Annotated in this window: 61 protein-coding genes, 1 other RNA gene, 1 pseudogene and 1 riboswitch (2 of these 64 running past the window's edge); of the genes and pseudogenes, 45 read left to right on the top strand and 18 right to left on the bottom strand. The window is 43.6% G+C overall.

Going from position 1 to position 57,671, the window contains the following annotated elements:
* A protein-coding gene (locus BUA78_RS03215; protein ID WP_072910895.1) for a CoA transferase subunit A crosses the window boundary here: on the bottom strand, positions 1–861 show its 5' portion. The gene continues 174 nt to the left of window position 1, outside the view; 861 of the gene's 1,035 nt are visible here — the first part of the coding sequence; the start codon lies at positions 859–861; its stop codon lies off the left edge, out of view.
* Between the two features lie 149 nt (positions 862–1,010).
* Here BUA78_RS03215 and BUA78_RS03210 point away from each other — a divergent pair, with 149 nt between their 5' ends.
* A complete protein-coding gene (locus BUA78_RS03210; protein ID WP_072910893.1) occupies positions 1,011–1,916 on the top strand; it encodes a TIGR01777 family oxidoreductase in 906 nt (301 codons plus the stop codon).
* Between the two features lie 216 nt (positions 1,917–2,132).
* Here the strand turns inward: BUA78_RS03210 and yfcE are convergent, their stop codons facing one another.
* Together yfcE and BUA78_RS03200 are read right to left on the bottom strand one after the other, a co-directional pair.
* Positions 2,133–2,678: a phosphodiesterase gene (gene yfcE / locus BUA78_RS03205; protein WP_072910892.1), complete on the bottom strand. Its 546-nt coding sequence runs from the start codon at positions 2,676–2,678 to the stop codon at positions 2,133–2,135.
* Positions 2,679–2,919: 241 nt separating this feature from the next.
* A complete protein-coding gene (locus tag BUA78_RS03200; protein ID WP_072910890.1) occupies positions 2,920–4,176 on the bottom strand; it encodes a stalk domain-containing protein in 1,257 nt (418 codons plus the stop codon).
* Between the two features lie 185 nt (positions 4,177–4,361).
* Here BUA78_RS03200 and BUA78_RS03195 point away from each other — a divergent pair, with 185 nt between their 5' ends.
* Together BUA78_RS03195 and BUA78_RS03190 are read left to right on the top strand one after the other, a co-directional pair.
* The gene (locus BUA78_RS03195) at positions 4,362–4,562 is read left to right on the top strand and encodes a helix-turn-helix transcriptional regulator (RefSeq protein ID WP_072910888.1); all 201 of its coding nucleotides are present in this window, start codon (positions 4,362–4,364) and stop codon (positions 4,560–4,562) included.
* 1 nt (position 4,563) lies between these two features.
* Positions 4,564–4,953 carry a hypothetical protein gene (locus BUA78_RS03190; RefSeq protein ID WP_072910887.1) on the top strand — a complete coding sequence of 130 codons (390 nt, stop codon included), beginning with the start codon at positions 4,564–4,566 and terminating at the stop codon, positions 4,951–4,953.
* Between the two features lie 37 nt (positions 4,954–4,990).
* Here the strand turns inward: BUA78_RS03190 and BUA78_RS03185 are convergent, their stop codons facing one another.
* The 4 genes from BUA78_RS03185 to BUA78_RS20460 all read right to left on the bottom strand — a co-directional run bounded on the left by BUA78_RS03185 (position 4,991) and on the right by BUA78_RS20460 (position 7,458).
* Positions 4,991–5,713, bottom strand: coding sequence for an HAD family hydrolase (locus BUA78_RS03185; RefSeq protein ID WP_072910885.1), 723 nt, complete (start codon positions 5,711–5,713; stop codon positions 4,991–4,993).
* A 15-nt stretch (positions 5,714–5,728) separates the two neighbouring features.
* Positions 5,729–6,109: a DUF896 domain-containing protein gene (locus BUA78_RS03180; RefSeq protein ID WP_238456699.1), complete on the bottom strand. Its 381-nt coding sequence runs from the start codon at positions 6,107–6,109 to the stop codon at positions 5,729–5,731.
* A 95-nt stretch (positions 6,110–6,204) separates the two neighbouring features.
* Positions 6,205–7,128, bottom strand: a complete 924-nt coding sequence (locus BUA78_RS03175; protein ID WP_072910883.1) for a LysR family transcriptional regulator — start codon at positions 7,126–7,128, stop codon at positions 6,205–6,207.
* Positions 7,129–7,239: 111 nt separating this feature from the next.
* Positions 7,240–7,458 (bottom strand): hypothetical protein, encoded by a 219-nt coding sequence (locus BUA78_RS20460; protein ID WP_072910882.1) that lies wholly within the window; start codon positions 7,456–7,458, stop codon positions 7,240–7,242.
* Positions 7,459–7,971: 513 nt separating this feature from the next.
* On the opposite strand from BUA78_RS20460, the gene hisS reads away from it, so the two are divergent.
* From hisS to BUA78_RS03020, 32 genes are all read left to right on the top strand, one after another.
* The gene (gene hisS, locus BUA78_RS03165) at positions 7,972–9,225 is read left to right on the top strand and encodes a histidine--tRNA ligase (protein ID WP_072910880.1); all 1,254 of its coding nucleotides are present in this window, start codon (positions 7,972–7,974) and stop codon (positions 9,223–9,225) included.
* A 109-nt stretch (positions 9,226–9,334) separates the two neighbouring features.
* On the top strand, positions 9,335–11,140 hold the full coding sequence (aspS, locus tag BUA78_RS03160; protein WP_072910878.1) for an aspartate--tRNA ligase: 1,806 nt from the start codon (positions 9,335–9,337) through the stop codon (positions 11,138–11,140).
* Positions 11,141–11,297: 157 nt separating this feature from the next.
* Positions 11,298–11,483: non-coding RNA, 6S RNA (gene ssrS / locus BUA78_RS03155), on the top strand.
* Between the two features lie 125 nt (positions 11,484–11,608).
* Complete coding sequence (locus BUA78_RS03150) at positions 11,609–12,715, top strand: trypsin-like peptidase domain-containing protein (protein ID WP_072910877.1); 1,107 nt, start codon at positions 11,609–11,611, stop codon at positions 12,713–12,715.
* Positions 12,716–12,735: 20 nt separating this feature from the next.
* Positions 12,736–13,410 (top strand): response regulator transcription factor, encoded by a 675-nt coding sequence (locus BUA78_RS03145; protein WP_072910875.1) that lies wholly within the window; start codon positions 12,736–12,738, stop codon positions 13,408–13,410.
* The gene (locus BUA78_RS03140) at positions 13,407–14,873 is read left to right on the top strand and encodes a sensor histidine kinase (protein ID WP_072910874.1); all 1,467 of its coding nucleotides are present in this window, start codon (positions 13,407–13,409) and stop codon (positions 14,871–14,873) included. The genes BUA78_RS03145 and BUA78_RS03140 overlap by 4 nt, the downstream gene beginning before the upstream one ends.
* Positions 14,860–15,573: a tRNA threonylcarbamoyladenosine dehydratase gene (locus BUA78_RS03135; protein ID WP_238456698.1), complete on the top strand. Its 714-nt coding sequence runs from the start codon at positions 14,860–14,862 to the stop codon at positions 15,571–15,573. The genes BUA78_RS03140 and BUA78_RS03135 overlap by 14 nt, the downstream gene beginning before the upstream one ends.
* A gap of 80 nt (positions 15,574–15,653) precedes the next feature.
* Entirely contained in the window at positions 15,654–15,980 is a 327-nt protein-coding gene (trxA, locus tag BUA78_RS03130) for a thioredoxin (protein WP_072911004.1), read from the top strand.
* A 246-nt stretch (positions 15,981–16,226) separates the two neighbouring features.
* Positions 16,227–16,673, top strand: a complete 447-nt coding sequence (locus tag BUA78_RS03125) for an RrF2 family transcriptional regulator (RefSeq protein ID WP_072910872.1) — start codon at positions 16,227–16,229, stop codon at positions 16,671–16,673.
* A 24-nt stretch (positions 16,674–16,697) separates the two neighbouring features.
* Positions 16,698–17,942 (top strand): cysteine desulfurase NifS, encoded by a 1,245-nt coding sequence (gene nifS, locus BUA78_RS03120; protein WP_072910871.1) that lies wholly within the window; start codon positions 16,698–16,700, stop codon positions 17,940–17,942.
* 31 nt (positions 17,943–17,973) lie between these two features.
* A complete protein-coding gene (gene nifU / locus BUA78_RS03115) occupies positions 17,974–18,345 on the top strand; it encodes a Fe-S cluster assembly scaffold protein NifU (RefSeq protein ID WP_072910863.1) in 372 nt (123 codons plus the stop codon).
* Positions 18,346–18,355: 10 nt separating this feature from the next.
* Entirely contained in the window at positions 18,356–19,453 is a 1,098-nt protein-coding gene (gene mnmA, locus BUA78_RS03110; protein WP_072910862.1) for a tRNA 2-thiouridine(34) synthase MnmA, read from the top strand.
* 175 nt (positions 19,454–19,628) lie between these two features.
* Positions 19,629–19,802 carry a hypothetical protein gene (locus BUA78_RS20080; protein ID WP_175548957.1) on the top strand — a complete coding sequence of 58 codons (174 nt, stop codon included), beginning with the start codon at positions 19,629–19,631 and terminating at the stop codon, positions 19,800–19,802.
* A 20-nt stretch (positions 19,803–19,822) separates the two neighbouring features.
* The gene (locus tag BUA78_RS19840; RefSeq protein WP_139257224.1) at positions 19,823–19,999 is read left to right on the top strand and encodes a YtxH domain-containing protein; all 177 of its coding nucleotides are present in this window, start codon (positions 19,823–19,825) and stop codon (positions 19,997–19,999) included.
* 62 nt (positions 20,000–20,061) lie between these two features.
* Positions 20,062–21,093, top strand: a complete 1,032-nt coding sequence (locus tag BUA78_RS03105) for an AI-2E family transporter (protein ID WP_072910860.1) — start codon at positions 20,062–20,064, stop codon at positions 21,091–21,093.
* A gap of 191 nt (positions 21,094–21,284) precedes the next feature.
* Entirely contained in the window at positions 21,285–23,918 is a 2,634-nt protein-coding gene (gene alaS, locus BUA78_RS03100) for an alanine--tRNA ligase (RefSeq protein WP_072910859.1), read from the top strand.
* Between the two features lie 162 nt (positions 23,919–24,080).
* The gene (locus BUA78_RS03095) at positions 24,081–24,464 is read left to right on the top strand and encodes a hypothetical protein (protein WP_072910858.1); all 384 of its coding nucleotides are present in this window, start codon (positions 24,081–24,083) and stop codon (positions 24,462–24,464) included.
* Between the two features lie 157 nt (positions 24,465–24,621).
* A complete protein-coding gene (locus BUA78_RS03090; protein WP_072910856.1) occupies positions 24,622–24,882 on the top strand; it encodes an IreB family regulatory phosphoprotein in 261 nt (86 codons plus the stop codon).
* A gap of 89 nt (positions 24,883–24,971) precedes the next feature.
* The gene (locus BUA78_RS03085) at positions 24,972–25,919 is read left to right on the top strand and encodes an aldo/keto reductase (protein WP_072910855.1); all 948 of its coding nucleotides are present in this window, start codon (positions 24,972–24,974) and stop codon (positions 25,917–25,919) included.
* An 18-nt stretch (positions 25,920–25,937) separates the two neighbouring features.
* Complete coding sequence (gene ruvX, locus BUA78_RS03080) at positions 25,938–26,351, top strand: Holliday junction resolvase RuvX (RefSeq protein WP_072910853.1); 414 nt, start codon at positions 25,938–25,940, stop codon at positions 26,349–26,351.
* Between the two features lie 77 nt (positions 26,352–26,428).
* On the top strand, positions 26,429–26,692 hold the full coding sequence (locus BUA78_RS03075; RefSeq protein ID WP_072911003.1) for a DUF1292 domain-containing protein: 264 nt from the start codon (positions 26,429–26,431) through the stop codon (positions 26,690–26,692).
* Between the two features lie 199 nt (positions 26,693–26,891).
* Positions 26,892–28,286 (top strand): VanW family protein, encoded by a 1,395-nt coding sequence (locus tag BUA78_RS03070; RefSeq protein WP_072910851.1) that lies wholly within the window; start codon positions 26,892–26,894, stop codon positions 28,284–28,286.
* A 152-nt stretch (positions 28,287–28,438) separates the two neighbouring features.
* Entirely contained in the window at positions 28,439–30,013 is a 1,575-nt protein-coding gene (locus tag BUA78_RS03065; RefSeq protein ID WP_072910840.1) for a methyl-accepting chemotaxis protein, read from the top strand.
* 11 nt (positions 30,014–30,024) lie between these two features.
* Positions 30,025–30,264 (top strand): hypothetical protein, encoded by a 240-nt coding sequence (locus tag BUA78_RS03060; RefSeq protein WP_072910839.1) that lies wholly within the window; start codon positions 30,025–30,027, stop codon positions 30,262–30,264.
* Positions 30,265–30,405: 141 nt separating this feature from the next.
* Positions 30,406–31,149, top strand: coding sequence for a P-loop NTPase family protein (locus tag BUA78_RS03055; RefSeq protein WP_072910837.1), 744 nt, complete (start codon positions 30,406–30,408; stop codon positions 31,147–31,149).
* Between the two features lie 117 nt (positions 31,150–31,266).
* Positions 31,267–32,286, top strand: coding sequence for an endolytic transglycosylase MltG (gene mltG / locus BUA78_RS03050; protein ID WP_238456697.1), 1,020 nt, complete (start codon positions 31,267–31,269; stop codon positions 32,284–32,286).
* 26 nt (positions 32,287–32,312) lie between these two features.
* A complete protein-coding gene (locus BUA78_RS03045) occupies positions 32,313–33,536 on the top strand; it encodes a peptidase U32 family protein (RefSeq protein WP_072910836.1) in 1,224 nt (407 codons plus the stop codon).
* 8 nt (positions 33,537–33,544) lie between these two features.
* Positions 33,545–35,302: a peptidoglycan D,D-transpeptidase FtsI family protein gene (locus tag BUA78_RS03040; protein WP_238456696.1), complete on the top strand. Its 1,758-nt coding sequence runs from the start codon at positions 33,545–33,547 to the stop codon at positions 35,300–35,302.
* Between the two features lie 60 nt (positions 35,303–35,362).
* Positions 35,363–36,130 carry a helix-turn-helix domain-containing protein gene (locus BUA78_RS03035; protein WP_072910834.1) on the top strand — a complete coding sequence of 256 codons (768 nt, stop codon included), beginning with the start codon at positions 35,363–35,365 and terminating at the stop codon, positions 36,128–36,130.
* Between the two features lie 142 nt (positions 36,131–36,272).
* Positions 36,273–36,590, top strand: coding sequence for a thioredoxin (trxA, locus tag BUA78_RS03030; RefSeq protein WP_072910833.1), 318 nt, complete (start codon positions 36,273–36,275; stop codon positions 36,588–36,590).
* A gap of 173 nt (positions 36,591–36,763) precedes the next feature.
* Positions 36,764–37,573 (top strand): prolipoprotein diacylglyceryl transferase, encoded by an 810-nt coding sequence (gene lgt, locus BUA78_RS03025; protein ID WP_072910831.1) that lies wholly within the window; start codon positions 36,764–36,766, stop codon positions 37,571–37,573.
* A 4-nt stretch (positions 37,574–37,577) separates the two neighbouring features.
* Entirely contained in the window at positions 37,578–37,838 is a 261-nt protein-coding gene (locus tag BUA78_RS03020) for a DUF3243 family protein (protein WP_072910830.1), read from the top strand.
* Positions 37,839–37,996: 158 nt separating this feature from the next.
* On the opposite strand, the gene BUA78_RS03015 is transcribed toward BUA78_RS03020, so the two are convergent.
* The 4 genes from BUA78_RS03015 to BUA78_RS03000 all read right to left on the bottom strand — a co-directional run bounded on the left by BUA78_RS03015 (position 37,997) and on the right by BUA78_RS03000 (position 41,967).
* Positions 37,997–38,197, bottom strand: coding sequence for a DUF3892 domain-containing protein (locus BUA78_RS03015; RefSeq protein ID WP_072910997.1), 201 nt, complete (start codon positions 38,195–38,197; stop codon positions 37,997–37,999).
* 41 nt (positions 38,198–38,238) lie between these two features.
* Entirely contained in the window at positions 38,239–39,444 is a 1,206-nt protein-coding gene (locus tag BUA78_RS03010) for a diguanylate cyclase (protein WP_072910828.1), read from the bottom strand.
* Between the two features lie 103 nt (positions 39,445–39,547).
* Entirely contained in the window at positions 39,548–40,759 is a 1,212-nt protein-coding gene (gene ilvA / locus BUA78_RS03005) for a threonine ammonia-lyase (RefSeq protein ID WP_072910827.1), read from the bottom strand.
* The gene (locus BUA78_RS03000; protein WP_072910826.1) at positions 40,759–41,967 is read right to left on the bottom strand and encodes a dicarboxylate/amino acid:cation symporter; all 1,209 of its coding nucleotides are present in this window, start codon (positions 41,965–41,967) and stop codon (positions 40,759–40,761) included. The genes ilvA and BUA78_RS03000 overlap by 1 nt, the downstream gene beginning before the upstream one ends.
* 474 nt (positions 41,968–42,441) lie before the next feature.
* On the opposite strand from BUA78_RS03000, the gene BUA78_RS02995 reads away from it, so the two are divergent.
* The gene (locus BUA78_RS02995) at positions 42,442–43,083 is read left to right on the top strand and encodes a lactate utilization protein (protein WP_072910824.1); all 642 of its coding nucleotides are present in this window, start codon (positions 42,442–42,444) and stop codon (positions 43,081–43,083) included.
* Between the two features lie 83 nt (positions 43,084–43,166).
* On the opposite strand, the gene BUA78_RS02990 is transcribed toward BUA78_RS02995, so the two are convergent.
* From BUA78_RS02990 to BUA78_RS02980, 3 genes are all read right to left on the bottom strand, one after another.
* Entirely contained in the window at positions 43,167–43,523 is a 357-nt protein-coding gene (locus BUA78_RS02990) for a sigma-70 family RNA polymerase sigma factor (protein WP_072910823.1), read from the bottom strand.
* 88 nt (positions 43,524–43,611) lie between these two features.
* The gene (locus BUA78_RS02985) at positions 43,612–44,559 is read right to left on the bottom strand and encodes a DMT family transporter (protein WP_072910821.1); all 948 of its coding nucleotides are present in this window, start codon (positions 44,557–44,559) and stop codon (positions 43,612–43,614) included.
* Positions 44,547–45,203, bottom strand: coding sequence for a B3/B4 domain-containing protein (locus tag BUA78_RS02980; RefSeq protein WP_072910820.1), 657 nt, complete (start codon positions 45,201–45,203; stop codon positions 44,547–44,549). The genes BUA78_RS02985 and BUA78_RS02980 overlap by 13 nt, the downstream gene beginning before the upstream one ends.
* Positions 45,204–45,408: 205 nt before the next feature.
* Here BUA78_RS02980 and BUA78_RS02975 point away from each other — a divergent pair, with 205 nt between their 5' ends.
* Both BUA78_RS02975 and BUA78_RS02970 read left to right on the top strand, forming a co-directional pair.
* On the top strand, positions 45,409–46,293 hold the full coding sequence (locus BUA78_RS02975) for a LysR family transcriptional regulator (RefSeq protein ID WP_072910818.1): 885 nt from the start codon (positions 45,409–45,411) through the stop codon (positions 46,291–46,293).
* 395 nt (positions 46,294–46,688) lie between these two features.
* On the top strand, positions 46,689–48,206 hold the full coding sequence (locus BUA78_RS02970; protein ID WP_072910817.1) for a recombinase family protein: 1,518 nt from the start codon (positions 46,689–46,691) through the stop codon (positions 48,204–48,206).
* A gap of 218 nt (positions 48,207–48,424) precedes the next feature.
* On the opposite strand, the gene BUA78_RS02965 is transcribed toward BUA78_RS02970, so the two are convergent.
* On the bottom strand, positions 48,425–49,006 hold the full coding sequence (locus BUA78_RS02965) for an HD-GYP domain-containing protein (protein ID WP_238456695.1): 582 nt from the start codon (positions 49,004–49,006) through the stop codon (positions 48,425–48,427).
* Between the two features lie 46 nt (positions 49,007–49,052).
* Positions 49,053–49,138: riboswitch (cyclic di-GMP riboswitch) on the bottom strand.
* A 71-nt stretch (positions 49,139–49,209) separates the two neighbouring features.
* Here BUA78_RS02965 and BUA78_RS02960 point away from each other — a divergent pair.
* Complete coding sequence (locus BUA78_RS02960; protein WP_072910815.1) at positions 49,210–49,536, top strand: helix-turn-helix domain-containing protein; 327 nt, start codon at positions 49,210–49,212, stop codon at positions 49,534–49,536.
* Positions 49,537–49,605: 69 nt separating this feature from the next.
* Here BUA78_RS02960 and BUA78_RS02955 read toward each other — a convergent pair whose 3' ends face one another.
* Both BUA78_RS02955 and BUA78_RS02950 read right to left on the bottom strand, forming a co-directional pair.
* Positions 49,606–49,989 carry a sigma-70 family RNA polymerase sigma factor gene (locus tag BUA78_RS02955; RefSeq protein WP_072910814.1) on the bottom strand — a complete coding sequence of 128 codons (384 nt, stop codon included), beginning with the start codon at positions 49,987–49,989 and terminating at the stop codon, positions 49,606–49,608.
* A 264-nt stretch (positions 49,990–50,253) separates the two neighbouring features.
* Positions 50,254–50,388: pseudogene (locus BUA78_RS02950) on the bottom strand (integrase core domain-containing protein); the annotation flags it as partial.
* Positions 50,389–51,036: 648 nt separating this feature from the next.
* Between BUA78_RS02950 and BUA78_RS02945 the strand changes: the two are divergent.
* Complete coding sequence (locus tag BUA78_RS02945; RefSeq protein WP_072910813.1) at positions 51,037–51,936, top strand: DUF6973 domain-containing protein; 900 nt, start codon at positions 51,037–51,039, stop codon at positions 51,934–51,936.
* A gap of 1,303 nt (positions 51,937–53,239) precedes the next feature.
* Here the strand turns inward: BUA78_RS02945 and BUA78_RS02935 are convergent.
* Entirely contained in the window at positions 53,240–53,422 is a 183-nt protein-coding gene (locus tag BUA78_RS02935) for a sigma factor (RefSeq protein ID WP_238456694.1), read from the bottom strand.
* Positions 53,423–53,672: 250 nt separating this feature from the next.
* Between BUA78_RS02935 and BUA78_RS02930 the strand changes: the two genes are divergently transcribed.
* The 5 genes from BUA78_RS02930 to aroB form a co-directional block, all read left to right on the top strand.
* On the top strand, positions 53,673–54,176 hold the full coding sequence (locus BUA78_RS02930; RefSeq protein WP_072910798.1) for a YqeG family HAD IIIA-type phosphatase: 504 nt from the start codon (positions 53,673–53,675) through the stop codon (positions 54,174–54,176).
* Positions 54,177–54,416: 240 nt separating this feature from the next.
* Positions 54,417–55,301, top strand: a complete 885-nt coding sequence (gene aroE / locus BUA78_RS02925; protein WP_072910797.1) for a shikimate dehydrogenase — start codon at positions 54,417–54,419, stop codon at positions 55,299–55,301.
* A 27-nt stretch (positions 55,302–55,328) separates the two neighbouring features.
* On the top strand, positions 55,329–56,492 hold the full coding sequence (gene aroC, locus BUA78_RS02920; RefSeq protein ID WP_072910796.1) for a chorismate synthase: 1,164 nt from the start codon (positions 55,329–55,331) through the stop codon (positions 56,490–56,492).
* 1 nt (position 56,493) lies between these two features.
* Positions 56,494–57,021, top strand: coding sequence for a shikimate kinase (locus tag BUA78_RS02915; RefSeq protein WP_072910795.1), 528 nt, complete (start codon positions 56,494–56,496; stop codon positions 57,019–57,021).
* Positions 57,008–57,671, top strand: partial view of a 3-dehydroquinate synthase gene (aroB, locus tag BUA78_RS02910; RefSeq protein ID WP_072910794.1) — the 5' portion only. The gene runs 425 nt beyond the window's last position; only the first 664 of its 1,089 coding nucleotides appear in the window; it begins with the start codon at positions 57,008–57,010; the stop codon falls past the right edge of the window. Before BUA78_RS02915 ends, aroB begins: the two co-directional genes overlap by 14 nt.

Here is a 57,671-nt window from a genome sequence, read left to right as displayed (position 1 = left end):
GATAGGGTTTCCTTTGCGGAAAGCTTCAACGGCATTGCGAAACTCTTTAATGTGATTTTCATCAAAATAATAGCGGCTATGGCAGTTACCGGGATAAGCTCCCAAGGGAATCTCTACCACTGCATCTACCGCAAAAAAGGGAATATTAATGCGGCTAGGCTCCTGTATCATTTCCTCATGGGGGATAATCCGTTCACAGGTGACAATGGTGTGAGCGGCAGCTAAGGCAATTTCCGGGCAGGTAAACAGGGGGCCTCCTATTCTGCAGTTACCGTAGATGTCTGCCTCTTGAACATGAATTAAAGCTACATGTGGGTGGCAGGCGGGCAGCAGGGCGATGGGTTCCCCGGTAAAGGGACAATCGATTATTTTAGAGCGGTTGGCTCTTGGGACATCGCTGCCCAGCGGACTGCGGCAGGGTAAGAAGGGGAGGCCCATAGCCGCGGCTTTAAAGCGGGCGGACATATTAAAGTTACTCCAATCTTCTAGCTCCACCATACCATTTTCTGATAGAAAGCGAAGCATGGAAGAAAGACCAAATAATTCAATGCCCCAATAGGCAAATTCCAGACGTTTTATGCTGAACTGCTGTTGATCTAAAGCCATGGCTCCGGCTAGATATTCAACAGCCAAGCCTGCGGAATGAAAGGAAAGCAGTAAATCTTTCTTACCCTGCCTGATAATTTCATGAACTGTTGCCACAGGTTGGCGGCTATTTACAAAACCACCGATACCAAGGTTGTAGCCATCTTTAACCAAAGTAGACACAGCCTCAGTTATCGACATACGTTTGTCTTTCTTTGCTTTATCTTTTTGAACCAAAAGACTTCTTGCTTCACTAGGAGATAAACCGGTCCACATATGTTACTTCCTCCAAATGCTTAAATTATAACGATTATAGCATAAATATACATAACGTGTTTTAAAAATTTTACCATTAATTGGACAAACCAGGTGATTGTATTAAAGTACTCTTATTTCTTCATGAAAGCTGAGAAAGGAGGGTTGCCATGAATATTCTCATTACCGGCGGAACTGGCTTTGTTGGCAAAAATTTAGTAAAACATTTAAGCGGGCTTAACCATCGGCTTTATCTGGTAACACGTGGGGGATATAAAGGGGCCGGGGAAGTTATTCCATTACCGGCCGAGACGGAACTTTTTTCGCCTCAGGTTATATCCGGTATCGATGCGATAGTCAACCTAGCCGGGCATAATATTTCGGCTGGTCGTTGGAGTCCACAGGTGAAAGAGGAAATTTTAAACAGCCGACTTCGTTTGACTAGGCAGTTGGTACAGAGTATCGAGAGGAATAAACAACAACAATTACCTTATCCTGGGACTTTGATCAATGCCTCTGCAGTGGGTTATTATGGAACCCATGCTCATACCAGCTTTCATGAAGCAAGTCCTAATGGCCAAGGCTTTCTGGCTTTGGTGTGCAAACAGTGGGAGCAAGAGGCTCAACGGCTGGAGGAGATGGGTGTACGACTGGTGATACTCCGGCTGGGTCTGGTTTTAGGCCCTGGGGGTGCCTTAGAAAAAATGGCTTTGCCATACCGCTTCTGCTTGGGTGGTTACCTGGGGGATGGTAAACAGTGGTGTTCCTGGATTCATCAGCAGGATGTCATACAGGTCATTGCCGAGGCATTGCAAACTACCGACTACCAGGGAGTTTATAATCTTTGTAGTCCTCAGCCGGTGACCATGTCCGAACTGGCAACTGCCATTGCCAACACGCTTCATAAGAAGTCCTGGACTAGAATGCCCGCTTTTTTTACCAGATTGCTGTTGGGGGAGATGGCAGAAGAACTTTTGCTGAATGGACAGCGGGTGCTACCCCAAAGACTGCAAGAACGAAAGTACCGTTTTCAATACCCGGATATACAGTCCGCTGTTGAGAAAGCTCTAACATAAATAGAAAGGAGAGTGGTGCAAGACTACTATTTTAGATAGTAAGCAGCAGTCCACCATAGGCTAGGCCGTAGGCGTGGTTAGTTTAAATAAGACACACGTACTGTATTTTGGTCTAGTAGGGGCGAGCTTTGCTCGTCCGAATGAACTGAAACCAAAAGCCTATGGCCAAAGTTACACACCAGCCAGCGGTTTCATTGTGCAACAGCTCTGGGATACCTAGATTAAACGAAGTTCCTTAATAACTTCTTGGTTTTCAATATTAATCAGCCTAACGACATCTGCCTCGATGATGGCCACGGAATGAATGTTGTCCTTGGGCAGTGCGGTACTACCTGGGTTTAGTACAACCAAATCCCCATCTTTATACAGCTCTTTCACGTGACTATGACCGTAGATAAAAATGTTTATCTGATAATCTTTAGCCATTTGAATGTACTGGTTTTTCTCTTTGGTATGACCGTGACAAACGAAAATCTTATGATTCCCTAACTGCAGCAGAAGATAGGGGCTTTGGATGGGATGGTGGATCACCATTTGATCTACATCGGCATCACAATTTCCCCGGGCAAATAGTATATTTTTCATGGAATTGATTTTTTCGGCCAACTCCTTGGGATTATAACCCTCTGGCAGGGGGTTTCGTGGGCCGTGATACAATACGTCCCCGCCGTGGATAATGGTATCACAGCTTTCTAAAATCTGTAGGGCCTTTTCAAAATAGAATATACTGCCATGGGTATCGCTGATTACACCAATTCTCAAAACATGCTCACTCCTATTTCCTAATCGTTCATTTAGCTTACCATTAGTACCTGTGATAAGACAACCCACTCCTTCGACAGGGAGTGGGTTGTCTTTACTTACATACCCGGAGCAACAGTGGGATACTCCTGAAGTTTACTTGGTATGTGATCCTAAATCTTCCCCATAGTATATCCTTGAAAAGAGATTTCCTTTCTGAAAAAAATAATCCCTTACCTTGAGTTGGTAAGGGATAGTTGTTTTAATTAGCTTCTGTTGTAATGGTTGTTTTTAAATTACTCCACATATCCTGTGAGACTAGGCCCAAGCGCCAGAGGGCAATACCTTTTAACTCATAACGCTGTGCAATAGCCACTTTGGTTAGTAAGCTTGTTTCATTCTCACTGGGTAGAGAAATACCCAATACCAGTTTTTCAGCCGGTACCATCGCCTTGGCTTGTTGAACCGCTTGTTCAACTAATTGCACTGGTTCGGGTTTGCTGCCGTAATCATAAGCCATAATGATAATTTCATCCACCAAAGGAGCTAACTTTTGATAATCATAGCCACGGTAGGAGCTGTTAGGGGCATGGATAGTCAAACTTAGTGTTACCTGGGCTGACTTTAGCTCTTGGGAAAGCAGTGAGACAAACGTAACAAAGCTTGCCCTTACTTGGGTTAATTGTTCTCCTTGATCGGTAAGGCCTAACCCCTCAAGGTTAAGATTCACTCCCCGGTAGTTCTTGGCCTCCTGCACGATGTCGGAGACTGCCTGCTGCATGGCAGCTTCATTAGCTAACAGGTTCGTTAAAACCCGTTGTTCATCAGTCACATGAATAACCATCTGGGTTTTTAACTGAAGATCCTTAGCAGCAGCGAGAACTTGTTCGTAGCTGTCCGGTCTTTGCCAACCGGTGGTACTCTTAGTAAGCAGATTGCCCTCTTGGTCTAGACTGTACCAACCTAAAGCCAGCGTTTTTACTAAATCAGTATTTCCTTTGGCAACTTCTGGGAATGTGGTGCCAAAAAGATTGGTCCAACTGCTGGTCTTTTGATCGCCCAGGGCATAGAAACCAATCACTTCCAACTTACTTGGGGAGAGAATCGCTATCTCATTGTCTACCTGATTCCAGGTAACGCTGCAATTGAAGCTTTCACTGAAGAAACGTAGAGGAACCAAAGTACGTCCATTAATAATCTGCGGCGGTACATCCAGGGACACGGGAGCTCCGTTTAGATTTGCTGTTTGATTACCGATTTGCAGAGTGATGGCTTTACTGCCGTTTTGGGCTTGAATGGTTTGGTTGGCAGCCTCCCAGGTTACTCCCACATGAAGAGCTTCGGCAAGAGCTCGGAACGGAACCAAGGTTCGGTCATTTTGCATCATTGGCTTAACATCAAAGGATATGGGCAGACCGTTCATAGTCACTGAAATATCCTGGCCGGCTAAGGCGGCAGCAGGCTGCATGAGACCAAGGGAACATAAAAGGAGCCAGAGTGAAAGGAACCAACGCTTCATTTTGCACACCTCGTAAAAGAATTATTTTTATTACTAAATTCAACAAAAATGTACAAATTACCTGCTTTGGCAGAATAAAACTAAAATTCATTGTAAAGTGGGCTTTACATTTGAGGAAAGAAGTAGTACTATGTAAAGAAAGCTTTACGTAAAGTTTGCTTTACATAAGGGGGGTGGCATTTTGGGTGAAAAATCAACTAAAAGAGTTGCGAAATCAGTTTAATATGACCCAAGAACAATTAGCCGATAAGGTTGCGGTATCCCGACAAACCATTATTTCTATTGAAAATGGCAAATACAATCCGTCACTGATTTTAGCTTATAAAATCGCGAAAGAGTTTCGCTGTAGTATCGAAGAAGTGTTTGATTTTTCGGAGGTGGAATAAAATGGGGAATTCCTTTATGAAAGAGATCATGAGAATAAATCGAATTATGCTTAGCACGGTGATTGTTATGGTTTTAGCAGCCAGTTGGTATTATCAGGCTAGTTGGGAAAACTGGGTGAAAAGCTTAGCCATCATTGGTATCGTTATTTTGGTTATGATCACTAAAAAATGGCGTATTAAGCGAATGGAGAAAGAGTTGGATGAAAGACTTCAAACCATTACTTATTACGCTTTGGCCATTGGTTTTTACACTACGTTGATCATCATTTTCTGGTTTTACCTTAAAGAATTAATCATTGACGGTAATTTATCTGTACGAACCCAGGTAGAACTATGTGGTGGTGTGTGTGGTTACCTGTTTTCTTACTTGTATTTAAAGAGGAAATATTAAAGGAGCTCCCAAACGGGGCTCCTTTGACTTTTGATAATTAGCTTTGTTTTACCGAGGGAAGATCTTTGGCAAACTTTACGAAGTCTTCCAGCCTTCCTTCAAAATCGGTCTCGTAACTAGAATTTCCATGGTCGATTAAGTGGTCGGTTACCAGATAGGTTTTAATACCCAGTTTACCAGCTACTAAGTCTTCTCTGGTATCATTGCCAACCATCAGTGTTTCTTCCGGTTTGGCACCAATCCTGTCCAGGATTTCTTTGTAGTAATTGGGGTTGGGTTTACAGTAGTGGCAGTGCTCATAGGTGGTTACCAGCGCCCAGGGAATGTCCTTAATTCCAGCCCAGTGCATGCGTTGGGCTGTGGCTATATCCGGAAAAATTGGGTTTGTGGCAAGCACCAACTGATAGCCCTTGTCAATTAATTCTTCACAAATTGCCTTCGACAGCGGGGTAGGGGTTGTACAACAAATCAGTTCGCTAAATCCCGTATCGTAAAAGTTATCAAATAGGGGCATTATTTCTTCAGCAGTCAGATCAAACCGGGGCAAAAAAGCTTCCATAAATACTTCTTGGTTGGTTTTATCTGCACGATTATCCCGGATCATAGCTTCGGTGGAAGCCCAGACATGTTGATGAAGAGCCTTGGGGTCCAATAAATGGGAGCAAGACTTGGTTAATCCACCAAAGTAACTAGTTAGGAAATGATTTAAATCCATTGGCAGCAGAGTGCCGTCCAAGTCAAAAAGGATAGTTTTTAACATAGCTTCCTCCGCTTATTAATGAATGTGGCCCTTGTCATCTGAATGATTGCCACCGCAGCCGCAATTGCAACCGCCTTTTGATTTTGGAGAGTGGTGCTGATGATCATGATTACTACATCCGCAAGAGGGTTCATCTTCCACATACTTAATCCGGGACAGAGTATCAACCACTTGTCCCCGAATGCCTGCTAAATATTGCTGGCGTAACGCATGCTGTTCTTCCTTTTCCTCAGGTGTTAGACCCTCGGTTCTTTGTTTACGCGCTAAAGCGTTAATTTTATCTACCAATTCCTTTGTAATAATGGTAATCACCTCAAATTCAGTATAGCATGGGTTACCATGAGGGACAAGGCAGTACTCATCAAACCCAATTTCATATAGTATAGCACTTTTCACCAATTTTTAACAGTTGATCACAGCTAGGGTGATCAGTCGTTTGTTATTATGCTGTGTTCTAATCTATATGGTAGCTTCTACAAGCGTTCTATATTCTATTCCTGCAATGGAAGGCCATATTCCTGAATAACATGCTTCAATTCATTGACGTAAGCATTTGCCTGGTGACTGAGACGTATCTGATGGTTTGCTATCCAGCCAACTTGGATATGATCATCAACCTGCAGCGGGACTGATATAATGTTATCTCCGTTTAAATCAGCACTGACAATTCCAGTGGAGATGGTATAGCCATTCAAGCCAATTAAAAGATTGAACAAGGTTGCCCGGTCGCTGACATGGATACTCTTCTTACGAAACACAGTGCTTAAAATTTCTTCTGAAAAATAGAAGGAGTTGAATTCGCCTTGTTCGAAAGACAGGTAGGGATACTCCTGCAAATCATCCAATGTTACAGATTGTCTTCCGGCAAGGGGATTTTGTGTACTGATAAAAATATGGGGTTTTGCTGTAAATAGCGGATGAAAATCAAGACGGTTTTCCCGCAGCAGCTTTTTAATAACCTTTCGGTTAAATGGGTTCATGTATAGAATGCCAATTTCACTGCGCAGATTCTTAACGTCTTCAATAATTTCATACGTCCGTGTTTCCCGCAGAGTAAATTCATACTCATCCGCACCGCTTTGCTTGATTAAATTCACAAAGGCGTTAACCGCAAAGGCATAGTGCTGTGTAGAGATGGAGCAAAGCTGTCTGGAAGGCTTTTTATTTAAATAGCGCTGTTCCAAAAGACCTGCTTGCTCCACTACCTGCCGGGCATAGCCGAGGAATTCAGCACCATCTACGGTAAGTGTAATTCCCTTTGGGGTTCGAATAAAAAGTTCAATTCCGACTTCTGTTTCAAGCTCCTTGACAGCATTGGACAGGCTAGGCTGCGTAATATACAGCCTTTTTGCGGCCTCGTTAATGGAGCCGCAATTTACAATTTCAATTATATATTTTAATTGCTGTAGCTTCATGGCTTGTCTCCTACATAAACTTATTTATGTAAATAATATCGTAACGAAAAATTGGATAAATTTTTATTTGTAACTGCCTATAGTATGTATTTAGATAAATGTAGAAATTAGTCAACTGGGTTTAAACTTTGATTTCATCCACTCAATAAGCAAAAAAGATAAAAAGCTAACAATATATGAACCAATAAAATACATAATGCTATGGACTACTATAGAAGGAAATGTCTTGTTATACAGCTCGGGAAACAAAAATATCCTGGGAATAATAATTCCACCTATTGTTATACCGGCACTGACACCAATCGCAGCTTTCAATGAACGCTTTACCATGTTTTTTATACCTCCTCGCCATCAGCCTGCTTGACTATGATTATAATATAAATTATTGCAGCATTGAATTATTATCCCTAAGGCCGTCACACTGTGGCAACTTTTCATATGTGGTAAATTCAGAACCACTTCATCTGCGGAGATACAACACCCTACAGACATTGACAAATGAAGTAATATTGAATACAATATCTTTCAGAGTTTATACAGAGTAAATCTATGATCAGGAGAGTAGACCTTGTCACCTTGCACAGGGAGGATGGAGCCTTAGACTGGAAGCTCCTCCGTAAGAGCTTGGTTCGAAGAACACCTGAGAGTTACCCCCGAACGGATGAAGTATCCCAGTAGGCCGGTACGGCTGACACCGTTAATGTCTTTCGAGAGGAACATCCTTTGTTCAATCAGGGTGGCACCACGGGAATTAATTCCCGTCCCTGGCAAATGCTTTAGCATGCCAGTGACGGGAGTTTTTTATTTTTTCCTTATATTTTTTGTTACAGGAGGTTTACGTTTGTGTTAACGACCAGACCCAGAGGCACCAATGATATTTTGCCGGGGGAAGTGGAGAAGTGGCAATATGTTGAGAAGCTGGCCCGAGAAGTTTGCCGGGAATACGGCTATGGTGAACTTCGGACGCCGATCTTTGAACACACTGAACTTTTTTCCCGAGGTGTGGGAGAGGCTACCGATATTGTAGAAAAAGAAATGTACACCTTCACCGATCGTGGTGAACGGAGTATTACCTTGCGGCCGGAAAACACGGCGGCCACGGTAAGAGCATATCTGGAAAACAAACTACAGGCACTACCCCAACCGGTTAAATTATATTATATGGGCCCCATGTTCCGTTACGATCGGCCCCAGGCCGGACGCTTCCGGCAGTTTCATCAGTTTGGGGTAGAGGCTTTTGGTTCCCATAATCCCTCTATTGATGCGGAAGTTATTGCTATGGCTATGGACCTTTACCAGCGAATTGGCCTGCGGGACTTAGAACTTCACATTAACAGCGTGGGTTGCCCCCAGTGCCGCCCAGGGCTTCGACAACGGCTACAGGAACATTTTAAGCCGCATCTGGAAAAGCTTTGCCCCAACTGTCAGGGGAGGTTTGAGCGTAATCCGCTGCGCATCTTAGACTGTAAGAATGAAACCTGTCAAGATATTGGTCGTCAGGCGCCTACTACCCTGGATGTCTTATGTGATGAATGTAATACCCACTTTAACCTGGTTAAAAATTACCTAGATGCGGTGGGTGTTCGGTATATCGTTAATAACCGTTTGGTCAGAGGTTTGGATTACTATACGCACACTGCCTTTGAGATCATGGCCCAGGATATCGGTGCCCAGAGTTCCATCGGCGGCGGTGGTCGGTATAATGGTTTAATGGAAGCCTGCGGTGGCCCTGCTACCCCCGGTATTGGTTTTGCCCTGGGGTTGGAACGAATTTTACTTACAGCGGAGCGTCAGGGTATTACCTTCCCGGTCAGCCGGGAACCTGCAGCTTTTGTGGCCACCGTTGGTACGGAGGTCGAAAAACAAGCCTTTTCTCTGCTGCAAAGCTTACGCCAGCAGGGTATAGCTGCAGAAAAGGATTATCTGGCCCGTAGCCTTAAGGCACAAATGAAATACGCCGGTAAATTGGGCGCGCGATGGGTGGTTATTTTGGGAGAAGAAGAACTAACCCGGGGTGTGGCCATGGTAAGGGATATGCAAGCCGGTGAACAGCAGGAAGTAAAATTGGCTGAGTTGGTGAATTATATTAGGAAATAATCGGCCCTTAGCCACTGGCAGTCGACCAAAGGCAAAGGGACCTGTCAACAAGATATTTAGCTGCACAAAGTTACAATAAAGAAACAAGCAAGCAGGAGGTTATACAAAAATGTCCGAGTCAATGCATGGTTTACGCCGGACCTTATATTGTGGTGAATTAAGAAAAGAGCATACTGGTCAGGAAGTCGTACTAATGGGATGGGTGCAAAGGCGCCGTGACCATGGTGGATTAATCTTTGTGGATTTAAGGGACCGCTCCGGTATTGCTCAAGTGGTATTCAGCCCGGCAGTAAATGAAGAAGCTTTTAAGAAGGCTGAAGGGGTTAGAAATGAGTATGTGCTGGCAGTGGTTGGCAAGGTCAATGCCCGCCCAGCAGGTTCTGAGAATCCCAACATGGCAACCGGGGAAATTGAAGTATACGCCCACACCCTGCGGATACTAAACCGTGCCAAAACCCCGCCCTTTTATATTGAAGATAATATTGATGTGGATGAAAATGTACGCCTGCGTTATCGTTATCTGGACTTACGCCGTCCGGAAATGCAGCGTTCCTTAGTACTAAGACACAAGGCTTCCCAAAGCATGCGAGAATTTCTCGACAACCATGGTTTTTTAGAAATCGAAACACCGATGTTGACCAAGAGTACTCCGGAAGGGGCCCGGGATTATCTAGTACCCAGCCGTGTCAACCCAGGCAAATTTTACGCCTTGCCCCAGTCACCCCAACTGTTTAAGCAAATCCTGATGTTGGCAGGGATGGAACGGTATTTCCAGATTGTTCGCTGCTTCCGAGATGAAGACTTACGGGCTGATCGTCAACCGGAATTTACCCAGATCGACTTGGAAATGTCCTTTGTGGATGAAGAAGATATTATGGGTTTAATGGAAAAGATGATTGCCCAGGTATGCAAAGACACCATTGGCCAAGAGATTGTTCTGCCGATGCCGCGTATGTCTTACCAGGAAGCTATGGATCGCTTTGGGTCCGATAAGCCCGATACCCGATTTGGTCTGGAATTGCGAGATATTACTCCCATTGCTGCTCAATGTGGTTTTAAGGTATTCAACAGTACTGCCGCCTCCGGTGGTCAGGTAAAGGGGATTAATGCCAAAGGCTGCGCCACCTTCTCCCGCAAGGAAATTGATGATCTAACAGCCTTTGCAGCGATTTACAAAGCTAAAGGTTTAGCTTATATGGTTATCAACGAAGACGGCTCTGTAAAATCTGCCATTGCTAAGTTCTTTACCCCCGAAGAGTTGGCTGCTATTCAAGATAAATTAGAAGCTCAACCAGGCGATCTGCTGCTCTTTGTAGCTGATAAACCCAATGTGGTGGCTGCCTCCCTAGGTGCCCTGCGGGTACATTTGGCAGAACGCTTAAATCTGATTCCCGAGGGTACCTTTAAATTCCTCTGGGTAACTAATTTCCCACTACTGGAATTTGATGCCGAAGCGGGGCGTTATTTTGCTATGCACCATCCCTTCACCTCTCCACTGGAAGAAGATATCCCGCTGTTGCAGAGCGATCTTGGCAAGGTGCGGGCTAGAGCCTATGATATGGTGCTTAATGGTGTAGAGCTGGGTGGCGGCAGTATTCGAATTCACCGTCCGGATATGCAAGAGATGATGTTTAAGACCCTGGGCATGAGTCACGAGGAAGCGAAAGAAAAATTTGGCTTCCTATTAGAAGCCTTTGAATATGGTGCGCCTCCCCACGGTGGGATTGCCTTTGGTCTTGACCGCTTGGTCATGCTGCTGGCAGGTAAGGATAGCATTCGTGATGTGATCGCCTTCCCCAAAACCGCCAGTGCTACCTGTCTTATGACACAGGCACCGGATGTGGTTGATCCAGCTCAACTGACAGAGCTGCATATTCGCAGTACCGTGATACAGAAGAACAGTCCTGCGAAGTAAGGGCAAGATTGTTCATAGACTTATAGGGAGTGGCGCAAAAACTACTTTTTGTGTCACTCTTTTTTGCATTGTAGGGGCCGAGCCTTCTCCTACACTTGCATACAGATTCCGTCTGTGTTAACATAAAGGTGTGTACTAGTTATTTTTGTAACAAGGGAATGCCCTACTTTGTGCGTGCAATATCTGAAGTTTTGAGCCAACAGATGTTGAAACGGGAGTCCGATTTCTCGCAAGGGAATGTAGACCTTACTAGTATAAGGAAACAGGAAATTGTGGAAGGGCACCCACCTGTGAGTACAGGTTCAACAAACTTTGGATACGGACACGGCAAGGCGGGGTTTCTTTTGCGTTTTGCTGCTGAAAACATCTCTCTAATAGAGATGTTTTTTCTTTTTCTCCTTTTTAAGGTGGTTTTAAGAATTGTCTTGTATCATTATTCTTGACAAGGTAACAAAGGAGGAGAAAAATATGAATGCACAGAAAAAAATAGTTAAACCTGTTTTGGTAGTATTAATTAAAGCTGTTCTGATGATTAGCCTGGTGATTTTCGGAGTACACTGGTCTAATGATCAGCAACACTTGGTTTCCCTCGGTAATAAATCCGCTCAGGCTGAACAAGGTGTTATCAGACCCGCCAACATTTCAGCGGTAGTAAAACAAACGGCGCCCGCAGTGGTAAAAATAGAAACGGTTATTCGTACTCAAGTGAACATGGACCCATTTTTCAATGACCCCTTTTTTCGGCAGTTTTTTGGTGCCCAGTCGTTGCCCCGTACCCAGGTTCAGAACGGCTTAGGCTCAGGCTTCATTGTTTCTTCGGATGGCTACATTATTACCAATAACCATGTCATTAATGGGGCAGACCAAATTCAGGTGACACTGACCAGTGATCAGAAATACCCGGCTACCGTTGTAGGAACCGATCAGGAACTTGATTTAGCAGTGCTTAAAATTGACAGCAAGGAAAAACTACCTACCTTATCCTTTGGCAGTTCGGAAAAAATTGAGGTGGGTGATTGGGTTATCGCTATTGGCAATCCCTATGGTCTGGATCATACGGTTACTGTGGGGGTTATCAGTGCCAAAGGAAGACCACTGGACATTGATCAGCAGCATTTCCGAAATCTGCTACAAACAGATGCCTCAATCAATCCCGGTAATTCGGGCGGCCCCTTAATGAACCTCAATGGGGAAGTGGTAGGAGTTAATACGGCAGTGAATGCCCAAGCCCAGGGAATTGGCTTTGCCATCCCCTCATCTACGGTGGTTTCGGTATACAATCAAATTATTAGTAAGGGTTCGGTTTCCCATCCCTATCTAGGGGTTACGATCGCTCCGCTACAGAACCAGCCAGGTGTGGTGGTTACTGGGGTTGTCCCTAACAGTCCGGCTTTAGCAGCGGGACTAAAGGTCGGAGATTTGGTAACAGAGTTTGCTGGCAAAGAAGTAACCTCACCCCAGGAACTATTGGATGCAGTGGCAGAAACCCAGCCGGGGCAAAAAATTACACTGGTTTTGCAGCGAACTGGACAAATCCAAAAGAAAGAGATTATCATGGGGGATAAGAGCCAGTAGTCAGTAAGAGGAGGGTATTCATGGGTGCCAGGATTCTGGTCATTGACGACGACCCCAAAATCACTGCTATGTTGCAAAGGACTTTAACCTATGAAGGTTACCGGGTGGAGGTAGCCAATGACGGTGTTACCGGACTTGCCTTGGCCAAAAATAACCCACCGGAATTATTAATCCTGGATATTATGTTGCCTGGCATGGATGGCTGGGAGATTTGCCAGCGATTTCGGCGGGAGAATTTTATACCTGTCCTTATTCTTAGTGCTAGAGATGAGGTAGAGAGCAAGGTGAAGGGTCTGAAACTGGGGGCAGACGACTATCTAGCTAAGCCCTTTGCCTTGGAAGAACTGTTGGCGCGGGTACAGGCGCTGCTGCGCCGTCATACGGTTTCCCAACGAATGATTCAGTTTTCGGATTTGAAGATAGATCTCGATACACGGGAAGTCTCTCGAGCGGGTCAAAGGATCTCCTTAACCTCCAGAGAATATGAACTCTTAACACTGTTTATGGAGCACCCCAATATAGTACTGACGAAAGATAGTATTCTCGATCGCGTATGGGGCTGGGATTATACCGGTGGTTCTAATGTAGTGGAAGTCTATATCACCATGCTGCGTCAAAAAATAGAAAATCATGGCCCCAGACTTATCCAAACCATTCGCGGTGCTGGGTATGTACTGAAGGAGCAAACACCATGACTTTGCGCTTGAAGTTAACCATTTGGTACAGTTGTGTTGTTAGTTTGACCCTAATCATCTTCTCCGTTATTGTATATACTTTTTTGTCCTACAGCCTGGTGCAGGAATTAGACCGGGAATTGGCCGGTCGGGCCGCGGGGGTGGCTTCCTCTGTAAAGGTGGTAGGACCAAATTTTTGGAATCAACAACGGGTGGTATTGCCCGATGTGGATGTCTTTGGTTACCCTAATACCTATCTGCAAGTCGTGGATACCACAGGAAGATTGGTGGCAAAATCCAGCAATTTGTCTCGACAAACCCTGCCCATGAGTGAGGATACCATTAACCTGAGTAAACAGGGGCATGTCTTTTATGAATGGCTGCAGGCAGGCGATCAGCGGATTCGGGTTTACAATTATCCCTTGGTGGCGCAAAATCAAGTGGTGGGTATTCTGCAGGTGGGACAACCTTTCTCCGGGTTGCAGGCAGCTCTCAATCAATTGAGGTGGTTGCTGTGGTTGTTTAGCGGTGGGATGATTATAGTTGGTGCTACCATTGGCTGGTGGCTGGCTCGGGCTGCCCTCAAACCGGTGGAAGCTATTACCTGCACGGCAGAGCAAATTCGCCAGGATTTAAATCTACATCAGCGGATTCCCAAGGGTGAACACCAGGACGAATTGGGACATTTAGTTAATACCCTTAATGCCATGCTGGACAACTTAGAAACTGCGTATCGTGAACTTTCGGATTCCCATGCCGCCCAAAGGAGATTTGTTTCCGATGTTTCTCATGAATTAAAGACACCGCTAACCACCATTCGCGGCAACATTGACTTGATGATCCGGATGGGGGAGGAGCAGCCGGAGGTAAGAAGAGAAGCTTTGTTGGACATTGCTTCTGAAGTGAAGCGCATGAGCCGACTGGTGTCAGATATGCTGGTATTGGCCCGGGCCGATGCAGGGTTTACCATACCCTTGCAACCGGTGGCGGTTGATCAGGTGCTTGAGCAGGTTGCCCGTCAAGCCAGGATGCTGTCTGAAGAAGTGGATTTTCATCTGCACTTGGCTGAAACCTGCCGCGATGTCAAGATTATGGCCGATCCGGATTATCTCAGACAACTTTTGCTTATACTTTTGGATAATGCCATAAAATATACTTCACCTCAGGGTTGGGTGGAGCTAGCTGCTCACTGTACTGACGGAAGAATAGATGTGCAGATTAGTGATAACGGCATGGGTATCGACGAAGGTGAGATAAATCATATTTTTGAACGGTTTTATCGGTTGGATAAATCACGACCAACAGGGGGAACCGGCTTAGGTTTGGCCATTGCCAGTTGGATTACTCAGCAGCATGGTGCTAAACTAACCGTGAAAAGTCAGCTACACCAGGGAAGTGTATTTACAGTAACGTTTCCCACAGTAAGGGAACAACTAATAGAAGAGAAAATTCAACAAACGGAGGGGTTCAGTGTCCAGACATAGATTTTCTCGCACCGAGATGTTGATTGGCGAGGAGGGGCTAGCTAAGCTTAAGGTTGCCAGGGTGATTGTTTTTGGGGTGGGCGGCGTTGGCTCTTACACTGTCGAGGCTTTGGCCCGGGCAGGTATCGGTGAATTAACCTTGGTGGATTTTGATACCGTAGATGTAACCAATATTAACCGTCAACTGCATGCTATGGATGATACCATTGGCAGTTATAAAGTGGATTTAATGGCGGAGCGGATCAAACATATTAATCCCGAAGCAATCGTTACGCCCATTAGGGAGTTTTACTCACCACAAAATGGTGATGATCTGATAAAAGGTGATTATTCCTATGTAGTGGATGCCATTGATAACGTAACCGGTAAGCTGGATATTATTAAGAGATGCTATTCCCAGGGTCTGCCCGTTATCTCCTGTATGGGAGCGGGCAATAAACTGGACCCGGCTGCCTTTCGAGTGGCGGATATATCGGAAACCTCAGTAGATCCTTTGGCCAGAGTTATGCGTCGGGAACTCCGGAAAGCACAAATAGAAAAAGGGGTTAAGGTGGTCTTTTCGGTGGAACCGCCAATTACCCCGCAACAACGGGTGGTGAAAGGGGAGACTGCAATATCCCTGGCTCCCGGCAGTATATCCTTTGTCCCCGCTGCTGCAGGGTTGGTATTGGCGGGTGCTGTAGTAAGGGGGCTGCTTTAATTTGACAAGGGAACCTACCTGGAATATAATGTAGCAACCTAAAGCTTGAAGTCAATGAAAAGGAGAAGGGGTTGTTTGGCATGGCTAAAAACATACTGATCCTAAATGATGAGAGCTTCAAAGAAACAATATTGAACCAAAAGGGCCCTCTATTAGTAGATTTTTGGGCTGATTGGTGCGGCCCTTGTCAAATGCTGGCGCCGGAAGTGGACAGGCTGGCCACCGAACTGAAAGGGCAGGTGCAGGTCTGTAAAATCAATGTTGATGACAATCGGGACACCACCGACAGGCTGGGAATTATGAGCATTCCCACGCTGATTTTTTTTAAAGATGGTAAGGAAGTGGAAAGGACCACAGGCTTTCGGAAAAAAGAAGAGTTACTGGGAATGATCCAAAAACATCTGTAAATCGAAACACCTATAGGTCACAAGCAGGCAAGTAGGGCCAAGTTTTTCTAATCTTTTCTCAAATAGAATTATTAGGTTTTCTGTATAGTACTACCACTTTGGTGGTATTTTTTTATATTAGATTTTCTCTGTATTAAACTTGAGCATTTTACTCGGAATTAGCGTTGACATAGGGAAACAAGCGTGATATTCTACTCCTAGAAAACCGAGTGGTTTACTTGGGATTGATAAAGGGGGTGATGTTTCTTGCGGCTGTCCACAAAGGGACATTATGGACTGAAGGCGATGTTTGATTTGGCCATGCACTATGGGTCCGAGCCCCTACCCATTCCCTTAAAGGTGATAGCAGAGAGGCAAGGGATATCAGAGCACTACCTGGAACAACTAATTGCAGTTTTAAGAAAGATCGGTTTGGTTAAAAGTATTCGAGGAGCCCAGGGAGGTTATATCCTGGCCAGACCGCCTTCTCAAATAAAAGTGGGGGATGTGATACGTGCTCTGGAGGGTCCCATTGCCCCTCTGGATTGTGTTAGTGAATTTGAACCAACCGCCTGTGAAAAGGAGCATTACTGCATTTCACGGGATATCTGGGCCAGAGTGAGGGATAGTATTGCAGAGGTACTGGATTCCATTACTTTGGAGGATATGTGCCGGGATGCGGCAAAAGTAAGCACTGATAGGGTAGAGTCATAGATCACCTAAGGAGGAGCACTGTGCATGAGAAAAGTTTATTTTGACCACTCGGCAACAACCCCGGTGGATCCCGCTGTTGCTGAAGAAATGCTGAAATACTTAACCGAACATTATGGCAACCCCTCCAGTATTCACGCCTTTGGTCGGGAAGCTCGGAAAGCTGTAGAGAAGGCCAGACAGCAGGTGGCCACAGCTATTGGTGCTTCCAGTGTGGGTGAGATTTCCTTCGCCGGCACCGGCACCGAGGCCGACAATATGGCCATCCGGGGTGTTGCCTATGCCAACCGACAAAAGGGAAATCATATTATTACCTCTGCGGCAGAACACAGCGCAGTATTAAACTGCTGTAAACAGTTGGAGCGAGAGGGCTTTACCGTAACTGTTTTACCACTGGATAAATATGGTCGGGTGACTGCTCAGCAGGTAGCCGATGCCATTACTGATAAAACCATTTTGATCACCATTATGCATGCCAATAACGAGATTGGTACTATTATGCCAATCCGTGAAATTTCCGAAGTAGCTCGGGCCAGAAAGATTATTTTCCATACTGATGCCGTGCAAAGTGTTGGTAAAATTCCAGTTAATGTTGATGAACTGGGCGTGGACTTGCTAACCCTATCTGGTCATAAAATCTATGGTCCTAAAGGTATTGGGGCTATGTATATCCGCAAAGGAACCTTTTGGCAGCCGATCCTCTTTGGTGGTGGGCAAGAACGCCGCCGTCGTCCCGGTACTGAGAACGTGGCTGGTATTGTCGGCTTAGGCAAAGCCATTGAATTGGCCACCCAGAATATGCATGTAGAGGCCGAACGTCTGGCCAAATATCGTGATCGTATCTTTAAAGAAGTAATGGAAAAGATCCCCAATACTATTCTTACCGGTCATCCTGAGCAGCGGTTACCCGGTCATGTTAGTTTCTGCTTCCGGTTTATTGAGGGTGAATCCATGCTGCTGATGCTGGATATGAAAGGAATCGCTATTTCCAGTGGTTCCGCCTGCACCTCGGGTTCCTTGGAACCTTCCCATGTGTTGACGGCCATTGGCTTGACCAAAGAAGTGGCCCATGGCTCCCTACGCCTCACCATGGGTAGGATAAATACCGAAGAAGATGTTGAATATTTCCTGGAGGCTCTGCCTCCTATCATTGAGCGGCTAAGAGCCATGTCACCCTTAGGTGAAGGGTGTAACCCCTGTGCCTGCAGTACTTGCACGATACATGATGAAGATCATCATGATCATGGGGAACTTAGTGAGGACGAATATTAAACATAGATAAGGGAATGAGGAGGTTGTTTCTATGTATACTGAAAAGGTAATGGATCATTTCACCAACCCCCGTAACGTGGGAGAAATTGAAAATGCAGACGGAGCGGGCCAAGTGGGCAATCCCAGCTGCGGTGACATCATGAAAATCACCTTAAAGGTAGAGGACAATATCATTAAAGACATTAAGTTTAAAACCTTTGGCTGTGGTGCAGCGGTGGCTACCAGCAGTATGGTTACTGAAATGGCTTTAGGCAAGACCATTGATGAAGCCCTGCAGATTACCAATAAGGCTGTGGCTGAAGCTTTAGAAGGACTGCCTCCGGCTAAAATGCACTGTTCCAATTTGGCTGCAGATGCTTTAAAAGCAGCTATCGAAGATTATCAGAAAAAACAAAACGCGTAGGTGAAGCCTTTTGGCAACCAAACAAAGAGTATTAGTAGCCATGAGCGGCGGAGTAGACAGTTCTGTCACCGCCGCCCTTTTACAGCAACAGGGGTATGAGGTTGTCGGAGTAACCATGCAAATTTGGGACCCGGACGTTACTGTGGTGGATAACGATTATGTGGGCTGCTGCTCTCTAACCGCAGTGGACGATGCCCGGCGAGTGGCGGATATATTGGGCATCCCCTATTATGTCCTTAACTTCCGGGATCTGTTTACGGAAAAGGTTATTCAATATTTTGTCGATGAATATTTTCAAGGACGTACGCCGAACCCTTGTATTGCCTGTAATCGATTTGTTAAGTTTGAGGCATTGTTGCAAAAGGCCCGGCAAATGGGCTTTGACTACATTGCCACCGGTCATTATGCTCGCCTCAGTTACAGTGAGCCATACGGACGCTGGACAGTACAGAAGGCTTTGGATGAGCGAAAAGACCAGACTTATGTGCTGTATAGCTTCACCCAGGATCAAATTGCGCACACCCTAATGCCCCTGGCCGGATATACCAAGGATCAGGTGCGGCAAATGGCCAAAGATTGGGGATTACCTACCCACTCGAAACCAGAAAGCCAAGAAATTTGCTTTGTACACGATAACAATTATCGTAACTTCTTGGATGAGCGTACGAAAGGCGGTATTCAAGCTGGCCCGTTCCTGGATTTACAGGGAAACGTTATCGGTCAGCATAAAGGAATTCCTTTCTATACCATCGGCCAGCGTAGAGGTTTGGGTTTGGCTACCGGGGAAAGAATCTATGTGGTGGATATTGATGTAGAGAACAATGCAGTGGTGGTAGGGCCGGAGGAGTCTATTTGGGGTACCGAACTTATTGCCTCCGATAATAATTTTATCCTGTTTGAAGACTTGACCTCCCCTAGGGAATTAGCAGCTCAGGTTCGTTATAACAGCAAACCTTCCCCGGCCTTGCTTGAACCCATGGAAAAGGGCCTAGTAAAGGTTACTTTTAAATATCCCCAGCGTTCCATCACCCCAGGACAAGCGGTGGTGTATTACCAGGACGACTACCTGGTGGGTGGTGGTACCATTGAAAAATCAGCAAGTAAATAGGAACAGCGATAAGAGTACCGTTACAGGTGCTCTTTTTTTGCTTTGGGGGTCCATTAGCTATTGGTAAGTCAAAATTTTAACATTTTCAGATCAAGTGAATTACCTGTGCATTATTACTAAAAAATCTGGCTATAATACTTGACAGTTAGAATTTTCGTAAGGAGGCTCCTTACTCATGAACTGTCCGGTTTGTGGAGGAAAAGCCACTGGCAAAGTTGGTATTGACCAGTATTACTGCTGGGATTGCTGTGTTGAGTATCGCTTAAATAAAGAAGGCGTGGATGTTTTTGAAGTAGCTGAAGATGGCAGTTTAGTTTCCTTTGACCCGCACAACACAGGCTTATATTAGCTCTTGGAGGTGAAGGGATAATGGGATTTTGGCGGGGTATTGTTGCCGGTAGTCTGCTTGGAGCGGCTCTGGGTATGTTTCTTAAGCCGCAGAGAAAACCTGAGCGTATGCTTATGAATACCACCCGGAAAGCTGGACGCCGCGCCCAAAAAATGATGAAGGGCATGAGCAAAAGGGTCAATGAAATGATGAAGTAAATTAAGGAGTGGGGACACTAGTCCTCACTTTTTTAATCTTTCTTAAGATAGGAGAGAATCCGGTGCCCTGGTGGAAGGAAAAGCGTACCTATCGGTATCTTTTTGTTGCTTTATTAGTTGGCCTAATTTTTTACTTTTTGTATTTGGTACGGGGGTTACTGTTACCATTTGTATTGGCCATTGTGCTGGTCTATTTGTTAAACCCACTGGTAGAACGCATGGAAAAACGTGGTTCGCCACGGGTGGCAGCTATTTTAATGCTGTATTTGGGAGTCATTATTGTGGTGACTAGCCTTCTTATGTATGGGGTACCTCGAATGGTTAACCAACTGGAAAAACTGGTGGAAACGATCCCAACCTATACAGATCAGGTAGAACAGTTGATCAACCAGATACAACAGCGTTTTGCCGATAGTGCCATGCCACCGGGAGTGCAGCAAATAGTGGAGGAACGAATTACTTGGGTAGAATTAAAAGCAATGGAAATGGTGCGAAAAGCCATCGATCTTTTACTAGGCATTTTAAGCAACTTGTTCTACATTGCTTTGGCACCAGTGTTGGCCTTCTATATTATGAAGGATTTAAAAGAATTAAAACAATGGGCCATTTCCCAATTTCCCCGGCAATGTTATGCTGATGTCCTGCGACTGGCTGGAGAAATTGATCAGGTGTTTACCAATTTTGTGCGCGGTCATCTTACTGTAGTCCTAATTGTGGGTGTTCTAACCAGCTTGGCCTTTGCTTTGATTGGTTTGGAATTTGGCGTTATGTTAGGTATTATTGCGGGACTGGCAGAATTAATTCCTTACTTTGGGCCACTCATTGGTGCAGTTCCTGCCGTGGCCCTGGCTTTGTTGCAGTCCAAATGGCTTGCTGTAAAAGTAATTATTGTTGTAGTGATTATTCAACAATTGGAGGGAAATGTCATTTCGCCAAAAATATTAGGCGACAGTATAGGGCTGCATCCCTTAGCTATTATCGTTACTCTATTGGCCGGGGGACATCTTTTTGGCATTGCAGGGATGCTGCTGGCCGTACCTCTGGCTGCTATCGCAAGAATTTTGGTTAAGTTTACCTGGGAGAAGTTATGTTAAAGGCTATTCCTTTGGGGCACTGGCCATTGGGTATTGGTTAGTAGCTCTTTTTATTTTTAAGGCCAAGGGCTAAGGGCCAAAGGCTAGCTTGACCACCTGGCAACCAATGCTATAAAATATAAATATTTGAAGAATTTGTGAGTTTTCGTTGATTTATGGTGAATTCACCAAGTAGGAGGTAATATCCATTGATGACCGGAAAAGAAATCAGGGAAAAATATCTAAAGTTTTTTGAAGAGCGGGGTCACCAGATTCTTCCCAGCGCTTCCCTGATCCCCCATAACGATCCCAGTATTCTATGGACAGCAGCTGGTATGGTACCTTTTAAGCCTTTTTTTACCGGACAGGCTGTATCGGAATATAAACGGGCAACCACTTGCCAAAAATGTATTCGTACGCCGGATATCGAGGTGGTTGGCCGCACAGCCAGACACCATACTTTTTTTGAGATGCTTGGCAATTTCTCCTTTGGCGATTATTTTAAAGAAAAAGCTATTCCCTGGGCTTGGGAGTTTGTCACGGAGCAGCTTGGTTTGCCAAAGGAAAAATTGTGGATTACCATTTATCTGGATGATGATGAAGCCTTTGAAATTTGGCACAAGGTGGTCGGGATTCCGGCTGAGAGAATTGTTCGCATGGGTAAGGACACCAATTTTTGGGAAATTGGTGTAGGTCCTTGCGGCCCTTGCTCTGAAATCTATATTGATCTTGGCGAGGCCAGAGGCTGTGCTGACCCGGATTGCAAGGTTGGTTGTGATTGCGACCGGTACTTGGAAATTTGGAATCTGGTATTTATCCAGTTCTTCCGGGATGAAGAGGGCAATTACTCTCCTTTAAAAAATAAGGGAATTGATACCGGTATGGGATTGGAAAGGGTTGCTTCGGTACTACAGAAAGTGAACTCCAATTTTGATACCGATTTATTCCGGGAAATTATGGATTATACCGCAGATTTGGCTGGCCAAAAATACGGTAATAATGACAAGATTGATTTAGCGCTGAAAGTTATTGCCGATCACTGCCGAGCCGTTACTTTTGCCGTTAGCGACGGAGCTCTACCGGGCAACGAAGGAAGGGGCTACGTTATACGTCGCCTGTTGCGGCGGGCGGTACGGTTTGGCCGGGTATTGGGTGTACGGGAAACGTTCCTGTATAAAGTGTCCCAGGCTGTTATCCAACAGATGCAGGAAGCTTACCCAGAATTGAAGCAAAAGAGTGAGCATATCCTGCGGGTAATCCGTACCGAGGAAGAGAGGTTTTTGGAAACTCTGGCAGCGGGCAGTGATATTTTATCCGCTCTCATTCACGAAGCAAAGGCCGCCGGAGTTAGTGAAATCTCCGGTGATGATGCCTTTAAATTATATGATACCTTTGGTTTTCCACTGGAGCTAACCCAGGAGATTGCCGAAGAACAAGGCCTTAGTGTGGATGAAGCTGGTTTTACTGCAGCTATGGAAGAACAACGTAAACGGGCCCGCAATGCTCGCCAAGAGACGGAATATTTATCTGAACGGGGCGTTATGTATAAGGCCCTACGGGAAGAACTGGGCGAAAACCGCTTCATGGGTTATGGTACCTTGGCCACTGACTCCAATGTATTGGCGCTCCTCAAGGATGGACTGCAAGAACTTTCTGCGGTAGCCGGGGAAGAGGTAGAAATTATTCTTGATGTAACCCCCTGTTATGCCGAATCCGGCGGCCAGGTGGCAGATTATGCTATTTTACGTGCCACCGACTTGGAAGTGGAAATTACTTCTGTACATCGGCCGGTGGAAGGCCTCATCGTCCACCGTGGCAAAGTGCGCTCAGGTATTCTTAAACGCCATGATGCTGTCAAGGTGCAGGTGGAACCAGTTCGCCGGCAGGAGATCGCCCGTAACCACTCTGCTACACACTTACTGCATAAGGCCTTACAAGAAGTTCTAGGTGATCATGTTAACCAGGCCGGCTCCCTGGTGGAACCAGATCGCATGCGTTTCGATTTTACCCATTACGCTGCCGTAACCCCGGAAGAACTGAGTTCTATTGAACAATTGGTGAATAACGCGGTGCTGTCTAACCTACCCATTGAGGTTTTTGAAACCTCGTTGGCCAAGGCCAAGGAATTGGGGGCAGCAGCGCTATTTGGAGAAAAGTATGGCAAACAGGTACGGGTGGTTAAAATGGGTGATTACAGCCTGGAACTTTGTGGTGGGACTCACCTCACCTCCACTGCTGAAGTGGGACTGTTTAAGATTATTAATGAGACCAGTGTGGGTGCTGGACTGCGTCGTATCGAGGCAGTAACCGGACAGGGTGTGCTCCGATATTTGGCTGCCAAAGAAGAGCAATTGCAGGAAATCGCTGCTGTTATCAAGAGTCCCACCCATGAATTGGTGCGTCGGGTAGAAGGATTGGTGCAGCAAAATAAAGCCCTGGAGCAGGAGATTGAAGCCCTGCGGAATAAACTGGCTAAATCAGAAGTGCAAGAGATTCTCGGACAAGTTCAGCAAATCAAAGGAGTTCCGGTCTTGACCGCAGTGGTAGCGGCTCCTGATATGGACAATTTACGCAGTATGGTGGATATGCTGCGGGATAAACTGGGCAGTGGCGTTATTCTGCTGGGCAGTGCTGCCGGGGAAAAGGTCAACTTGGTGGCAGCCGTAACCAAGGATCTGATGGGCCGCGGCCTGCATGCCGGTAATTTAGTAAAGGAAATTGCCAAAGTAGTTGGCGGCGGCGGCGGCGGTAGACCGGATATGGCCCAGGCTGGTGGTAAAGAACCTAGCAAACTTGAAGAAGCAATTGCTAAAGTTGTCTCAGTTGTAGAAGCTCAAATTAAATAACATCAAAGGGAGACGGTGCCTGGCGCTGTCTCCCTTATGTTTTGCGAATAATTTGGGTATGGTGTTAGCTAAGTTTTTCTAATTTGTAACCTTATCCTCTCATAACTCATATGATGAACCATCAAAAGTACTTGGTTTGCTTATGGAGAAGGGGGTACAATAATGTTTTATCAGCCACCCAGAAAACCCGGCCCCACCAACAAGGGAATGCCTGTCATGCCTAGCTTGTTTCCGGGGTTAAATCTAAACCTTGATGTAGACCATATGCAGGTCTTAGGAACATTAGTCATGATGGGTTTGAGTAGGCGGCCGGGATTTAAGGAGGAAATGGAACAGATGATGGCTTTTCTTACGAGAATGCAGGAGTCTGCTGAGGCCATCTCTGTTCACATGGAAACTGTGCATTCGGAGTTTCAAAAGGTTAAGACAAAAATGGCCGACAGACCAACGCCCAAGCAAATCCCTCAGGAAGTCAACAGAAAAGAATTAAGGCCGTACCATTTTAATCCGCTGCTAAACCATCTTTTTAGACTTATGTCCTATTAGGCACCATCTAGGTGCCGTTTTTATTGAAACGAAGGCAGGGTTGTATGCAATAAAACGAACCTTTCAGTTATTTTCTCAACAAAATAGAGGGAAATGGAATAATGTGTTGAATTAATATTTCATATATAGGAAATATTAGGACTGGGAGGTCTTTGCCATGGCTAATGATTTTTCTCAAGAAACAGTAATGTTTAAAGTCCAGGCGGAAGAAGTTAACCAGGCCCGTGAAATACTACTAGCCGTTTATTCTGCCCTGAAAGAAAAGGGTTACAATCCCATAAACCAATTGGTAGGCTATCTTTTATCCGGGGATCCGGCTTATATCACAAGCCACGGCAATGCCCGTAGTCTTATTCGCAGGCTGGAAAGAGATGAACTCCTGGAAGAATTAGTAAAGAATTATTTGGAAAAGAAATAAGCCCCAAAGGGCTATCATTTCACTTTCAGAAATTATAACATTTCAGGCCTCCGCCAACGGAGGCCAAGCTTTTCTATTGAGGTTAGCGTATGGAATATAGAACTTTGGGGGACACAGGCATTCAAGTGTCCCGTTTGTGTTTCGGAGCCCTGACTATCGGACCTCTGCAGTCAAACTTACCACTGGAAGAAGGAGCTGCCGTAATTGCCAGGGCCTTGGATCAAGGGGTAAACTTTATTGATACTGCTGAATTGTATCGCACCTACCCTTATATTCGGCAGGCTATTCGGGGACGGCAACAGGAAGTTGTTATTTGCAGTAAGTGCTATGCCTACACCCGAGAAGGCATGCAAGAAAGCCTGGAGGCGGCCTTGGCTGGTATTGACAGAGAGTATATTGACATTTTCATGCTGCACGAGCAAGAGTCCTTGCTTACCATCAAAGGACATTGGGAAGCCTTAGAATATTTATTTGAAGCCAAAAGAAAGGGACAGGTTCGAGCCGTGGGGATTTCCACCCATCACGTGGCGGCGGTACAGGCAGCAGTGGAGATTCCAGAAATAGAAGTAATCCATCCGATCATCAATATTACCGGCATTGGTATTGCCGATGGCGGTGCGGATGATATGCTGGCAGCCATTCGCCGGGCCCACCAGGTTGGCAAAGGTATTTACGGCATGAAAGCCTTGGGGGGCGGCAATTTGCTTCCCAGATCCCAAGAGGCCTTACAATTTGTTCTGGGGCTATCCGAATTGGCCTCGGTTGCAGTGGGTATGCAGAATTTTGCGGAGGTAGATTATAATACCCGCTATTTTAGTAAAGCTGATATACCGGATGATTTATCTCAAAAGGTAGCCCAACAGGCCCGGAGACTACATATTGATGAGTGGTGTGAGGGTTGTGGCGCCTGCGTGGCCAGATGTGGGGCTAAAGCCCTTTTTTTAGAGGGGGGACAAGTTAGGGTTAAAGCCGAACTTTGCCGCCTTTGTGGCTACTGTGGATCAGTTTGTCCGATGTTTGCTATCAAAGTTATTTAGGATTAGGAGTTTAAACGAATGCGTATTATGGGTTTAGATGTGGGAGACAAGACCATTGGAGTTGCCCTAAGTGATCCCTTGGGCTGGACAGCCCAGGGTTTGGAAGTGATTCGCCGGGAAAATATCGAGAAAGATTTCACGCGCTTAGATGAAATTATTCAAGAGTATCAGGTAGAGAGGATCTTGGTGGGCTTACCCAAAAATATGAATGCCACCATTGGTCCCCAGGGTGAAAAAGTGCTGGCCTTTGTTGAACAATTAAAAGACAAATTTGCTCTGCCCGTCAAAACCTGGGACGAACGGCTTAGTACGGTTGCTGCTGAAAGAATGCTAATTCAGGCAGATGTCAGCAGAAGTAAGCGCAAAAAGGTGATTGATAAAATGGCTGCGGCGGTTATTCTACAAGGATATCTGGATGCCGGGGCTAAGTAGGTCAAGGAGAGAATTTCTTGACAGATTATGAAAATTTAAGTACAATACAGACAATCTTTGGAAATGGGGTGCAAGATATGGCAGAACAAGATGAAGTAATCACATTGATTGATGAGGATGGTGCAGAACACGACTTTAACGTGATCGACGTAATAGAGGTAGAGGGTTCTGAATACGCCATTTTACTTCCTGTAGAAGACGAATCCGATGAAGCTGTCATCCTGAAGTTTGCTAATGACGAAGATGGCAATGAAATTTTAGTAGACATTGAAAGCGACGAAGAGTGGGAAAAAGTTGCCGATGCTTGGGAAGAAATGGTTACTAAAGAGGACGAAGAATAAGATTTTTGGCCAAAGCCAGACAGGTATTTACTGTCTGGTTTTTTATTTTATTTTTAGAAAATACTTTTAGACATCAGGTAAAACTAAGGCGGGATGTGTTTTTACGAGCCTCCTCAAATTTGCTGGGATTTTTGGAATAGCTGCAGTCTGTCCCTAGTAAGATATAGCTAGGACATAGTTCTGGAGAGGAGGCCTCCGGTTGAACAAGCTAAAATATGCAGTGATACCCCTGGTATTACTGGTAGGGGTAGCTGTTTATCTGGCATCACAGATGAGTTTTGGTCCCACAGACAGGGTTTTACCAGGTGTCTATCTGCTTGACACGGATCTATCAGGTTTAACCGAGGAACAAGCTTTGGCCTCTATCCAAAAGCTAGAGCAAAAATTTCGGCAACCTATCATGGTAAAATACCAGGAGTTTAGCTGGGCCTTGCCAATGAGTCGGGTGGATTTAAGAATTGACTGTTCTAAACAAGTACAACGAGCCATGAAAATTGGCAGAACCGGCTCCTTGTGGCAACGTTTCACCGAGCGTCGTCAGGCTTTCGAGGGATTGCATCTTAAACCGGTTATTTTTTTAGATATATTGCTGCTGGAGAAAGTGGTGGATGAAGCTGCAGAGGTAATTATGGTGACGCCCAAGGATGCAGGGCTGATTATTCATGCAGATAATTCGGTGGAGATATCTCCCAGTCATAGCGGCAAGTTAGTGTCAATTGGACAGTTGGAGCAGGATATCAAGCAAACCTTGCTAAGTAATGCCAAAGAACCGATAGAACTGAGACTTATTGAAGTCCCTCCGAATCGGACTACTGAGGCAGTACAGGAGATGGGAGTAGATACCCTGCTTGGGGTGTATACTACCTATTTCGAACCCGACAAAATAAACCGGGCTTATAATATCAGCGTGGCAGCGGCCGCCATAGACGGACTAACTGCTAGCCCCCAGGAGGTCATATCTTTCAATGAGGTGGTGGGTCCTAGGAGTACAGAGGCAGGTTACAAAGATGCCCCGATCATTGTCAATAACGAATTAGTAGATGGCTTGGGGGGCGGTGTTTGCCAAGTATCTACTACCTTGTACAATGCGGTGTTGTTGTCTAATTTAGAGGTTGTAGAAAGAACCAATCATTCCATGCCCATATCCTATGTTCCCATTGGCAGAGATGCTACGGTAGTGTTTGAAGCGATTGATTTTAAATTTAAAAATAATACCGATTATTGGATTTACATCCAGTCCTATTCAAGGGGAGGCCAGTTAACAGTTAAGATTTTTGGCAACAAGAGCTATAAAAGGGATGTGGTACTCCGTAGTTGGGTGGAGGAAACCTACCAACCAGAAAACGTTGTGGAGAAGGATTACAGTATTAAAATGGGTGATCGGGTGGTTAAACAAAAGGGAGCTCAAGGCTACAAAGCATCCGGGGAAAGAATTGTGATGCAGAATGGTAAAGTGATTCGTGTAGAAAAATTGCCGGGTAGTGTTTATAAAGCTAAAAATCAGGTTATTTCTCAGGGTATGTCTCCTCCCGGTTCGATCCTGGAAAACCCGGATATGTCGGTGAATAAGGTGCCTGAAGAAAGCTTAGAGTGAAACGCTGTTCCTGAAGTGGGCAATGGAGAAGTGAATTTAACAAATTCTAGATGGGTAGAGATTTTAACCCATCATTTTCTTTTTTTTTGCAGGATTTGACAAAGAGGTAGGGAATTTTATATACAAAACTAAGGGGTTTCGGAGGTAAGGGGATGGAGATAATTAATAGATCCATTAAACGCCAAATGGCTGTTACGGTGGTAGGAGCCTTGTTTTTGTTATCACTGATCCTGTTGTTTATATCTTATGAGCATGTTAAATCGGAACTAACTACAGCAACAGAGGAAAAAGTAAAAAGTGACTTGTTACTGGCAGAGGCTCTTGCTAATGCCATGTACCCAGGTCCTTGGGAGATCAAGGGGGATAAACTCTATAAAGGTAATAAACTCATTAGTGGAGATTATGAATTTGTAGATTACATTTCTCAGTTAACCAACAATACCTGTACTATTTTTCTGGGAGATACCAGAGTTTCAACCAATGTGAAAAATGATGCTGGTGAAAGAGCGATCGGAACTAAGGTTTCCGAGCAAGTAAAAAAAGTGGTACTGGAACAGGGGAAAATCTATAGTGGACCAGCCATCGTAGTCAATAAGCCTTTCGAAACTGCCTACATGCCTATTAAGGACACGGCTGGTAAGACGCTGGGAATTTTCTATGTCGGGGTGTCTAAAGAGCGTCACGAAAGTGCCATTCAGAAAAATTTTTACCTGCAGGTAGTTATTAGCCTCTTGGTGATGGCTGGGGTCGCTTTGTTATTTAGAGTGCTGATTGGCCGAACCATTTTACAGCCAATAGAGAAACTAATGAATGCCATTCAAGCCTTGGAAAGCGGGGATCTTAGCCACCGGCTAACGTTGAAAGGAAATAATGAATTGTCTAAGCTGGCGGGGGGAGTTAACCAGATGGCCGGTTCTCTGGAAAGCATTCTACAGCAGGTAGCTCAGCACAGTTCTACCCTGGCTGCCCAGAGCCAAGAAACTGCGGCTGCCGCCCAGCAAATCGGTGCTATGGTGGAGCAGATCACCAGTAACACGACAGAGGTAGCGGCCACTGCGGAGCAGGGTTCCGCCGCTGCTAACTATGCTGTGGAGCAAGTAACCAGGGTAGAGCATAACGCTCAGCAGGGAAGTCAGGCTGTTCAGGGAACAGTAGCAAAAATGGACTCCATTCAAAAATCTGTACAAGGCACCGCTGATTCCATTGGTATCCTGAATGAGCGCTGTCAAAGTATTGGGCAAATTATAGAAGTTATTAAAAATATAGCCGAACAAACTAACCTGCTGGCTCTCAATGCTGCCATTGAAGCAGCCAGGGCTGGGGAAAGTGGCAGGGGTTTTGCCGTTGTAGCCGAAGAGGTTCGCAAATTGGCGGAGCAATCCGCGAAGGCGGCAGACGATATCACCGATCTTATTGTGCGGGTGCAGCGACGGGCTACCGAAGCGGTAAAGGATATGGGGCAGAGTGCTAAAGAAGTGAATGATGGTGTAGAGATAGTTCATCAAGCAGGGAGTTCTTTAAATGTAATTATGGAACAGATAACGGATATGTCCCGGATGATCAAAGAGATTACGGTAGGGATTAATAGTACCAGTGAGAGTACTCAGCAGTTGGCTGCCAATAGTGATCAAATCAATACCTCCATCCAGCATTTAGCCACTGCCAGTCAAAGCCTAGCCCAACTGGCCCAGGATATGCAAGGATCTATTAGTGAGTTTCAGCAATAATTTGGGGTGATATGATGGATGGGCAGGAATTTCTCAAGAAAACCTTACTGCAGGCGGAATTAAACCGCCTGCGTCACGGTAACCCCGAGGCAGATGCGGTCAGACTTCCTGTGGATTGGGGCTTAATTGCGGGCGAGCACTTTGGCCACCTCCTGGCTGCCTTACGCAACCAAGATAAAGATGCCATAGAAAAAGAAGTGCTCCATGTCTCCGCGGTGTTATTAGAGTTGCACGATGCTTTAAAGAAATAGGAGTTCTTTTAGAAAAAGAAATTTGCTTTACAATTAGGAAAATAAAAAGTAAGATAAAAATCTAAAACTTATTGGAAAAATTGCTGGCCCTCAGACATATACATCTATCTAAGGATATTTGGGGCAAGGAGGGGGCCTAGCTTGAAAAGAATAGTTGTTTGTGGCCGTAATGATGGCGGTAAATCTACTATCCTGGGTGAACTGTACAAAGGCTTGAAGAATCGTAATTTTCAGCCCCTAGCAGTTGGCTCAGGGGTACAGGACGAAAAGCCTTATTTACTAAAGGGTATAGAGCCGAGCTATTTAACGATTGCAGTGCCGGAACCAGGCAGAGACATTGCTTCGGATATTGAAAGAGTTATCCGCAATGCTATCAATCAAATTAAAGAAAAGAACAAGCTTATAGAAGGTGCCCGTAAGGCTCTGGAAGAACTTAACAAAGTTAGATCGGTATTGGAATTGGGCAACCTATCTCAGAAGGATATCCCAAAAGCAGCTTCGTTACCGAATGTAGTTCTAATTGAAGCTGTGGGTATTAATGATGGCTACAAGGCGGATGAGTGCCGTAAACTGGCCGATGTGCTGGTAACCATCATCCCTGCGGGCTTGAAGGGTGAAATCATTATGGAACCAGGGAATTTTCTGCTGGATGAAGCGGATATTTTGGTGGTGACCAAAGTGGATGAGACCCCCAGGGAGATTACTTCCACCACCCTTAAATTATTGCAGCGAATTTATCGTAGCAAACCGATTATTCCAGTGGTAGCTACCAAGGGTGTACACATTAATTTGGTCTTGGATGAGGTAGTAAAGGGTTTGGCTGATCCCATGATTTTATTTGAAGCAGTTTTGCCTGAAGAAAAAGGACTTAATAAAATGAACTAAATTTCTCAGCATCTCTCCAGGCGAGGGATGCTTTTGTTTCTTTAAGGCCACTCTTTCTTGTCCAATTAAACGTAAAAATGTTATAATTGATCTAATTAACTAAAGGTTGTGTTTTGTTTGGTTGGAAAATTAAAATTTCAAAAAAGAATGGCTCTCTTATTATCCTTGGTGATTTTTGGCATACTCTGGCAGTATGCCTTCTCGTTGTTGAAGCCGTTGGATACTTCCGGTCAGGCACCAAATGTATTGATTCAGGTGGCTCCCCAAAGTCATACCGGGGAGATTGCTGAAAAACTTAAAGAGCAGAAAATTATTCGTAGTGCCACTGCCTTCCGTCTCTATGCCCGTTATCACAAGCTGGATAGTCAGATCAAAGCAGGCTTATATATGCTTAATCCGGCTATGTCTACCGAGGAGATTTTAACTATCTTGGTTCATGGGAAAACTGCCACCAAGACCTTTACCATTCCGGAAGGCTATACCCTGAAACAAATAACGAACAGCTTGGCTGATAAAGGTCTTATCCGGGAAGAGTTATTTTCTGATCTGTTGGTTACTGGTAAATATGATTATCCCTTTTTAAAAGGACTTCCTACCGGTGAAAAGCGTTTAGAAGGGTATCTGTTTCCGGAAACCTATAATATCAGCTTAGACAGTACAGAAAAAGACATCATTAATGTCATGCTGGCAGGCATGGATAGACAGATTAAAGAATTAAAGCTTGAAGAAAGAGCCAGAGCATTAAATCTTACCTTGCACCAGGTTATGACCATTGCTTCCATGATCGAGCGGGAGGCGAGTAAAGACGAGGATCGCACGCTCATTTCCAGTGTTATTCATAACCGTTTAAGAAAGGATATGCTCTTACAGATCGATGCTACAGTGGAGTATGCACTAGGGGGACATCGGGAGAAAATATATTATAAAGATTTAGAAGTGGACTCTCCTTACAATACTTATAAATATAAAGGGCTACCAGTGGGGCCTATTGCTGCACCGGGTAAGGAGTCCTTAGTGGCGGCCGTGACGCCAGCCCAAACCGAATATCTTTATTATTTAGCCAAACCCGATGGCTATCATGTCTTTGCCAAGACCTACGCAGAACATATGCAAAATAAAGCTAAATACATAAAATAAAATGAGTTTCAAATGAGGTGTCCATTTTGCAACCACTAGAACTCTTGGCTCCGGCCGGAGATTTAGAAAAGCTTAAGATTGCCGTCCTCTACGGGGCAGATGCCGTCTACCTGGGGGGGCGGCAGTTTAGTCTGCGTGCCGGGGCAGGTAATTTCGATGACCAGGAATTGCTGGCAGGCATCGAATTTGCCCATAGGCATCAGGTAAAGGTTTATGTCGCTATCAATATCTATGCCCATAACCAGGACCTGGACAAGTTACCGGCCTACCTCGATTTTATTGCCAAAGCGGGTGCCGATGCTGTCATTGCCAGCGATCCTGGAGTGGTGGATATGGTACTTAACCTGCAGCCCCAATTAGCGGTGCATCTTAGTACTCAGGCTAATACCACCAACTGGGCCAGCGCTGCCCTCTGGAAACGATTGGGGGTAGAAAGAATTGTGCTGGCCAGGGAATTATCGCTGCCCGAAATAAGCGAGATTGCCTCCCGGGTGGACATTGAATTGGAATCCTTTGTCCATGGAGCCATGTGTATGTCCTATTCCGGCCGCTGCCTGTTAAGTAATTTTATGACAGGACGGGATGCGAACAGAGGAGATTGTGCTCAGTCCTGTCGTTGGCGTTATCATCTGGTAGAAGAGAAGAGACCCGGACAGTATTTCCCAGTAGAAGAAGATGACCGGGGCACTTATTTTATGAGCAGTAAAGATCTCTGTCTGTTGGAATACGTACCCCAGCTGGCAGAAGCCGGTATCAGCAGCTATAAAATTGAGGGGCGCATGAAGAGTATTCATTACCTGGCTACCGTGATTAAGGTGTACCGTCAAGCCATTGATGCCTACCGCCAGGACCCCGCCGGCTATAGTGTAACACCAGCGTGGCTGGAAGAGATCAAAAAAGTTAGTCACCGGGAATACACCACAGGCTTTTTAATGGGAGATCAAGGGCAAACTGCCACGGTGGAGCGTGGTGCCAGTTCCTATACCCGGTTGGCTGCCTTTGTGGGTTTGGTGCTGGATTATGACGAGTCTACCGGTAGGATTATTGTGGAACAGCGCAATAATTTTCGGCAAGGGGAAACTTTAGAAGTGCTTACAGCTAAAGGTGATAATCAGATCATGATAGTGAATGAAATATACGACGGAGAAACTGGGGAGCCCCTAGAAGTGGCGCCACATCCCCAACAAATTATTCATTTGTCAGTGAAGGAGCCGATACCCCCTATGTCCATGCTCAGGAGGCTGGGGTAGGGTTAGACATGCCAATTTTTGGTGAGAATAGTGATGTTGATGCTCGCCAAAAAGGAATGTTTTCCATGAATCTATTTCAACAGAAACGTTTGATAAAAACCTTTTATCTAATTGCCTTTCTTTTTGTGCCGCTGTTGGTACATTTGGCTGTTATTCAGTTGTTCCATAATGAGGAATACAGTCAAAAGGCTCTAGAGCAGCGGACTTTGCAAGTGGCTTTAGAAGAAATACCCCGGGGAAAAATTCTAGATAGAACCGGTCAACAGTCTTTAACCATGGGTGAGAAGGAACCGAGAATTACTCTTTTCCCACAAATTATTCAAGAGAAACAAACAGCAGCCAACAGGTTGGGCAGAATTTTAGGCCGCAACCCAGATGAGTTGCTGGCTTTTTTTCATGCCAAGCCACAATTTTTGCCCTATCCGCTGACAGAGAGCCAGATTAGGCAAATTAAAGATCTTAAGATCCCAGGGGTTATGGTCGAGGAAATTTCTTTACGATACGGAGTCGAACCCCTGGCATCCCATGTGGTGGGCCACCTGGGGCATATCTCAGGGCTTGCCAGCTTGGAAAAACTAAATAGTTTGACTGAAAAAAATTACAAAATATCCGATTTAATAGGTACCAGTGGTCTGGAATACTTTTATGAAAAAGAACTAAAGGCAGAACAGCCGACGATGCTTGCCAGAGCCTACGTTGATGTTTATCGGCGGTTGATTCAAGGGTTAGGGATTCAAACTGAACCACAGCAGAAAACCGGTCGCCAGGATGTGATTACCACCCTTGATCGAGATATACAAGCCACTGTCGAAAAAATTATGGATGAGCAGTTACCCCGAGGTGCGGTGGTGGTTATGGATGCCCGAACTGGTGATCTGCTGGCAATGGCCAGCAGGCCGAACTATAATCCGGCTAATATTGCCCAGTCATTATCTGATGGCAATGATGCCTTTTTAGATCATTGTACGGCTTTATATCAACCAGGATCAATTTTCAAAGTGGTGGTGGCGGCAGCGGCGCTGGAGGAAGGCCTAGTAAAACCTGGGGATAGCTTTGTTTGTCTAGGAGATAAGGATCATTACATTAGTTGCTGGCATAAACCCGGACACGGTCCCATTACCTTTGAAGAAGCCTTTGCCCAATCTTGTAACCCGGTTTTTGCAGAACTCGCTGTAAAGCTGGGTGCCCAAAAAATAATTAAGTATGCTCAAGCCTTTGGCTTGGCATCACAAAATATTATTGGTTATCCGCTATCCAAAGATCAAAGACAAAATTTAGAGCTTATCGCTAAACCTTATAACCTTGTCAATAGTAGTGTTGGACAGGGACCGGTTTTAACGACTCCAGTGCAACTTACGGCTATGATGAATGTTATTGTCAATAATGGAGTGTATATTGAACCAAGGTTAGTGAAAGGTGTGTTGAACGAACAGGGTAAGATGAGCCGTCATTATCCTATGGGTGGCAGCCATAAGGTTATCTCCAGTGAGACTGCTAAAGAAATAAAACGGTTGCTATGGTTGGTAACTGAAAAGGGTGTTGGAAAGGAGGCGATGGTTTCGGGCTATGGAAGTGCTGGAAAGACTGGTTCTGCCGAAATAGGTAATGGGAAGAAAACTGTAAATGCCTGGTTTTCTGGTTTTGCACCCTATGATAGACCTAAATATGTGGTTACAGTATTAGTAGAGGGTGGTATCAGTGGAGGAGCTTCCGCTGCTCCGATATTTAGAGAAATTGAGAAGAGTATCCTAATGTTGCCACATTGACGGGTTAACAAAATTATCGTAGAATGTTAGTATATTTTGTTTGCTATGGGGGATATTGTCATGATAGTGCGAGGGGATCAAATCCGAGCCTTACGTGAAGAGAGAGGCTATACCCTGCAAGATCTAGCACGCCGTGCAAAACTGTCCTTATCCTATTTAAGTGAGATTGAAAGAGGATCTAAAAGACCTTCTTTGAAGACCATTGACAAATTAGCGGCTGCACTTAACGTGTCTAAGACACAACTGGTTGAAGGTGAAATTACTGATACCGGGCTTGGACTTGGGGAAAAGATACGAATCATTCGAAATGAGAATGGACTTTCATTGCAGGAACTGGCGGACAAAATTGGCATTTCCCTTTCCTACCTCAGTGAGATTGAAAGAGGCACTGTTTATCCCGCACTGAATACTCTAAAACGAATCTCCGAGGGGCTTGGGGTACCGGCCACTGCTCTGATGGGACACGAAGGGTCCCTGGGGTATAAATTAAAGCATCTTAGAGAAGAATATGGTCTGACTCAGGCACAATTGGCTAATTTAGCCGGTGTTACAGCGGGACTTATTGGCCAAATTGAACAAGGAAAGGTACAGCCTTCTCTGAAGACGTTGGAAAAACTTTCAGAAGTAATGGGTGTATCCCCCTGCTACTTTATTATGGAGCCCGGTGCCGTTGACCAAATGGTTAGTTTGATGAATCCGGAGCTTAGGGAATTATTAATTCACCCTAACGTACAGGCAGTTCTAAGTCTGGTTTGTAATTTAAATGAAAAGGAACTACAGTTTATTTTAAATTTTATCCAATTATTTAAAAAATCTGAGTTGTCATAAGCTGGTAAAAAAAATTCCCCTAAGTGTATTGCTAGCGAATAAAAAATTTAGTATTATAGTTTCAAGTGAAGTCTTAAGAGTTAAGCTATGCCAAATATGCCAAGAATAAAATTATAGTATCTTCAAGGAGGCGGGTTGAAACATGGCTTTAGAATTAAATGCTGCGAACTTTGAAAACGAGGTGCTGAAGTCCGATGTACCTGTATTGGTGGACTTCTGGGCCGCTTGGTGTGGTCCCTGCCGCGCCATTGCTCCTATTGTGGAGCAATTAGCTACGGAATATGCCGGTAAAGTTAAAATCGGCAAGGTAAATGTGGACGAAAACAGAGACTTAGCTCAACAATTTGGTGTTATGAGTATTCCAACTTTGATTTTCTTTAAGAATGGTCAAAAGGTAGACCAAATAATTGGTTTTACTAGTAAAGCCGACCTGGAAAAGAAACTGGAAGCTACACTGTAAGAAGGATAAATCCTCCGTTTACTAACGGGGGATTTATATTTTATAATCCTAATTTTAAATAAGGGTAATTTTTACGGTACGGCCTAAAATAGTTAACATAATAATACAAATGACCTTTTAGTTTACATAATAAAAAGAGCAATGGGAGATAACGGCAGAATGGAGTTGATTCTTTGCACCAAATATTATTTTACATTGGAGACTGGCCAATACGTTCCTTTGGTGTAATGCTCTCTCTGGGGATTTTAGGGGGCTTACTGGTAGCTTTTCTGGTAGCTAGAGCTCAGGGGCGTTATGCAGAAGAAGTTTTGGACCTGGCCTTCTATGCCATTCTGGGCGGCTTGGTAGGGGCAAGATTGTGGGAAGTGGTGTTTAGCTGGGAGTATTATGGTAACCACCTACTAGAGATTCCCGCTATTTGGAATGGCGGTATCTCAGTGCAGGGTTCCGTATTAGGAGGATTACTGGCGGTTATTTGGTACTGTCGTAAACGAAATATTGCTATCTGGCCCATGATGGATACATTAGCTCCTGGTGTATTGGTGGGACAGGCCATTGGACGTTTAGGCTGTTTTTTAAATGGCTGCTGCTTTGGGATTCCCCATGTTCATTTGGGTGTTATCTATCCCGCCGGAACAGATGCTTATTATGCCTTTGGTTCCCAGCCACTCTTTCCTGCAGTTCTTTTTGAAGCTGCTTGGGATGTGTTAGTGTTGATAGTACTGCTAGCCCTACTCAAGAGAAAACCTTTTCCTGGGTTTATTGCCCTCAGCTATTTTATACTTTATTCCGTAGGACGGTTTACCTTGGAATTTTGGCGGGGGGATAGCTTGAGAACCTTTATGAATTTAAAGGCTGCTCAAGTCTCTTCGGTAGCCACAATTCTGGTATCGCTGGCTTTAATGTATTATTTATACAATTTATTTCCAAAGAAGGACAAGAATTTGATTTATTCAACCGGACAAAATAACAGCAGGAGGTGATTTTGTGGAACTAGGACATAACTGGCATAAATGGAAAGAGATTTTAGGTGGTGCAGTAGGTTTGGGAGAACGAGTCGGTATGGATGAGGAGAGCATCAATAATGCGGCCTACCGTCTGGGGGATTTCTTTGCCGGAACATTGGATCCCGCTAATCACGAACAGCGTTTGATGAAGGAACTTTGGGAGGAGGGAAATGAAGAAGAGAGAAAAACCCTCGCTTCTCTCATGGCCCGAACAGCTCACAAAGCAAGTACGAAACATTAAGAGGAGGAGCCGCGGCTCCTCCTTTTTACCATTTTCAACGTATGCGAAAGTATAAGACATACATGCCAACTAAATTTGGCTCCTGAAGAAAATGATAATGTCACAGGGACAGTTATTATCATGGTAGAAAACTTCTACACTACGTAAGTCAAGATTTTTTAAACAAATCTGGGCAATTGACTTAATTCCATACCATTTGCAAAATGGGAAATATATTGCTCACCATTTTCCCTCGCAGATAGTTTTACTCCTTCAAGTTCACCTGACTTTGCAAGTTTTACGGCCTGTTCCATGCTATACGTGTTACCATTAATCATGACATCCGTGATTTCCCCGGCTGCATTTTCTTTAACCTCCATAATATGCACTTAAGTATCACCCCTTTATTTTGCTGAACCTATTATGTGTTAAAATACTTGACATAATGCATAACTTTGTTGCGGCCGGATTGCTTAGCCTTATAAAGGGCTTGGTCTGCTTCGGCGATTACCTCTTCGGGGGTGCTGTGTTGCGTAGGTAGGGTGGATGCTACTCCAACACTGACAGTGACATAATTAGCAATAGCCGAGCTAGCATGGGGTATGTTTAAGTTTTCAATTTCGGTACGTAGGTTTTCCGCTACTATCAAGGCTTCCCGAGAATCTGTATCCGGTAAAATAACAGCAAATTCTTCCCCGCCATAGCGAGCCACTAAATCACCAGAACGGTGTAAGGAATTGTTGAGGGCAGTGGCCACTTGATACAGGCAATGATCACCTGCCTGGTGTCCGTAGGTATCGTTATAGTATTTAAAAAAGTCGATGTCTAAAAGAATTAAGGAAAGCCATGTGGAGTTCCTAGTTGTTCGTTTCCATTCGTTAGCTAGATATTCATCAAAGGAACGCCGATTAGCAATACCTGTTAGGCTGTCAAAGGAGGATAGCACCCGTAGTTGATGATTGTGATTTCGTAAGAGACTGGTTTCTTTATAGACATGACGGATCATAGGGCGAAAAATAAAGAAAGCTTCGAATAAAAGCAGCAGAAGCGTTAAACAGACAATGATAACTTCCAGTATTTGAAGCATTTTAATATGATTTTGGGCTTCTGCTTCATATAATTTTACTGCTTTATCCAGAGCCTGGAGTAAATCTCCTTTGGCAGCAGTAAGAATATACACTAAATGGGGATTGTTGAGCGTTAGTTTTTGCCCGGGTTCATTTAGTAACGAATCGATATGACCAGTAAAAGTGCGAATTTGCTGGTCTAAAGACACAGGTGGATCATAGTAAATAGCTTGTACTTCCGGGGAGGGGTCACCGGGCAATTTCATGACGGGATCGCCTAATAGAAGCCCCCTGTGGGAGGCTTCTATTAAAGATTTGACTTCGTATAGTTGGTTACGTATTTGCATTTCTTCGGTATCATTTTTACAATGCAGTAATTGGCTGCTTAATAGAGCCGCTTTCTGAGATAACATACGTTGACGGCCACTGACATTAATGATGGAGGCATAGGTATCTTGTGTCTGGATAACCTGATAGACGATACAAAAAGCCGTAATAGATAAAGTGGCAATCAAGGCGAGGGCCAACAGATATTTTTTAGTTAAGCTGCCTAGCTTCATATACACCTCTTACTAAAATGGTTGCGTGGTTGTATATTATTACGACTATTTTCGAGAACTTCCTGCCGATTTGCAAAAAGAAAAAGACTACCATAATGGCAGTCTAGATACGCTGAACACAATAGCCCTTTTTAATTAGTTCTTGAATAATAGAAGCTAGATGTTCGCTATCCTGGGTTTCCAATACTAGATCTACCCGGGCAGATCCCAGTTCCACCTCGGAACGAATACGATTATGATGAACTTCTACAACATTGGCCGATAAATCACCAATGCTTTTCAATAATCCTTGTAGTTGACCGGGTTTATCAGGAATGATAGTGGTAAGTTCGGTTTTTCGGCCGGCTTTAGCCAATCCTTTGTCAACAATGCGAGATAGCATATTAACATCAATATTACCGCCACTGATAACCGCCGCTATTTTTTTACCAGGTAAATTCACTTTGCTGTTAAGTAGCGCAGCCACAGAAGCTGCTCCAGCACCTTCAGCAATGAGTTTGCATCTTTCCATTAATATCAGAATGGCATTGGCGATTTCATCTTCTTCTACTGTCACAAATTCATCAACATATTCTTTGACAATATCATACGTCAGAGTACCGGGTGTTTTCACGGCGATACCATCAGCGATTGTGTTTGCGCTGGACAAGGTGATGATTTTGCCTGCCTGGGAGGATTCCCTCATAGAAGCAGCATTGGCAGGTTCTACACCAATAATTTTAACACTTGGTTTAATAGCTTTGGCAGCAATGGCAATGCCTGCTACTATGCCGCCGCCACCAATGGGTATTAAAATGGCATCCACGGCAGGTAATTCATCTAGTATCTCAAGGGCGATGGTTCCCTGTCCGGCGATGACATAGGGATCATCAAAGGGATGAATAAAGGTTGCACCGGTTTCCTTTTGTATTTCCATAGCCTTGGCATAAGCGTCATCATAAACGTTGCCGTGTAAAACCACGTTGGCCCCATAGCTCTTGGTAGCAGTAATTTTAGCCAGGGGAGCGCAGGTGGGCATAACAATGGTAGATCGAATGCCATAGGTAGAGGCGGCCAGGGCAACCCCTTGGGCGTGATTGCCTGCTGAAGAGGCAATCACGCCGGCTTGTTTCTCTGCACTTGAAAGGTTGCAGATTTTATTAAAAGCTCCACGAATCTTAAAAGAACCCGTTTTCTGAAGGTTTTCTAGTTTCAAATAAACATCGCTGCCAGTCATTTCACTGAGGGTAGTGTTCGGAACCAGATCCGTATGATGAATAACACCCTTCAGACATTCCCTGGCAGTATAGATATCGGCCAGAGTAATATTTTGCACTATGCTTCACCACCTACGGTAATGGTACCAGTCACACCGGAGCCACCCCTGGCAAATTTGTCAGCCAACAGGGCAATAGCACCGTCACCGGTAACGTTGCAGGCAGTACCAAAACTGTCTTGGGTGAGATAAAGAGCAATCATCAGCCCCAGTTGAGCTTCGGAAAAACCCAGCATGGACTGTAGCAGACCAAGGGCTGCCATAACGGCACCACCAGGAACCCCGGGAGCTGCCACCATGGTTACACCCAGCATCAGAATGAAAGGAAACATCAGGCCAAAGTTTATACTTGCTCCAGACATCATCATAACAGCCATAGCACACATGGTTAGAGTAATGGTACTACCGGATAGGTGAATGGTAGCACAGAGAGGTACAGCAAAATCGGCCACACCATCAGAAATACCATTCTTTTTAGCGCAGCGCAGGGTAACAGGGATGGTAGCTGCGGAAGACTGGGTACCGATGGCGGTTAGATAAGCAGGTACCATATTTTTTAGAGCTGTAAAAGGGTTCTTGCCGGCGAAGGTACCGGCAATCATATATTGGAAAATGATAATGACAATATGACTAATGATAACGATGGCAAACACAGAGCCAAAGATCTTCATGATTTTAGCTACTTCACCGGCATAGGTCATGTTGGCAAAAATACCAGCGATGTGAATGGGCAATAAGGGAATGATCACATTTTGAATTACTTTTTCCACAATTTCTTGGAAGTCCTTGGTTACCTGGAACAAGGATTTATTCTTAATGGCGGCCATGCCTAGTCCAAACAGGAAGGCAGTAACTAGGGCAGTCATTACACCCATGATAGGGGGCATATCCACTTGGAAGAAGCCTTTCACCAGTGCATCTTCTGGATTGGAGGCTTGTCCACCCACGGCACTAACGATTTTGGGCAGTAGTCCGGTACCCACAACATAGGCAAAGGTACCAGCTATAATGGTAGATGCGTAAGCCAGTAAAGTGGTAATACCCAGTAAACGTCCGGCTCCTTTACCCAATTCAGCAATACCGGGAGCTACGAAACCAATAATAATCAGTGGAATTACATATCCTAAGAAACCACCAAAAATACCGTTAAAGGTAGCGAGTAAACGCACAAAGAAATCAAATTGTAAAAATTCCTTAGAAATATAACCTACAATAATACCTAAAACAAGACCAATAATTAATCTCGTTAATAGTCCTACTTTCTTCATACACAAACCCTCTCTTTCAGTTACTATTTTTCGGTCATTGGGTTAAACGATGAAATGAAATTTACAACCCTCCTTACTTAGTTAGTTACTAGGACAGGCTAATTGTTTTAGATCTGATGTACACACCAGAAAGACAAATGGAGATGCTTGATAAATAAAATGACATTTCAACAATGACATGTTACAATCAATTACGCATAATTTCAATAATTTTAGCAATATTTTGCCGAAGTAAAAAAATACCATAAAATACAAGTGTCCGTGACAGGAGTACTATTGGGTAAAAATTCTACTTACTACAGGGTTGTCTTAAAAAGGGAATCACTTCCTGAATTGCTGCTTGCAAGCTGTTTAAAGGGAAAGGCTTTTTACAAGCCAGTGGAAAAAAGCTGCAGGAGTTGTATAATTAATGGTAGTAAACAAATTTTAAGACCGGAAAGTTAACATAATCCGGTCTTTTTAGGAGGAGTTGGCATGAGTATTCATCAATGGCATAAAGATACCCTTGGACAAAAAACTGTAGAAGCATTAAAGAAAAATCAATTTGATGCGGTCTATTTTCCTAGTAAGGAAGAAGCTATAGAGCATGTACTGAGTTACATTACCAGTGGGGCACAAGTAGGCTTTGGGGGTTCCATGACCATCAGCCAGGACTTGGATTTGGTAGAAAAGGCGAAAGCTAAGGGGGCAGAACTGCTCGTCCATGGCGATCCGCAACTCACTCTCGAAGAAAGAATGGAGGTAATGCGTAAGCAGCAGGTCTGTGATGTTTTTCTAGCCAGCACCAATGCTGTTACTTTAGATGGCTGTTTAGTCAATATGGATGGCGTGGGCAACCGGGTGTCTGCCTTAACTTTCGGCCCTAAAAAGGTTGTTATTGTGGTTGGAACTAATAAGATTTGCCAAGATGTCGATTCTGCCGTAGAACGCTTGCAGACCATTGCTGCACCGAAAAATAATAAACGGCTGAATACTAATAATCCCTGTACTGTGACTGGGGTCTGTGCAGATTGCAAGGGTTCCGGCAGAATTTGCAGAATTCTTTCCGTTCTCAAGAGAAAGCCTTCCTTAACAGATATTACCGTGGTGGTGGTAGGTGAAGAATTAGGATACTAAGAATAAATGGAATGAATCAAAAATGTTAAAGGCGGCACCCAAAGTGGGGCCGCCTTGCTAGTTCAAGCTTCCTCTAAAACCGCCTATTGGCAGCCTTCTATACACAATTCCTTAACTAATTTATTTAAAGCTCTCTTCTCAATGCGTGATACATAAGAACGGGAGATTCCCAAAGTCCGGGCAATTTCCCGTTGGGTTTTGCGACTGGAATTGCCAAGACCAAAACGCATTTCCAGCACCCTCTTTTCTCGGATATTTAGTTTATGAACCTTTTCCAGTAAACGATTTTTCTCAAAGGCGATTTCTACGGTGTCCGCCACCACCTCTGGGTCGGTACCCAGAATATCGATGAGACTTATTTCATTACCTTCTTTGTCAACACCAATGGGATCATAAAGGGAAACTTCCGCCTTCACTTTCTTAATGAATCGCAAGTGCATAAGGATTTCAATGTCTATGACAAGTAGGTAGCGGAATAACCCGTATTCTTTAGTTGTAACCAGGCACCTTGTTGCCTAAGCAGAATCTTTATTCCCGGTGGGCGGCTAAAACCTCTGTACTCCAGTTTTTAATGCGAGTTTGTTGATAGTTAATAACTATAATTGATAAAACAACCAATACAATGCCAGTTGCAATATATCCTGTAAATACCTCGTGAAACACAGTAATGCCAATAATTGTTGCTACCACAGGTTCTACAAAGGTCAGGAGTGCAGCCTTGCCCGTGTCCATGTATTCCAAACCTTTCGTATAAAGGAGAAACGGCAACAGAGTTGACAGTACTCCAAGTAAAACAATATGTAATATGACAGTGTTTTCAGCGACAGCAATGCTAAGAATTTCAGATGGTTTGCAAAATGGAAACAGCGCGATTGAGGCAAACAAAAAGGTATAGGTAATAAGTGTTAACCAGTTGTATTTTGTTAAAGCAACTCTTCCAATAACGCTGTAGAGTGCATAGCCAATACCGGAGCCTAATCCAGCAATTAAAGCTACTCCTGTGATGCTCGTTTCGCCAGCACCGTTGATAAATCCTGTAGTATACATACAACCAACAAAAGCAAGGATGATAGCGATCCCTTTTCGTAAGGTAAAGCGTTCACGAAAAAGCACGCATGAAAACAACATTACAAAACAGGGCGAAGTATGCAGCAAGATACATGCAATGGACAAGGTACTTTCAGAAATGGCAATGAAATAGCATATATTAAAAAAGGCAATACTAACGACTCCTGTTCCGATAAACAACCATAAATCATGCAGCTTAATTTTCAAATATTTTCTATTGGTCAGCAATAAAAAAAAACCCAAAATTGCAGCGGAAACGAAACAACGGCCTTCGGTAATTTGCAGGGCACTTAATCCTGCTTTTGTCAGGGAATTAGAAAATAGTCCGATCATCCCCCAAAAGACACTGGCCACTACAATCAAAAACGGAGCAAGGATGCGCCAATGTTGTTGGCCTAAACGACCCATTTTTCTATCCTCATTACACCGCAATAGTTTTTCAAATATAACGAAAACCTTTCCATCCAGTTATCGAGTTTTTCGGCGCCATCGAAAGAATAAAAAATGGTGACTATTTCATGATCTCCAAGTTGTATCATAGCTCTGCGGCTATCGCTGCTCGGATTTCCGAAAGCTCCTAATTCATCATAGAGTGTAGGTAAGTATTCGATATTTATACTAGCTTTTCCAATACCATCGTAATGAGACCCACTTGCTGCACGTTGAAGTTCAATATTGCCTTTGAGTTGGTTGGCATCGTATGACCCGATGGAGTAGCCGGAAGTAATGGAAATAAGATTATTTACCTCGACAATGTTATTAATCTGATATAACCCTTTCCCTTGCACAATACGACGAAGCATGGCTTCTGCAGCATTGCGATATTCATGTGGAGATTTTCCGAGGGCCTTATATGCCTGACGCGTTGCGGTAATGTGTGGATTTTGAGCTATTTTCTCAATGGAATATTCCTGGAACAGTGTCGCTACTACATCCTCAAATAGAGCAATTAATTCCTGCGTACTTGGAACAACCGTAGCCTTATAAGACAAAACGCCTAACGCAGTTTTCGGACAAATTCCAGATACCTCGTCTGAAATAGAAATCTTCATTTTCTCACCGATCCTTCTTATGTGTTTTGTTATCAAACAACCCCAGCATTGCAAGAAAGCGCCATAATACGAAAGGGACAGAAGCTTTTTTCTATTGAGCCCTTGTTGTTATACTGAACACATTGTATAATTTTCCCTATGTTAAGTAAATATATAATTATTTAAAGATGATTTAAGTATTACTTAAATATGGGAGAAGGTTTATATGGATATTACAAAATGCAAAGTATTCATTACATCAGTAGAGCTTGGTAGTTTTTCTAAAGCGGCGACAGCATTGGGATACACCATATCGGGAGTGAGTCAGTTGGTAAATTCATTTGAAAAAGAAATGGGTTTTCCTTTGCTCACACGGGATAAAAAAGGCGTAAGACCTACCGATAATGCATTGAAAATTATCCCCGTTTTGAGAGACATATTATTACAAGAAGAACGGCTTTATCAAATCAACGCAGAAATAAAAGGGTTGGCTATGGGCAGCGTTACAATTGGTGCTTACTCCAGCATTGCAACGCATTGGTTACCATCGGTCATAAAAGGTTTTCAAGAAGCATATCCACAAATAGAAATACGACTTATGGAAGGTATACGGCAGGAGGTCGAAAGTTGGCTTTCTGATAAAAGAACAGATATTGCTTTTTTTAGTTATCAAGAACCAATGCCTTATGAATGGATACCGCTTGCAGCAGACCCAATGCTCGCAGTTCTGCCAAAAACACATCCGCTTGCAGATGAAGCAGTCTATCCACTTCAAAACTGTCAAGATGAGCGATTTATTATGCCTGCGCTGGGACGCGACGACGATGTAGCAGAGCTATTAAGCAGAAATAAACTGGCCCCCAAAATTTGTTTCTCCACTTTGGAAAATTTTGCCGCGTTAGCAATGATTGAACAGGGGATGGGAATGAGTATTATGAACGAGTTGATTACAAAAAAGTGGCAAAGCAATGTTGTGAAACTCCCACTTGATCCACCACAGCAAATTATGCTTGGAATTGCGCTTCCGTCACTAAAGACCGCTTCACCTGCTGTCAAACGATTTGTGGACTATGCGACAAGTCGCTTGACTTGTCGAGAGACGCGGCGATAAGGAAGCATCTCCTATAAAGGTGTCGCATAAAAAATGGACGTACTTGTTGTCGCCCATAAATTCATGGGATTTTTTGGTGCCAGGTAGAATTGAAACTTCTGCTAGGCCGCCACGGTAGGGTGGCGGCCTAGCACAGATGAGAAGCAATTTCGATAAGTCGTCGACTATAGTCGGCGATTTTTATTTTTATAAGGAAAGTAACCTTATTCCAGCAAGTGTACAAACTCATGAAACATATGTTATACAGGGAGGGATTCATTTATGAGAAATAAACCTCAACAAGAAATGAAGAAACCCTTGGTAAACCTGACGATTCAGTATTCTAAGGAAGGAAACGGGCTTAGTGACGCATATAAACTCCTATCTAGGAAGGTTTTGGAACGGAGGTTATCTTTTTGCAAGCAGCAGTCTATATCCGGGTAAGTACCGATGACCAAGCAAAATATGGTTATAGTTTAGCTGAGCAACGGGAAGCTTGCTGCAGTCGGGCCCGTTATTTAGGTGCTGAAGAAATACTTGTTTTTTCGGACGAAGGCATATCGGGAACCATTTTAGAACGTCCTGGACTTACTGAAATGAGAGAGGCGGCCAGGTCTAACCAGTTTCAAATACTGGTAGTTCGTGATCCTGATCGTCTCTCCCGCAAACTAGCCCACCAACTACTGATAACTGAAGAGCTAGAAAAATTGGGTGTGAAACTTGAATTTTTGGATTTCGATTGGAAAGATACTCCTGAAGGTCGTTTATTTTACTCCATTCGTGGAGCAATTGCAGAATATGAACGGGAAAAAATACGGGACAGAATGGGACGAGGCAAGGATCAAAAAGCAAAGCAGGGTGGGATACCTGTAAACTTTGATGTTTTTGGCTATAATTATAATCCTGAAACGGGAAAAGTGACATATCGGGACCAGGAAAGAAAAACTGTTACTAATATTTTTAATTGGTTTGTTACTGAAAATATGGGTGCCAACGGTATCGCTAAACGCTTAAATGAAAATGGAGTTCCTACCAGACGCGGGGTAGCCCAGTGGCACCGGCAAGTAATCAAACAAATTCTAACAAATACCGTATACATTGGTTTGTGGAGATACAAAGAGACCTTCATTGAGGTACCAACAATAATTAATGAAGGCCTCTTTGAAAAGGCCCAAGAAAAACTCAAGGAAGTTCGCAGGTTATATGCAGGTAAAGAAAAACAGGGCTATCTTCTTTCGGGCTTAGTAACCTGTGCAGATTGTGGCAATACCATGACAGGTGTTTACACAAAGTGGTGGGGAAAAAGAGAACGAAGATATACTTGTAACAAGAGCTGCCAAGGATTTAAAAACGAGGGGTGTCGTCCTGCTAAAATGATACTAGCGGAGGTGCTTGAGGAAGCCGTTTGGAATCAGGTTCAAGTATGGTTACAAGATTCAGAACGATTAGCCCAAGAAGCAGTAGGCTATTTAGTAAGGCGAGAAGATCCAGATGAACAAATTGATATTATCGATAAACATCTGGAGGATATCAATAAGGGACAAACTGCGGTAATTAATTTAGTAGCGAATGGACTAGTTGACGTAAATGATAGCATTAAAGGACGATTAGCCGAATTAAAATGCCGTCAAGAGAGATTGGAGAAACGTAAAAAGGAACTACTCCTGTTACAAAAACAACATCATGATTCGATGGAAAGAATTGAGGAGCTGAGAGAAATCTCCAAAGCAATTCTAACCAGGTTGGATGAACTTGATTTTTCAGAGAAGGTTTCATTGGTAAGAACTTTGATTAAACAGGTAATTGTTTTAGGTAGAGGTGTTCAAGGAGGAGATGGACTAAGGTTTATTAAGGTGACAGTAATAGCCAAAATTCCGGAGCAAACGGAAGGTTTAGCAATGGTAGAAAGGAGAGAAGATTCACCTATTGCCTAAGTTACTAAATTTTAAAATAAAATATAAATAAAATAAAATGCCACTAACTCTTGTAGCGGCATTTTGATATTATGACTGTGTGCGAAAAAAGACGTTTATTGTAGAAAAACCGAAAAAATTAATAAATACGCAATATTTATTCAAATATTATACTATATAGTAGTAGCATATAGTTTCATTCAATCGGAAACACTTTACATCAAAAATATATGAGAGATCTAAATGTGCTCAATGAATTTATTATAATCTATCAGATGATAGGATAATGTAGGATAAATAGTATTAAATTCTTTAACTAAATGTGGATCAAATTGGGAATTGGCGCACCGGGTTAATTCCATTAGGGCATCTTCTTCTTGCCGTTTCGCTTGATAGGGTCTATAGGATGTCATCGCGTCAAAAGCATCTGCAATACTAATTATTCTAGCAGCTAAAGGGATTTCGGAATTTTTAAGACCAAAATACCCTAATCCATCCCATCGTTCATGATGATATTGGATGATTGGTAAGATCGGGGAATCACTCTTTATATTTTGAATCATATTTACACCATAGGTGCAGTGCAATTTAATTTCGTTAAACTCATCCTGAGTTAGAGTGTCTTTTTTGTTAAGGATGCTGGGTTTTACTGAACATTTACCAATATCATGTAATAATCCACCCAAGGCAATATTATTACATTCTTTAGTTGTTAAACCTATTTGCTTTGAAAGAATATACCCTAAAGCAGATACCCTCTTAGAATGGGATAGCAGGTTTGTTGGCATCTTGCCAAGCATTGCTTTAGCAATAAAGAACAAAAAACACCCTCCCAACGTGAAAATTGCGGAGGGAAATTTATAATTCCTCCGTAGCCTGGCAATCATAGCGTGACATGCGTTAGACCCATGGCTTTGCGTCCCAACCTTTCGGTTGGTTTGCCCATCGTATTCACTTGAATTATACAACAACATGTTGCGTGTTTCAACAAAAAATTAACTATATGTTTTGGAGGCACTTATTAATGTCCATAGCAAACAATTTTGGTAATAATCTTAAAATAATTCGTTTAGATAATAATCTAACACGTAAGGAGGCTGCGGCTTTAGTAGGTGTTTCTGAGGCTTTTTGGGGTTATCTTGAAAGAGGAGAAAGAAATCCAGGTTTCGAAGTTATTGAAAAAATATCAAGTGTTTTTAACATAAGTCCCCATATCTTATTTATTAATAGGGAGTCTAACGAAAACATTGAATTAGGATGGAGAATAGAAAAGATAGTCAGATTAGGGGGAAATCATAAACAATTCTTAATAAAGTTTTTAGATGCCTATCTTGAAGTTCTTGATAAATAAGTTCTTTTAAATATAGAAAGTCTAACGAACAAAAAAGAGTTAGCATAGGAAGGTACCTAAGTTAATAGGTTAATGGGAAAAAATGCCGCTCGTACTTGTCAGCGGCATTTCATTTTCAATACAACGGGCGGCGTAGGTTGCCAGACGGGTGCCTTTGTCTGGCTTAAAGGTGTTAATAGCCTTAATCAGCCCGATCGTGCCGATGGATATCAGATCATCAACGTCTTCGCCGGTGGAGTCGAATTTTTTTACGATATGGGCCACCAATCGGAGATTTCTCTCTGTTAAGACATTGCGTGCCGCTTCATCCCCCTTTGCTAGCATACCAAGATAATGAGATTCTTCTTTTTCATTTAGTGGCTGAGGAAAGGTATTGTTGGCAATATAAGCAACCAGTGCCATAACCCCATTTACAACCGACAGGATAGCAGCCGTCCACAGGCCGGAAAGCATCAAGCAATCCCCCCTATTAAATTAAGTCAACAATACATGTTATGAAAAGAAGAGCAATGGGTGTCTGTCCGGTGAAGCAGAAGGATAATTTGTTTGGTCCGAAGCCGGCAGGAGTGAAGTTGACGAATGAGGGTTCCCCAAAAACTGCTGGTCCAGCCAAGGGATTCCGACCTTTAGCCAGTTTGAGAGCTGATAATTGGAATTCTCTAGGTGTCAATTGCCTAGTGAACTATGTGGACGGTATTCATTATAGTCTAACCTCTAGGCCTCAATTTTTTGCCTTGCATCCTGGAAAGATAAGAACCTGTTCACATTGAGACATTCGTCCCGAAAGCTGCCGTTGAAGGATTCAATGAATGCATTATCTGTTGGTTTGCCAGGTCTCGAAAATCCAAGTTTTATACCGATTTCAACAACCATGTTATAACTTCTACTATATTACCACCTTTAATTCGTTGGTCAACAAAGATTGTCAAGCATTTAAGACTGAAAGTATCAAGGACTGTAAGTGACCGAAATCTCTTGCCGTTGTAAAGATATCCATATTTCTTTTACATCTGTAAAAAGTTTGTTCGGTAATACCTGGGGTTTCCATGGCCTGTTTAAGAGCAAAAGCAATCTGGTTCAGTAAACTTTGATTTCTTATAGTGGACTAGTTTTGTGGGAGAAGGTCAAAAATTTTAAGGCCTGGACAGGGGGGCCTTCAGGGATAGGGGGCGCCAATAGTAGCCTAAATGAACCGAGAATTCTCACGTTTCAAGTAGATTGGTACGAGTTAGCGGAACATAAAAGCTGAGGAAACTTAAGCAGTGGAAGAGTTAGTACATAACAAAAAGTATTAACCATAACCATATAGAATGATTAATATCTAAATTAATGTCGAAGATAGGCGAAATATTAATAAGTAAAAAAGAAGGAAAATAATTTTTTTATTATAAATATTATAGTTATTTATAACCATGAATTTATAATAAAGGAGTTGATAAGTAGATTTAAATGTCTATATTGAAACAACCTTGAAAAATATTTAAACAGGAGGGCTTATTTTTGAAAAAAATCGCAATATTTTTAATCACAATAATGCTATTTAGTATATCTATCGTACCCGTTTCCTTTGCAAAAAACTCTGATAAACCAGAAAAAATAAAATTGAAACACTCAAAAGATATGTCGGATTTAAGAGGCAAGGTTAAAAAAATCCACAAAGATGTTGTAGTAAATAAAGATCCCAAACAATATTCTCAAGAAGAAGAGACCCAAATGAAAGAAATTATCGAGGATTTGGAAATTTTACTTTTAGAATTAGAAGATAGAAGCTCACCTTTATTTAAGATTCAAAAAGCATCAGCAGAATACACAACACCTGAACTTGCAAGATATACAGAAATTATAATGGATCTTCTTGAGCCAAATTTAACAAATGAGGATATAATTGCCGGATTCGATGCATCTAACATCGCAAGAGATGATGCAGTCCAATATGCTAAAGATCATAACTACTATAGTAATGGAACTTTAATAACATGGGATAACGAAGCAGATGCATTCAGACATTTTAGTTGGAATTATATACTCTCAAATGGCATTGGAACCTCCAAGACTAAGATAATAACCGACAACCACGAATTTTCTTATGCTGCTGCTAAAATATATCAAAACTCAAACTCTTCGAATATAATTTTTGAAGCGGCAGAATTTGCCTTACAAGCCAAGATTGGGTGCTCCCAATCTGAGAGTGCATTTTTAAATATGTTTACTGACAAGCCTACTTTTATGGATTTTATTAACAATGGTAGAGGCCGATATTATGCTAAAACATATTCGAGCCTAGGTCACCATGAAGCATTTGCTAAAGCATTAAGAGAAGGCATGACCATTATAAGTCTAAACCAAATTGATTCAATTCAAAAGAGTGTTGCATACTCGATATATTCTGGCTCTTTATAATTCTTTGCTTATGAGGTTATTTTATAAGTAACCTCATAAGTTAAATTTACTTAAGAGGGTATCCATAAAATGAAGTATAAAAACTATTACATGTTTTTTATAGTTAGTTTAGTAATCTTCGTTACTTACACTTTTCAAAAATTTTTAGTTTTGTGGATTGGTTTTGAAAGATTTAGTGCTAGTGATTTTTCTCCAGGTGATATTCTAATTAATGAGAAATTAAAATTGCTAATTCTATATCCAGCTATATTTACCATTCTGCTATATATAGCAATAATAACTCTAAACATTTTAGCCAGGAGACTTATACATGTAAAAGTTAGTCAAAATGTTAGTATAGCTATAATCTTTATAGCCCTAATTTTTCTAGAATTGAGATTAATTTTCGCCTTATTTTAAACAGTATTTTGAACTTTTAATTGGAGTAGAGGTTGACCTAATTTAATTTAGGTCAACCTCTTTACACATTCTTGCCTTAATTGTAAAATATGTAATTTTCAATTCTATTACTAAAGAGAGGCAGTATTCATTAATGTTAAATTATCTAACAATTGCTCCTGGTGGTTTAAATTTCGATGGTACTGGGCCTAGAAAGATGGGTTGGCCAGGTAAGAGTGGAGCAGATAGAAGGAAACAGAGGGTGGCAAGAAAGTAAGGGCTCGTCCTGACTTTTTCTTTTATGTTAACAAGTAGGTAAAGAGATGATATATCCAACCCCAAATGTTATGAATTCAGGTGTATTTATGGAGTCTTTCAGCTGTAGCCATCACTGTCGAGTAAAATGGTCTAGCAAAGACATTCGTATTGCCTGTTTGGAAAGTATGATTTAAGATTTATTCTTTCTAAAATTATAAAGTTCAGCACGTCCTATTACCACAGAGGTAGAATGACTTGCTGAACTTTATTCCCATATAATATGACGCCAAGGCCAATTTACCACCATCCACCGGTCTTAATTAATAAATCGACCGGGTATAAAAACTTAGCAATCAATAAATAGTGTTCACTTAGAGGTTTTTTAACGGACTTTCTCCCAACAATAGTTTTTTTCTGCTGGGTAAGATTTAATTTCTTACGGGATGACTTATTTTTTTATTTAGAGAGATTCCTCGCGGTTATTCTCATATCTTTTTATCGTGCACTTCTATATCCGCTCTTGTAGTTATATCTTCCTGAAGAGACCATGATCTAACCTATAATACCTAATCCGACCGCCAACAGAGTTTAAATCAGCCCAACTTTTACACTTTGATTGTAATAGAATGTTTCTGTTATAAGAGGATTGCATTTTTAATACAAGTTGCTAGGCGGGTGCCTTGTCTGACTTAAAGGTGTTAATAGCCTTAATAAGCCCGATCGTGCCGATGGATATCAGATCGTCAACGTCTTCACCAGTGAAGTCGAATTTTTTTACGATATGGGCCACTAATCGGAGACTTCTCTCTGTTAAGACATTGCGTGCCGCTTCATACCCCTTTGTAAGCATACCAAGATAATGAGATTCTTCTTTTTCATTTAGTGGCTGAGGAAAGCATCAAGCAATCCCCCCTATTAAATTAAGTCAACAATACATGTTATGAAAAGAAGAGCAATGGGTGTCTGTCCGGTGAAGCAGAAGGATAATTTGTTTGGTCCGAAGCCGGCAGGAGTGAAGTTGACGAAGGGTACCAGATAAAGGTAAAATAGGCGTAACGCATTAATTTAAACAAATGAATTCTTTAAAGATGGTGACGTAAATGCTTACAAAGCTATATCCTAAGCAGTATGTAGCTAGTTTGTTTCAGATAGAGCTGGATCAATTGAAAAGACTTGGTATTAAAGCGATTCTCTTTGATATAGATAATACTCTCATACCCTGGGATCGTCAGCAACTGGACCCCGCAATTGAAGCCTGGTTTCGAGAACTCTGTGCTCAAGGCTTTAAAGTTTGTTTTGTATCAAATAACAATGAAAGTCGAGTTTCTGCTTTATCCAATATTTTACAGGTGCCTGGGGTGCATAAGGCCCGAAAGCCTTTACGTGCAGGGCTACGGAAAGCACTTAGTATTGTAGGTACAAGGGTTCATGAAACGGCTATGGTTGGAGATCAGGTCTTTACCGATGTTTTGGCTGGTAATCGCCTAGGAGTATATACTATTTTAGTGACCCCTCTGGCAGGTAAAGAGTTTTTAGGTACAAAAATTAATCGCCAGTTGGAAAAACTGGTGCTTCGACGGATTAAAAGAAGCCAGCTGCAATAATGTTAATTCACTCATCAAGAATTAACCATGGTGCCTGATCAAGGATACTTAGTGAATAGTTCATGCTTGGCTCAAGCCAAGCTTTTTTGGCATATCGGAAAGTTTTATACTTTCAATATACATAAGGGCAAACTAAGAGCTTCCGCCAGCGTCTAAAGAACTTGGCGCACCCCTATAGGGCATAACCTATAGGTTACGGGCAGGTAGGCAAGCTTTTCTTGCACTTACGGGAGGTAAATGATGGGCTTTCCTAACTTGAACGGAGAAACAAAGTTGTGTGGGCTGTTTGGTTTCCCGGTAGAACATTCCCTTTCCCCGGCAATGCATAATGCTGCTTTTCAGAGTAGCGAGCTAAACTGGGCTTATCTACCCTTTGCGGTACACCCCGATCATCTAGCCAAGGCTGTTCAGGGTATTCATCCCCTGAATCTGGCCGGAGTTAACATAACTGTGCCACATAAGCAGCGGATTATTCCCTTACTGGATGAAATTGAACCGACCGCCGCCAAGATTGGTGCAGTGAATACCATTGTTAACTGTGGTGGCAAACTGGTAGGCTATAATACCGACGGTGCGGGCTTCATTAGATCCTTGGCTGAAGAAGCTGATTTTAGGCCCCAGGGTAAAACTGTGCTGATGATAGGAGCTGGTGGAGCAGCCAGAGCGGTTGCCTTTACTCTGGCCCTGTCGGGATGTAAAGCTATTTATTTTACCAATCGCACCACGGAAACCGCCAGAGAGTTAGCCAAAGAGATTGCTTTGAACTGTGGAACGAATACAGAAGTTTTACCCTGGGGCTTAAAGATGCCAAAAGAAACAGTGACCGGAGTGGACCTAGTGGTGCAGACTACTTCTCTTGGGATGTGGCCCAATTGGCAAGCTGCCCCGGAGTTTCCTTTTGCGGCAGTGCACTCTGGACAACTTATTTGTGATTTAATCTATACTCCCCGGCAAACTTCTTTCTTACAGCAAGCAGCGGTCCAAGGGGCTACTGTACTAAACGGTATGGGGATGCTCTTATATCAAGGGGTATTGGCCTTTGAACTGTGGACCGGTCAGTCTGCACCCATAGAGATCATGAAAGAGGCATTGGCAAGACAGCTTGTTACAGAAGGCAAATCGTAGTTTAGTAGAATGGTTAGGAGTGATTTGATGTTACGGTTTTTGACGGCAGGTGAATCCCATGGTCCCGCCCTAACAGCCATTGTGGAAGGTATGGTGGCAGGATTACCAATTTCGGCATCTTATATCAATGAACAGTTGGCTCGACGTCAGGGAGGTTATGGCCGGGGCGGGCGTATGAAGATTGAAAAGGATCAAGTGCAATTTCTCTCCGGTGTGCGAGGGGGTTCTACTACCGGCAGTCCCATCACGATGCAAATTAGCAACAAGGATTGGATTAATTGGTCAGAGATTATGGCAGCGGGGTCTGAAGCTAAATTAGCAGAAAGAACGGTGAGCCGGCCCCGTCCGGGGCACGCAGATTTAGCCGGGGCCATTAAATATAATCATCAAGATATTCGTAATGTTTTGGAAAGATCCAGTGCTCGGGAAACTGCAGCCAGAGTAGCGGTAGGTACGGTTGCCCGCCGACTGTTAGAGGAATTGGGCATCACGGTTTTAGGTTTTGTTCAGCGTATTGGTTCGGTGGAAGCAGCCTTGGTAGAAAACTTGCAGCCGAAAGAGTTACAAGCAAAAGCGAGTCAATCACAACTTCTTTGCCCGGATAGTCAAGTAGAGGCAGCTATGATGCAAGAAATAGACAGAGCCAAGGAACAGGGTGATTCGTTGGGCGGTGTATTTGAAATCCGTGCCTATGGTTTGCCGGTTGGCTTGGGTAGTCATGTCCACTGGGATCGTAAACTTGACAGTCGCTTAGCAGGTGCCCTGATGGGGATTCAGGCAATTAAGGGTGTGGAAATAGGCTTAGGCTTTGCTGCGGCGGCCCTTCCTGGTTCCCAGGTGCATGATGAAATTGTCTATTCCCCGGACCAGGGTTTTTATCGTCAGACCAATGGTGCCGGTGGCATTGAGGGGGGCATCAGTAATGGTGAACCGGTGGTTGTAAGGGCAGCTATGAAGCCCATTCCTACCCTCTATAAACCGTTGCTCAGTGTAGACATAAAAACCAAGGAACCCTTTGCCGCTTCCGTGGAAAGATCTGATGTTTGCGCTGTTCCTGCCGCCTGTGTGGTGGGAGAGGCGGTGGTGGCCTGGGAATTGGCAGTTGCTATGATTGAAAAATTTGGTGGCGATAGCCTGGAAGAGATAAAAGATAGAGTTCAGAATTGGCAGCATCGCATAAGGCAGGTGTAAGATGAAAAATATTGTTCTGATTGGTTTTATGGGAACAGGCAAAAGTACCGTGGGCAAGAGATTGGCCCGTAGGCTTAATTATGCTTTTATTGATACCGATCAGGCCATTGAAGAAATTACCGGGCTTACGGTGTCTCAAATCTTTGCTAAGCATGGGTTCAAGCGTTTTCGGGGAGAAGAAGCCCTGCTGGCGAGCAAATTGGCAGATAAAGAGAGGTTAGTAATTGCCACCGGAGGAGGTCTGGTTCTCAACTCAGGCAATGTAGAAAAAATGCAGCGTAACGGTGTGCTGATCTGTCTGGAGGCATCTCCGGAAGCCATTTGCCGACGTGTAAAAAATAAACGAACCCGCCCCCTGCTGGCTAAGGGAAATCTAATGGTAACGGTACAGCGATTGCTTAAGGAACGTCAGAGTGCCTATGAGATGGCGGAATTGACGGTGAATACCGATAAGCTTAGCCCTGAGGAAATAGTAGACAGGATCATCCAGTTTATGCTGGAAAGGGGGTACTGGGGTGAGAACTGTTAGAGTGGAATTGGCAAGTCGTAGTTACCCCATTTATATCGGGACAGGGTTGTTGCAGCAACTGGGAGAGCAATTGGCTGCTTTGTCCCTGGGAAAAAAGATCTTATTGGTTACAGATACTCAGGTTGGCTTGCTTTATGGCAATAAGGTAAAGGACCTGCTATCCGGTGTTGGATTTTCCGTTACGATGGTCCAAATTCCGGCAGGAGAACCTTCTAAAACACTGGAACAAGCAGCAAAACTGTATGATGCAGCCTTTGCTTTCGGTCTTGATCGTACCTGCGCGGTGCTGGCCTTGGGCGGCGGCGTAGTGGGTGATTTGGCGGGTTTTGTGGCGGCTACCTACATGCGGGGTATTCCTTTCATTCAAGTGCCTACCACTCTGCTGGCACAGGTAGATAGCAGTGTTGGTGGGAAAGTGGCCGTAAATCACCCCCGGGGCAAAAATATTATCGGTGCCTTTTATCAACCAAAGCTGGTACTTATTGACGTGTCCACGCTACATACTCTAAGTGCTAAGGAGTTAAGGGCAGGTTTGGCGGAGGTTATTAAGTACGGGGTCATCTGGGATGCAGAGTTTTTTAGCTGGTTAGAAGAGAATAGCATCAATTTATTAAAGCTAGAACCCGAAGCTCTGGAGTATGCCATAGAAA

It is taken from the genome of Desulforamulus aeronauticus DSM 10349, assembly GCF_900142375.1.
In the GTDB taxonomy this organism is placed as follows: domain Bacteria; phylum Bacillota; class Desulfotomaculia; order Desulfotomaculales; family Desulfotomaculaceae; genus Desulfotomaculum; species Desulfotomaculum aeronauticum.
Note: the sequence above shows the minus strand (reverse complement) of the source record. Positions and strands in the feature narration are given on the sequence as shown.

Bases quoted from the DNA above. Each gene is read 5' to 3' on its own strand.
- nifS (WP_072910871.1), top strand. From the start codon at position 16,698: ATGAGAAAAGTTTATTTTGACCACTCGGCAACAACCCCGGTGGATCCC.
- BUA78_RS02995 (WP_072910824.1), top strand. From the start codon at position 42,442: ATGAGTATTCATCAATGGCATAAAGATACCCTTGGACAAAAAACTGTA.
- BUA78_RS02915 (WP_072910795.1), top strand. From the start codon at position 56,494: ATGAAAAATATTGTTCTGATTGGTTTTATGGGAACAGGCAAAAGTACC.
- BUA78_RS03060 (WP_072910839.1), top strand. From the start codon at position 30,025: ATGATGGATGGGCAGGAATTTCTCAAGAAAACCTTACTGCAGGCGGAA.
- BUA78_RS03175 (WP_072910883.1), bottom strand. From the start codon at position 7,128: ATGAAGCTACAGCAATTAAAATATATAATTGAAATTGTAAATTGCGGC.
- aroE (WP_072910797.1), top strand. From the start codon at position 54,417: ATGGGCTTTCCTAACTTGAACGGAGAAACAAAGTTGTGTGGGCTGTTT.
- BUA78_RS03210 (WP_072910893.1), top strand. From the start codon at position 1,011: ATGAATATTCTCATTACCGGCGGAACTGGCTTTGTTGGCAAAAATTTA.
- BUA78_RS02955 (WP_072910814.1), bottom strand. From the start codon at position 49,989: ATGCTTTCCGGCCTGTGGACGGCTGCTATCCTGTCGGTTGTAAATGGG.
- BUA78_RS03040 (WP_238456696.1), top strand. From the start codon at position 33,545: ATGCCAATTTTTGGTGAGAATAGTGATGTTGATGCTCGCCAAAAAGGA.
- BUA78_RS03190 (WP_072910887.1), top strand. From the start codon at position 4,564: ATGGGGAATTCCTTTATGAAAGAGATCATGAGAATAAATCGAATTATG.
- BUA78_RS03090 (WP_072910856.1), top strand. From the start codon at position 24,622: ATGGCTAATGATTTTTCTCAAGAAACAGTAATGTTTAAAGTCCAGGCG.
- BUA78_RS02985 (WP_072910821.1), bottom strand. From the start codon at position 44,559: ATGGGTCGTTTAGGCCAACAACATTGGCGCATCCTTGCTCCGTTTTTG.
- BUA78_RS02975 (WP_072910818.1), top strand. From the start codon at position 45,409: ATGGATATTACAAAATGCAAAGTATTCATTACATCAGTAGAGCTTGGT.
- BUA78_RS02990 (WP_072910823.1), bottom strand. From the start codon at position 43,523: ATGCACTTGCGATTCATTAAGAAAGTGAAGGCGGAAGTTTCCCTTTAT.
- aspS (WP_072910878.1), top strand. From the start codon at position 9,335: ATGTCCGAGTCAATGCATGGTTTACGCCGGACCTTATATTGTGGTGAA.
- trxA (WP_072910833.1), top strand. From the start codon at position 36,273: ATGGCTTTAGAATTAAATGCTGCGAACTTTGAAAACGAGGTGCTGAAG.
- BUA78_RS03035 (WP_072910834.1), top strand. From the start codon at position 35,363: ATGATAGTGCGAGGGGATCAAATCCGAGCCTTACGTGAAGAGAGAGGC.
- BUA78_RS19840 (WP_139257224.1), top strand. From the start codon at position 19,823: ATGGGATTTTGGCGGGGTATTGTTGCCGGTAGTCTGCTTGGAGCGGCT.
- nifU (WP_072910863.1), top strand. From the start codon at position 17,974: ATGTATACTGAAAAGGTAATGGATCATTTCACCAACCCCCGTAACGTG.
- BUA78_RS03065 (WP_072910840.1), top strand. From the start codon at position 28,439: ATGGAGATAATTAATAGATCCATTAAACGCCAAATGGCTGTTACGGTG.
- BUA78_RS02930 (WP_072910798.1), top strand. From the start codon at position 53,673: ATGCTTACAAAGCTATATCCTAAGCAGTATGTAGCTAGTTTGTTTCAG.
- BUA78_RS03095 (WP_072910858.1), top strand. From the start codon at position 24,081: ATGTTTTATCAGCCACCCAGAAAACCCGGCCCCACCAACAAGGGAATG.
- BUA78_RS02980 (WP_072910820.1), bottom strand. From the start codon at position 45,203: ATGAAGATTTCTATTTCAGACGAGGTATCTGGAATTTGTCCGAAAACT.
- BUA78_RS03150 (WP_072910877.1), top strand. From the start codon at position 11,609: ATGAATGCACAGAAAAAAATAGTTAAACCTGTTTTGGTAGTATTAATT.
- BUA78_RS02960 (WP_072910815.1), top strand. From the start codon at position 49,210: ATGTCCATAGCAAACAATTTTGGTAATAATCTTAAAATAATTCGTTTA.
- BUA78_RS03015 (WP_072910997.1), bottom strand. From the start codon at position 38,197: ATGGAGGTTAAAGAAAATGCAGCCGGGGAAATCACGGATGTCATGATT.
- BUA78_RS03185 (WP_072910885.1), bottom strand. From the start codon at position 5,713: ATGTTAAAAACTATCCTTTTTGACTTGGACGGCACTCTGCTGCCAATG.
- aroC (WP_072910796.1), top strand. From the start codon at position 55,329: ATGTTACGGTTTTTGACGGCAGGTGAATCCCATGGTCCCGCCCTAACA.
- BUA78_RS20080 (WP_175548957.1), top strand. From the start codon at position 19,629: ATGAACTGTCCGGTTTGTGGAGGAAAAGCCACTGGCAAAGTTGGTATT.
- trxA (WP_072911004.1), top strand. From the start codon at position 15,654: ATGGCTAAAAACATACTGATCCTAAATGATGAGAGCTTCAAAGAAACA.
- ruvX (WP_072910853.1), top strand. From the start codon at position 25,938: ATGCGTATTATGGGTTTAGATGTGGGAGACAAGACCATTGGAGTTGCC.
- BUA78_RS02935 (WP_238456694.1), bottom strand. From the start codon at position 53,422: ATGCTTACAAAGGGGTATGAAGCGGCACGCAATGTCTTAACAGAGAGA.
- BUA78_RS03145 (WP_072910875.1), top strand. From the start codon at position 12,736: ATGGGTGCCAGGATTCTGGTCATTGACGACGACCCCAAAATCACTGCT.
- BUA78_RS03085 (WP_072910855.1), top strand. From the start codon at position 24,972: ATGGAATATAGAACTTTGGGGGACACAGGCATTCAAGTGTCCCGTTTG.
- BUA78_RS03200 (WP_072910890.1), bottom strand. From the start codon at position 4,176: ATGAAGCGTTGGTTCCTTTCACTCTGGCTCCTTTTATGTTCCCTTGGT.
- BUA78_RS20460 (WP_072910882.1), bottom strand. From the start codon at position 7,458: ATGGTAAAGCGTTCATTGAAAGCTGCGATTGGTGTCAGTGCCGGTATA.
- BUA78_RS03140 (WP_072910874.1), top strand. From the start codon at position 13,407: ATGACTTTGCGCTTGAAGTTAACCATTTGGTACAGTTGTGTTGTTAGT.
- BUA78_RS03000 (WP_072910826.1), bottom strand. From the start codon at position 41,967: ATGAAGAAAGTAGGACTATTAACGAGATTAATTATTGGTCTTGTTTTA.
- BUA78_RS03075 (WP_072911003.1), top strand. From the start codon at position 26,429: ATGGCAGAACAAGATGAAGTAATCACATTGATTGATGAGGATGGTGCA.
- alaS (WP_072910859.1), top strand. From the start codon at position 21,285: ATGACCGGAAAAGAAATCAGGGAAAAATATCTAAAGTTTTTTGAAGAG.
- BUA78_RS03010 (WP_072910828.1), bottom strand. From the start codon at position 39,444: ATGAAGCTAGGCAGCTTAACTAAAAAATATCTGTTGGCCCTCGCCTTG.